Source organism: Telluria sp. ZB4P34 (genome assembly GCF_059686055.1).
This window is the reverse complement of record NZ_JCASIF010000024.1, coordinates 1-46,438: the sequence shown is the minus strand read 5'-3', so window position 1 is coordinate 46,438 and position 46,438 is coordinate 1. Positions and strand designations below refer to the sequence as shown.

Sequence of the window (46,438 nt, the reverse complement as noted above, 5' to 3'; positions counted from 1 at the left end):
TTGCTCACACTGGACTCCAAACGATTCGGAGTCGACAGCATGAGCTATCTAGCAAAAGCGGACATTTCAACTTTGCTAGATCCGGACATTACAACTTTGCTCTAACAGGGTGGGCGGCTCTGCCGCCCGCGCGTTCGACTCACGGTTGTTCTGCCACGACGCCGGCCCTGGCTGAACGCGTGGGCGCTTGTGATGCCGGCCATTGGCCGAAATCACCCCGCCCACCCTACGAAGAACCTATTCTGCAGACTCGTGAGACATCGGCGATAATTGCCGGATTCTCAAAACACAACAAGGACACCCCATGACCATTCAAGTCGGCGACCGCCTGCCGGAAGGCACCCTGTCGGAATTCATCGAAACCGAAACCGCAGGCTGCTCGCTCGGCCCGAACACCTTCCAGGTCGCCGACCTGGCGAAGGGCAAGAAGATCGTCATCTTCGGCCTGCCGGGCGCTTTCACCCCGACCTGCTCGGCCCAGCACGTGCCGGGCTACGTCAAGCACGCGGATGCGCTGCGCGCCAAGGGCGTCGACGAGATCTGGTGCATCTCGGTGAACGACGCCTTCGTCATGGGCGCCTGGGGCCGCGACCAGAAATCGACCGGCATCGTGCGCATGATGGCCGACGGTAATGGCGACTACTCGAAGGCCCTGGGCCTGGACGCCGACTTCTCGAAGCACGGCATGGGCACCCGCTGCAAGCGCTACTCGATGCTGGTCGAAGACGGCGTCGTGAAGGGACTGAACGTCGAGACCGCCGGCTTCGAGGTGTCGAGCGCCGAAAAGATGCTGGAACAACTGGGCTGAGAGCGCCTAACAATCCCCCGATAGCTGCGTTGCATCGTCTCGCCGTACTAGCGTACTGTCTTCGACGATGCGCCTTGCTCTCGGGGGTTTTTTAGACGCTCTAAAAGTCTTAACATTCCTGCAAACGGCGCTGCGGCGCCGTTTTTTATCCCATGCTCATCCATGCCGAATCCCCCGACCAGCCCGAGGTGCGGGCCATGCTGGACCAGCTCGACGCCTACTGCGCCGCGCTGTATCCCGCCGAGTCGAACCACCTGCTGGACATCGCGTCGCTGATGCAGGACGGCGTGCTGTTCCTGGTCGCGCGCGATGTCGAGGGCAGGGCGGCCGGCTGCGCGGCCCTGGTCAGGCGCGATGGCTACGGTGAGGTCAAGCGCATGTTCGTCGACCCGGCGCGCCGCGGCGCCGGCGCCGGACGCCAGCTGCTGGACCAGCTGACCGTGTTCGCTCGCATGTCCGGCCTGCAGGTCTTGCGGCTGGAAACCGGCATCCACCAGCCGGAAGCGATCGGCCTGTACGAACGCGCGGGCTTTACCCGCTGCGAGCCCTTCGGCGCCTACCGGCCCGACCCGCTCAGCCTGTTCATGGAAAAAAGCCTTTGAAGCGTCCCGCCGGAAATCTCTACAGCATCTACGCGATGATGCTGGCCGTGTTCATGTTCGCGCTGATGGACACGGTGATGAAAGTCCTGTCGCAACGCTACCCGGCCATCCAGGTGGCCGCGCTGCGCTCGCTCACCTCGCTGCCGCTGATCATCGTCTATGTCGGCCTCAAGGTCGGCTATGGCGACATCTTCCGCATCCGCTGGCCGCTGCACGTCCTGCGCGCGGTGCTCGGTATCGCAATGCTGAGCTTTTTCGCCTTCGGTATCCGCAAGCTGTCGCTGGCCGAGGCCTATACCATTTTCTTCATCGCGCCGGCGATCATCACGGCGCTGTCGGTCTGGTTCCTGAAGGAGCGCGTCGGCGTGGCGCGCTGGATCGCCATCGCGGTTGGACTGGGCGGCGTGCTGGTGGTGCTGCGCCCGAGCGGCGCGGGCTTTCTCACCATCGGCGGCCTGGCCGTGCTGGGAGCGGCGGCCATGTACGCGGTCTCGGCGATCACGGTCGGCATCCTGGCGAAGACCGACCGCAGCGAGCACATGGTGTTCTGGCTGATGGTGATGATGTCGGCCGGCGCCGGCCTGCTGGCGGCGCCTGGATGGGTCGGCATGGGCATGGGCGACATCCCCTTGCTGCTGGGCCTCGCGCTGACCGGCTTCATCGGCCAGCTGGCGATCACCGAAGCCTTCGCCAGGGGCGATGCCTCGAGCGTAGCGCCCTTCGAATACACGGCGCTGGCCTGGGCGGTGGGCCTCGACTGGCTGCTGTGGCAGACCCTGCCGGACGGCTGGACGGTGGTGGGGGCGGCGATCATCATCGGCAGCGGCATGTATCTGATTCGCCACGAAAAAGTGCATGTGGAGTCCGACCACCCGTAAGGGGGCGTCAGCGCTACGGGAAACGCTGGGCTATAATCGGCGGATGCTGAAACAACGAACCATCAAACAGGTCGTGCGCACCACCGGTGTCGGTGTCCACTCGGGCACCAAGGTCGAGCTGACCCTGCGTCCGGCGCCGCCGGGCGCCGGCATCACCTTCCGCCGGGTCGACTACGATCCCATCGTGGCGATCCCGAGCGCGGCCGACGTGGTCGGCGAAACCCGGATGGCGACCGTCCTCATCAAGGACGGCGCGCGCGTCTCCACCGTCGAGCACCTGATGTCGGCCTGCTACGGCCTGGGCATCGACAACCTCACGGTCGACGTGACGGCCGAGGAAATCCCGATCATGGACGGCTCGGCCGCTTCCTTCGTGTTCCTGCTGCAGCAGGCCGGCCTGGAAGAGCAGGATGCGCCGAAGAAATTCATCCGCGTGCTGAAGGACGTCGAGATCCGCCAGGGCAGCGGCAACAACGAGAAGTGGGCGCGCCTGTCGCCCTACGACGGCTTCAGGCTCGACTTCTTCATCGAATTCAACCACCCGGCCGTGGACGGCACCATGCAGCGCGCCTCGGTCGACTTCGGCGACGTCTCCTACGTCCACGACGTGGCGCGCGCGCGCACCTTCGGCTTCATGCAGGACGTGGAAACCTTGCGCGGCATGGGCCTGGCGCGCGGCGGCTCGCTGGAAAACGCGATCGTGATGGACGAGTACCGGATCCTGAACGCGGACGGCCTGCGTTATGAAGACGAGTTCGTGCGCCACAAGATCCTGGATGCGATCGGCGACCTGTACATCGTCGGGCACCCGCTGCTGGCCAGTTACACCGCGCACAAGTCGGGCCACGCCCTCAACAACGAACTGCTGCGCAAGCTGCTGGCCACGCCGGATGCCTACGAGTGGGTGGAGTTCGCTTCGCTGGGCGAGGCGCCGCCATCCTACCTGCGGCAGATGACGAGGGAGTGGGCGCAGATGTGACCAAGGAGCGCCTGACAAGACCCCATGGGGGAATTGTTGGGTGCTCGAGGCGGATTACTTCCGCTTCTCCGCAAGCCTCCTGAGCGCCGCCACCAGGTCCTTGTTCTGGCTGGTCTCCTCCAGCGACTCGGCCAGCTCCTCGAAGGCCTGCACTGCCGTCTTCGGCAACTCCAGCGTGCGCATCTGCGGCTTCTCGTCCGGCATGGCGCGGCTCACCTGCACCTTCAGCTTCACCGCTTCCACCGCCCAGCCGCGCCCTGCGAGCGCCGATTGCAGCTTGGGCAGCATCTGCTTCATGCGTGCCGCCACGGCCGAGCTCGGCACGGCGAGCACCAGCAGCCCGTCCTGAAAAGAAATCACGTCGGTGTTGCCGGCCATCACCGGCAGGATCGCTGCGCAGTCGGACTGCAGGCGCGCCATGCGCATGGCGGCGGGCAGCAGGCTGGCCATGCGGTCGTTCTTGCGCAGGAAGTCCGTCGCGACGATCGAGGTCTGCCGGTTCTTGGTACCGTAGATATGCACGGGAGCGTGGGAAAATAAAGGAAAGCGGATGGAAGGAAGGCGTATGCCCGCAACATATCACAAAGCGCATGCGCTGCGGATCAAACGTACAGCCTGGGCCTCTCAGGGCGGGCGGAATCGCGGACAATGTGGCGGAACGCTGCCGGCTAGTGCAATTTGATAACATTCACCTGCTCAGCAGACTTGTTATCCTGCCCATCGTCCCCAAGTGTGGCCGGATCGCATGATAAAATCAGTAGCTTTTTGCCATAGGCGGTCTTCGGCGAGCCATCCAGGCTTTCCCCGGGCTCTTTTTGCGGCGTAATTTTCTAGAACACAGCAATGTCATTCCTGACCCAGATTTTCGGCAGCCGTAACCAGCGACTGCTCAAGCAATACCAAAAGACCGTGCGCCAGATTAATGCGCTCGAGCCCCAGATGGAAAAGCTGTCGGACGCCGAACTCCAGGCCAAGACTCCCGAGTTCAAGGACCGCCTGTCCAAGGGCGAGACCCTCGACGATATCCTGCCGGAAGCCTTCGCCGTCTGCCGCGAAGCCGCCAAGCGCGTCATGAAGATGCGCCACTTCGACGTGCAGCTGATCGGCGGCATGGTTCTGCACCAGGGCAAGATTGCCGAAATGGGCACCGGCGAGGGCAAGACCCTGATGGCGACCCTGCCGGTCTACCTGAACGGCCTGTCCGGCAAGGGCGTGCACGTCATTACCGTCAACGATTACCTGGCCCAGCGCGACGCCGAGTCGATGGGACGCCTGTACGCCTGGCTGGGCTTGAGCACCGGCGTGAACCTGTCGCAGCTCGACCACGACAGCAAGCAGAAGGCCTACGCGTCGGACATCACCTACGGCACCAACAACGAATTCGGCTTCGATTACCTGCGCGACAACATGGTCTACGACGTGCGCGAACGCGTGCAGCGCAGCCTGAACTTCTCGGTGGTCGATGAGGTCGACTCGATCCTGATCGACGAAGCCCGTACCCCGCTGATCATCTCCGGCCAGGCCGAAAGCCACACCGACCTGTACCAGCGCCTGAACGCGCTGCCGCCGCTGCTCACCCAGCAGATCGGCGAAGAGACCCCGGACGGCAAGGGCAAGATCGAAGTCCCGGGCGACTACACCAAGGACGAAAAAGCGCACACCGTGCTGCTGACCGAGGCCGGCCATGAGCGCGCCGAGGCCATCCTGACCGAATGGGGCCTGCTGCCGGAAGGCGCGTCGCTGTACGACGCCGCCAACATCACCCTGGTCCACCACCTGTACGCGGCGCTTCGCGCCCATGTCCTGTACCACAAGGACCAGCACTACGTGGTGCAGAACAACGAAGTGGTGATCGTCGACGAATTCACCGGCCGCCTGATGACGGGCCGCCGCTGGTCCGACGGCCTGCACCAGGCCGTGGAAGCCAAGGAAGGCGTGCGCATCCAGAACGAGAACCAGACCCTGGCCTCGATCACCTTCCAGAACTACTTCCGCATGTACGGCAAGCTGGCCGGCATGACCGGTACCGCGGATACCGAAGCCTACGAATTCCAGGAGATCTACGGCCTGGAAACCGTGGTGGTCCCGCCGAACAAGCCCTCGCAGCGCAAGGACCGCCAGGACCAGGTATACAAGTCGGCCGAAGAGAAGTACAACGCGATGTTGAACGACATCCGCGACTGCTACGAGCGCGGCCAGCCGGTACTGGTGGGCACCACCTCGATCGAGAACTCGGAACTGCTGTCGGGCATCCTGACCAAGGCGAACCTGCCGCACAACGTCCTGAACGCGAAGCAGCACGCACGCGAAGCGGAAATCATCGCGCAGGCGGGCCGTCCGAAGATGATCACCATCGCCACCAACATGGCGGGCCGTGGTACCGACATCGTCCTGGGCGGCAACGTTGAGAAACAGATCCAGCTGATCGAAGCCAATCCGGCGCTGGCGGACGCCGACAAGGCAGCCCAGTCGCAGCAGCTGCGCGACGAATGGCAGTCGCTGCACGACCACGTGGTGGGCGCCGGCGGCCTGCACATCATCGGCACCGAGCGCCACGAATCGCGCCGGGTCGACAACCAGCTGCGCGGCCGTTCGGGCCGCCAGGGCGATCCGGGTTCCTCGCGCTTCTACCTGTGCCTGGACGATCCGCTGCTGCGCATCTTCGCGGGCGACCGCGTGCGCGCGATCATGGACCGCCTCAAGATGCCGGAAGGCGAACCGATCGAAGCGGGCATCGTGACCCGTTCCATCGAAACCGCCCAGCGCAAGGTCGAGGCCCGCAACTTCGACGTCCGCAAACAGCTGCTGGAATACGACGACGTCGCCAACGACCAGCGCAAGGTGATCTACACCCAGCGTAACGAGCTGCTCGAGTCAAGCGACATGGCCGAGCTGATCGCCTCGCTGCGCACCGGCGTGTTCACCGAGCTGGTGCGCCAGTACGTGCCGGCCGAGTCGGTGGAAGAGCAGTGGGACATCCCGTCGCTGGAATCGGTGCTGGCCGCCGAATGGAGCCTGGCGGTGCCGCTGCAGAAGATGCTGGCCGACGATCCGAACCTGAACGACGACGACATCCTCGAGCACGTGATCAAGGCGGCCGCCGCATCCTACGACGACAAGGTCGCGGTCGTGGGCAAGGAATCCTTTGGCGGCTTCGAGCGCAACGTCATGCTGCAGAGCCTGGACACCCACTGGCGCGAACACCTTGCGGCGCTGGACCACCTGCGCCAGGGCATCCACCTGCGCGGCTACGCCCAGAAGAACCCGAAGCAGGAATACAAGCGCGAAGCCTTCGAACTGTTCAGCAGCATGCTGGACATGATCAAGAACGAAGTGATCCGCACCGTGATGACGGTCCGCATCCAGTCCCGCGAAGAAGTGGAAGCGGCGGAAGCGGCAATGGCGGCCCAGGCTGCGCAGCTGGAAAACCTCAACTTCCAGCACGCCGACTTCAACCCGTCGGCGGCGCCGGAAGAACTGCTCAATCCGAACCCGGTGCGCGCGGACTCGGCCGCGGTGGCGGCGGAAGACCACAGCACCTACATGGGCGTGAAGGTCGGCCGCAACGATCCCTGCCCGTGCGGCAGCGGGAAGAAGTTCAAGCAGTGCCACGGCAGGCTGGCCTGATCCTGGCATAAGCGCAAGTCGCTGGAATGAAAACGGCCGGGTGCACACACCCGGCCGTTTTTTTATGGGCTGCCTGCTCGCTCAGGCGCCGGGCAGGCTGAATTCCATGCCGTTCTGGATGGTCCCGATGACCTGGGCCTGGTTTTCCGGCGACTCGCTGAAGCTGGCCAGCACCGCTTCGCGGGCGGCGCCCTTGTTCAGCGCGGCGACCCAGAAATCGAAACCGGCCTGCTCATACGGGCGGTGCAGCACGTTGGCATACAGCCGCGTCACGAAGGCCTCGTTGGTTGGATTGGCGCCATACAGCCGCACGAATTCGGTGCTGTCGATGAAGCCGGCGGCCACTGCCTCCAGGCCGAAGCCTTTCTCGAGCGCCTGCATCCAGAAGCCCATTCCGCCCTTGTCCGGCGCGCGGTCGAAGGCCGCCTGGTAGACGCGGTAGGCCTTGCCGGCCGCGCCGTCGACGTCGAAGGCGACGCCGTCGGCGCCGAAGAGCACGCGCTCGACATTGCTGACCGTGTCCACGCCGCCGTTGCCGCTGACGGTGAAGCCGGCTGCCGTCTTCGCGATCGTGTAGGCGCCGCGCACGCCCTGGTAGACCAGCGTGTCGATGCCTGCGCCGCCGTCGATGCGGTGGCTGTCGGAGGCGACGATGATGGTGTCCCGGCCTGCGCCCGCCTCGGCATGCAGCATGCCGCCTCCGCCCGCCAGGGTGATCGTGTCGTTGCCATCGCCGGAAGCAACCGTATGGATTTGCTTCAGTACGGCGGGCAGCTCGACGCGGATGCTGTCGTCTCCCGGGGAGGCGGCAGCTAGCGCCAGCTGCAGCGGCGAAGCGAGCCCGGCGCCGTTCACCTGGGCTGCCAGGCCGCTGGCCACGACGTGGCTGCCATCCAGGTACAGCATGTCGACCCGCGCAAGGCTGCCGTCCACGGCGAGCTCGCTGTTGCCGTCGCCGATGCTGCGCACATCGCCGGACACCTGGAACACGCCGTCCAGGTTGAACGAACGCAGCAATTTTTCGGGGGTGAAGCTCAGCTTGAAGATGCTGCCGCTCAGCATGCCATTTTCATCGACCGTGATCGTTCCCTTCGCATCGAGCTTGCCGTTGCCCAGGACCGCGTCGTAATCGGATGACGAAGCCGGGTAGAGCGACTCGACCGTGATCGATGTCGTCAGGGAGGACAAACGCGTTGCCTGGGGCTTGGCGCCGCTCAGGTCATAGCTGAAGTTGTAGATGCCGCGCTGCTCGGACTGGCCTTCGCCGGGCACGAACAGGCGTGCGCCGGTGGCCATGGCCGTCCCCTTGAGTGCCCCCGGCGTCGCGGAGTTGATGCCCGTAAACTCGTCGAAGGAGCCGTCGGGGAAATTCAGCCGGAACGTGCCGTTGTTGAAGGTGTAGCCGCTGACGTCGGCGGAGTCGTCCTGTACGCCGGCGGCGGCATCGGCCAGCATGGATAGCAGGCCGCGGAAGAGACTGCCGGGCTCAGCCGCTAGTGCGGCGCGGTCATAGGCTGCCTGCGTAAGTTTGATGTCGATCGTTGCCATGAGAACTCCCTATAGACGGTGCAAACCACATCGTAGAGAGTCAGCAATATTCGTGCCTTGGCCAAGACCTGGTTTCTTATCAATGGTTTGCGAGGGGAAGCGACTGTTAGTGTTCCCCGCGTGTAAAAAACCTCGACACCTGTCCTTGCCGTACGCTCAGGCGTAGACCCGGTGGAAACGGCTGCCCAGGCGCGTGAGCACCTCGTACCCGATGGTTCCGGCCAGCGCCGCCACCTCGTCGACGGGATGCGATGCGCCCATCAGCTCGACCTCGGCCCCGGGAGCGACGCGCTCCGGCGCGATGTCCGTCACGTCCAGTCCCATGCTGTCCATCGACACCCGCCCGACGACCGGCACCTTGACGCCGTCGACGAAGGCGAACCCGCGCCCTGACAGCGAACGGAACCAGCCATCTGCGTAGCCCACCGAAATCGTCGCGATGCGGCGCTCGGCCGCGCACACGTGGTGCGCGCCATAGCCAACCACGTCGCCCTCGCACACGCTGCGCACCTGCACGATGCGGGCATGCAGCGACACCGCCTGCCTGAGCGGATTCGGATGGCCCGGTCGCGGGTTGATGCCGTACAGGGCCGCGCCCGGACGCAGCAGGTCGTAATGGAAGCCGGGGCCGAGGAACGCGCCGGAGGAATTGGCCAGGCTGGCCGGCACCCCCGGGAACAGGGCACGCAGCGCGTCGAAACGGCGGCGCTGCGCCTCGTTCATCGGGTGCGGGGATTCGTCCGCGCAGGCCAGGTGGCTCATCACGAGGGTAGGGGAAACACCGGCGAGCCAGTCCTGCTCTGCCGACAGGCTTGCCAGGTCGGCCGGGGCCATGCCCATGCGCGACATGCCGGTGTCCAGCTGGATCGCGGCAGGCAGTTCGCGCCCGAGCGTGCGGGCCAGCCGGCGCCATTCCTGCAGTTGCCCCGGGTCGTTCAGCACCGGGCGCAGGTCGTACTGGAAGCAGTCCTTCGCGGTGCCCGGCGGCGGCCCGTGCAGCACGTAGATGGCGCAGTCCTCGGGCACCAGCTGGCGCAGGCGGATGCCTTCGTCGAGGTGGGCGGTGAAGAACACCTTGCAGCCTTCAAGCGCCAGCGCGGGCGCCACCTGTTCCATGCCGAGCCCGTAGGCATCGGCCTTCATGACCGCCGCGCAGGCGCCTTTCGTCATCCCGGCCAGGTGCCGGTAGTTGCTGCGGATCGCACCGAGGTCGACCGTCAGCCGCGCCCCCGCACGGGACGCATCCACGGAATCAGCCATCGCCGGTTTACGCCTTGACCAGTTCCGGGGTGGCGCCGCGCTGCGTCGTGCCGGCGTAGCGGAACACCGCCAGGTCGTCGGCGCGGATCGCCGGCTTCTTGCCGCTCACCAGGTCGGCGATGACGGCGGCCGAGCCGCAGGCCATGGTCCAGCCCAGGGTGCCGTGGCCGGTGTTGACGAACAGGTTGCGCAGCGGGGTGGCGCCGACCACCGGGGTGCTGTCCGGCGTCATCGGGCGCAGGCCGGTCCAGAACGACGCCTGGCGGGTGTCGCCGGCGCCGGGGAACAGGTCGTTCACCACCATCTCGAGCGTCGCGCGGCGCGCCCGGTTCAGGTACTTGCTGTAGCCCGCGATCTCGGCCATGCCGCCCACGCGGATGCGGTCTTCGAAACGGGTGACGGCGATCTTGTAGCTCTCGTCCAGGATGGTCGACACCGGCGCACGGTCCGCGTTCGTGATCGGTACGGTGATCGAGTAGCCCTTGAGCGGGTAGACCGGCAGCGTGAACTGGTCCTTCAGCAGCAGGCGCGAATAGCTGCCCAGCGCCAGCACGTAGCGGTCGGCGCTCAAGGCGCCCTTGTCGGTGCGCACGCTTGCGATCTGGCCGTCCTTAATGTCGAGGGCCTGGATATCGGTGTCGAATTCGAAGCGCACGCCCAGGTCGCGCGCCATCGCGGTGAGGCGGGCGGTGAACAGCTGGCAGTCGCCGGTTTCGTCGTTCGGCAGGCGCAGGCCGCCGACCAGGGTGGCGTGATTGCCCAGCGCCGGCTCGGCCTTGCCCAACTCGCGGCCCTGCAGCAGTTCGTACTCGACGCCGGCCTGGCGCAGGACCTCGATGTCCTTGCCGGCGCTCTCCAGCTGCTGCTGGGTGCGGAACAGCTGGATCGTGCCGAGGGTGCGGCCTTCGTATTCAATGCCGGTCTGGGCGCGCAGTTCGCGGATGCAGTCGCGGCTGTACTCGGCCAGGCGCACCATGCGCTCCTTGTTCACGGCGTAGCGGTCGGCCGTGCAGTTGCGGTACATCTGCCACATCCACTGGAGCTGGAACAGCGAGCCGTCCGGGCGGATCGCCAGTGGTGCGTGCTTCTGGAACAGCCATTTCGCGGCCTTCAGCGGAATGCCCGGCGCCGCCCACGGCGAGGCATAGCCCGGCGAGATCTGGCCCGCATTGGCGAAGCTCGTTTCCAGGGCAGGGCCGGGTTGACGGTCGATGACGGTGACGTCGTGGCCTGCCTTGGCCAGATAGTATGCGGTGGTCACGCCGACCACGCCGCTGCCCAGTACGAGAACGCGCATGTGCTATGTCCTGAATGAAGAAATGCCGGATTTAGAAAAGATTGCCATCATACCGCCCCTAATGGAATAATGGTTTCTGTTATCACACGGGTTTTCAGTAGAAATTCATGCGCGTCCAGAAGAGTTCCAACCGCGTCCTCGACAAGATCGACCTGCACATCCTGTCCGTGCTGCAAATGGATGCCCGCATCGCCATGAAGGACCTGGCCGAGCAGGTGGGCCTGTCGCTCACGCCCTGCATCGAGCGCGTCAAGCGCATGGAGCGCGACGGCGTGATCAGCGGCTACCATGCGCGCGTGAACCCGCAGGCCATGGGCCTCCAGATCCTGGTGTTCGTCGAGATCACGCTGCACCAGAAATCCGAAAAGGCCTTCGACCGCTTCCGCCGCGCGATGCTGGGCATCCCCGAGGTGATGGAGTGTCATCTCGTATCTGGGGACTTCGACTACCTGATCAAGGCCAGGATCCCGGAAATGTCGGAATACCGCCGCCTGCTGGGCGAGATCCTGCACGTGGCCGACGCCGGCCAGTCGAAGAGCTATGTGGTGATGGAAGAGCTGAAGGAGACGCTGGCGCTGTCGATCCCGCGTTGAACCGCGCCATGCTCAAGCGCCGCGCATAAAAGCGCGCGCCAGGGCTGCGCTGGCGATCCGTCGGGACGCCGTTCGGGTTACGATGAGGCTTCGACCAGGCGGAGGGGGCATGCAAGTAGCACGATGGATCCTGTTGGGAACAGTACTGGCGCTGGGCACGGGAGCTGCTGGACAGGAGGGCAGGCATTTCGCCCCATCCGGCTTGTTCGAGATTCGCGCTACGGCGGATCTTGGCCTTCGCCATCCCGATGATGGCGCCGTATTCCAAAAGCCTGAGCTGCTTTGCTCGAAGACCGCGCAAAGGCCGGGGTTGCCGCAGTTGATGCGCGACAGCGGCTGCACGGACGTATCCGGTGTGCTGCAAGGCGACCGCGTCGTGTTCGACAGTACTTGTCCCTGGGGGCGGGCAAGTTTCTCGGTCCGCCAGGTGGACGACCAGACCTGGGAAACCATCCTGGAGGAAGAGCGCCACCCTGCGACGAGCGGCGCCGGCCTGCGAACCCATCCGGAGATACGCAGGATGATGGCCAATGTGGCCCGGAACGGTGATCCGGAAGAGCGCGAAGCCGCAGCGCGTACCCTCGCCGAGATGGAGGCGAAGGAGCCTGGCGTCGGGAGGGCGCCCATTCGCACCAGGGTGGTCCTGCGCATGAAGCGGGTCGCGCAGGACTGCGACTAAGCAGTCGGCGCGCGCAAGCGTTCTCCGGCCTTGCGCAGGAAGGCGACCAGGTCGTCGCCGATGCCGGTGCCCAGGTGCAGCATGGGCTCGACGCTGCCGGCCCGGCGGAACTGCGCCACCACCTCGGGATCGTCGCCCACCATGTCGTGGAACAGCGCGAACCAGCGCCGGGTGAGCGCCAGGGCATCCCCGGACTGCGCCTCCGGATCGGCCGCCATGCATGCGCGGATCTGCATCGCCAGTTCGATCCACTCGTCCGAGTGGAAGGCGTGGTGGCGGCGCATGCGCTGCATGGTCGCTTCCGGCAGGTAGCGGGCGTAGATGGCGAAGCGCATCTCGGCGATCGCCGTGCGCATATAGGCCAGCAGCGCAGGGTTCAAGCCCATGTCCTTCTGCGCCTGCGCATCCTGCCCGCTCATGGCGGTGAGGCGCAGGATGAAGGCGGGATCGCCGCCGCTGTCGCGCTCCACGCAGCCCACCCAGCGCTCGGCAAAGGCCTTGGCCTCGCGCGCGTCCGGCGCGACGCCGCGGTTCACCAGCGACTGCGCATGACGCACCAGTTCGCGCCATTCGGCTTGCGCCTCGGGGTTCTGGTACAGCGGCAGCCGCGCCAGTTCTTCCTTCGTAAAGTATCGTTCGTACATGTTCATCTGCTCCAGAGTGCTTAGCCAAATGGACAGATCCGTTTCCTCGCCGGCGGCCAGGCGCGTGCGCAGGCGCAGCAGTTGATCTCGCATGCGCGCCGCCTCCGCCATCTGCCGGTCGAGGCTCGCCAGCTGGCGTTCGACGATGGCCAGCGGCGAGGCCGAGGGACTGTCCAGGTAGGCACCGATGTCGGCCAGCGCCATGCCGAACGCGCGCAGTGCCTGGATCTGCTGCAGGCGCGCCACGTCGTCGCGGTCATAGAGCCGGTAGCCGGCATCGGTGCGCGCAGAAGGCGAGAGCAGCCCGATGCTGTCGTAATGGTGCAGCGTGCGGACCGTCAGTCCGGCGCGCGCCGCGAGTTCTCCCACTTTCAGCATCGTTCAGCTCCTGTTCTTCATGCGTGCAGCCACTGTCGAGCCTCACCTTGCGTCAGGGTCAAGCATTATTTAGGTCAAGCATTATTACGCATGCGATAAAGAAAAACATGGCCGGCGGCTGCTCCGGCATGCGTTGCCCGCCACCCGGGCCGCTGGCGGTACAATATCGAATTCACCATTTTTCCAATCGAGATCGCCATGGCCGTCAATTCCCCCCTGCCAGTCGCAGCCGACCTGAAACCCGTCAACGGCATCGAGATCGGCTTCGCCGAAGCCGGTATCAAGAAGCCCAACCGCAAGGACCTCCTGGTCATGAAACTGGCCGAAGGCGCGACCGTGGCCGGCGTCTTCACCACCAACCGCTTCTGCGCGGCGCCGGTCCAGGTGAGCAAGGCCAACCTGGCCGCCGTCGCCAAGGGCGGCAAGCCGATCCGCGCGCTGGTGGTCAACACCGGCAACGCCAACGCCGCCACCGGCGAGCAGGGCCTGGCCAATGCGCAGGCCACCTGCGCGGAAGTCGCCAAGCTGCTCGGCGTCGATGCCCAGCAGGTGCTGCCGTTCTCCACCGGCGTGATCCTGGAGCAGCTGCCGATCCAGAAAGTCGTCGCCGGCCTGCCGGCCGCCGTGTCGAACCTGAAGGCCGACAACTGGTTCAACGCCGCCGAGGCGATCATGACCACCGACACCCAGCCGAAGGCGGCATCGCGGTCCGTCACCATCGGCGGCCATACCGTCACCATGACCGGCATCAGCAAGGGCGCCGGCATGATCAAGCCGAACATGGCGACCATGCTTGGCTACCTGGCGATCGATGCGCGCGTGGCGCAGCCGGTGCTCGACGAGCTGGTGAAACACGCGGCCGACCACTCGTTCAACAGCATCACCATCGACGGCGATACCTCGACCAACGATTCCTTCATCGTCGTCGCCACCGGCGCGGGCAGCCTGCAGGTCGATAGCGCCAGCGGCTTCGAATACGAAGCGCTGAAGGCAGCCGTCACCGACATCTCGCGCAACCTGGCGCAGCAGATCATCCGCGATGGCGAAGGCGCGACCAAGTTCATGACCATCACGGTGGAGCAGGGCGGCAGCGTGGAAGAGTGCCGCAAGATCGCCTACGCGATCGCCCACTCGCCGCTCGTGAAAACCGCCTTCTTCGCGTCGGACCCTAACCTGGGCCGCATCCTGGCCGCCATCGGCTATGCCGGCGTGGACGACCTGGATACCAGCAAGCTCGATCTCTACCTGGACGATGTGTGGGTGGCCAGGAGCGGCGGACGCAACCCGGACTACAAGGAAGAAGACGGCCAGCGCGTCATGAAGCAGGCCGAGATCACCGTGCGCGTGACCCTGGGCCGTGGCGACGCGAACGCCACCGTCTGGACTTGCGACCTGTCGCACGACTACGTGTCGATCAACGCCGACTACCGTTCCTGAGCGGAGACGCAGCGTGACCCCGCTGGAACAGTTCCTGCACCGCGCCGAAGCCCTGCTCGCGCGGGTGGAGGCGGTGCTGCCGCCGGCGCTGCCGCGCGAGCCGGACTGGAAGCGCAGCCATGCCTTCCGCTGGCGCAAGCGCGCGAATGGTCATGGGAAGTACCTGGCGCCGGTGCTGCACGCGGCGACCATCCGGCTCGAGGACCTGCAGCACGTGGACGCCCAGAAGCGTGCGATCGAGCAGAACACCCGGCAGTTCGTGCTGCGCCGTCCGGCCAATAACGTGCTTCTCACGGGCGCGCGCGGCACCGGCAAGTCGTCCCTGATCAAGGCCTGCCTGCACGGCTTCGCCGACCAGGGCCTGCGCCTGATCGAAGTCGACAAGGCCGACCTGGCCGACCTGCCCGACATCGTCGAACTGGTCGCGGGCCGGCCCGAGCGCTTCGTGGTCTTCTGCGACGACCTGTCGTTCGAGGAGGGCGAGGCCGGCTACAAGGCCTTGAAGGTGGCGCTCGACGGCAGCATCGCGGCGGCGTCCGACAATGTGCTGGTCTACGCGACCTCGAACCGGCGCCACCTGATGCCGGAACGGATGTCGGACAACGCAGGCTACACGCATGGCGAGGACGGCGACCTGCATCCGGGCGAGACGGTGGAAGAAAAGATCTCGCTGTCGGAACGCTTCGGGCTGTGGCTCTCGTTCTATCCGTTCAGGCAGGACGACTACCTGGGCATCGTGGCGCACTGGCTGGCCAGCTTCGGCTGCACGCCGGAGCAGGTCGAAGCGGCGCGCACGGAAGCGCTGCAATGGGCCCTGCAGCGCGGCTCGCGCTCGGGACGGGTGGCGTGGCAGTTTGCGAAGGATTATGCCGGCAGGCTGCCGGATGACGCTTCCCATGAATGAAGTGACAGCAAAACCGGTCGACGTCGCGGTCGGCATCCTGATGCGCCCCAACGGCGACGTGCTGCTGGGCCAGCGCCCTGAGGGCAAGCCCTATGCGGGCTACTGGGAATTCCCGGGCGGGAAAGTCGAGCCGGGCGAGGACATCTTCCACGCGCTGCAGCGCGAGTTCGTCGAGGAACTGGGCATCCGGGTGCTGGGCGGCGACGCCTGGTGCTGCGTCGAGCATGTGTACGAGCACGCGCACGTACGCCTGTATTTCTACATCTGCCGCGCGTGGGAAGGCGAGCCGCAAAGCCTGGAAGGGCAGCCTTTTGCCTGGCAGGGCGGGTACAGCGTCAGTCCGCTGCTGCCGGCGACGATACCCTTGCTGGAGTGGCTGGACAAGGTCCGCTATGCGGCCGCGGAATAAACAGCACCCCAACGCGTTAATACCGTTCAGTTAGGAAGGTCGTAGGGTGGGCGGGTCTCCCGCCCACGCGGTGATAGCCAGATTTTGAGCAGGCGCGCTGGCCGTATCGCCGTGATTCGACCGCGTGGGCGTTCGTAATCAGGCCACTGGCCTGATCACCCCGCCCACGCTACAGATGCACAGCCTTGGCTAAACTGAACAGTGATAATCCCAACACGCCGTTCTATCGCCACCATTAGTCGTCGGTCGGCTTGTCGTCCTGAGGGCCGCTCGGGGTGGCCCCGGGAATGGTGTACTTCTCTTCCGCCCAGGCGCCCAGGTCGATCTGCTTGCAACGCTCGGAGCAGAACGGGCGAAACTTGTTCGCCGGGCTCCATTCAACCTTCTTGCCGCAGGTCGGGCAGGCTACAACAGTCATGTCGCGATCACTTCAAACTTAAAAATTACAGAGAGTCAGGTTGAAGGGCACGTCTTCTTCCAGCGCCTTGGGCTTGCAGTCGCCGTCCTGGGTGGTGAAACGTACCCACAGCATATACTTGTTGGCCGAGATTTCCGGGATAGCGCCCAGCGAATCGTCGATCGACAGGCGCAGCATCTGGTAGATCTTCCCCTGCAGCATCTGCTGGTAGCTGCCCCCGGTGGCGATCATCTTGACCGGTCCGCCGGAATCGCGCAGCAGGCGCAGCACCAGAGCCAGCGCCTCGAACAGGGGCGCGAGCGGCGCGAACCAGCCCATGATGTCGGCCTGGCGCTGGTCGGCCGGGCGGTGCTGCCAGGCGTAGTAGGAAGGCAGGTCGAATTCGCAGGCGCCGCCCGGGATGATGGTGCGGCCGCGGATGCTCATCAGCCATTCGTTGTCGCGCACGTTCTGGCCGGTCTTGCCCTGGCTTGCTCCCAGGGCGCCGCTCACGGCGTCGAGTTCGGCCAGCACGGCATCGAGCATCTCGACGGCGACGTTGGGATTGCTGCGGTAGCTCAGCAGGCTTTGCTTTTGCCGTTCGAGTTCCTGCAGCAGGTCCGATTTCAGGTCGGCGCGGCCGGCCACTTCCAGCATGTCGAAGATCGTGGCCAGGGCCACGTGGTGCTGCATGGGGTGTTCTTGTTGCACAAAAAACTTGAACTTATCGTACAAATCTTCCAGCCGCAACAACGTGCGAATCCGCTCGTTGAAAGGATATTCGTAGACGATCAAAATGACATTCCTCTGAATGTAGGCTGGCGAGCAACCCCGTGATTCTGAACCATGCTGGGAAAAATTACAAATGTCACATTGATTGAGCTTAAAGCTGGGTGCAATTTACCCCGATATTTGCTTGTTTAGGGATAAATACATGGCATGCAGCGCTTCCACCTGGGGGCGTAGCGCCTCCAGTCCGGCTTCGTTCAGGATGATGTCGTCGGCCGCTGCGCGGCGCTGTTCGCGCGTGACCTGGGCCGCCATGATCGCGCGCACCTGGGCTTCGGGCATGGCATTCCTGGCCACCACGCGCGCAATCTGCACCTGCTCCGGGCAGTCGATCGCCAGCACCCGCGTGACGCGTTCGCGCCAGGTGCCGGATTCGATCAGCAGGGGAACGACATAGATCACGTAATCGCCGCTGGCAATGGCCGCCGCCGCCGCGGTGGCGTCGCGGATGCGCGGATGCAGGATCGCTTCCAGGCGCGCGCGCGCGACGGCGTCGGCGAACACGAGGGCGCGCATCCGGGCCCGGTCCAGCGCCCCCTCGGGCGTGGCGAAGTCCGCGCCGAACTCGGCCAGGATGGCCGGCATTGCAGCGCCATGCGGGGCGGTGAGCTGGTGGGCAATCGTGTCGGTATCGATCACCGAGGCGCCGAGGGCGGCGAACATGTCGGCCACGGTGGTCTTGCCGCAGCCGATGCCGCCGGTGAGGCCGACCGAAAAGGCGAGCGTGTGCGGCTTATCCATCTCAGCCGGCCAGTGCGCCATACAGGCCGGCGCTGAGGTCGCTGCCGTACAGCAGGGCGATCAGGCCGGCCGCCGCCAGGTAGGGACCGAAAGGAATCGGCTTGTCGCGCCCGCGCCTGGCGAACACGATCAGGCTGATGCCCACGACCGCCCCCACCACCGAGGACAGCAGGATGATGACCGGCAGCATTTGCCAGCCGAGCCAGGCGCCGAGGGCGGCCAGCAGCTTGAAGTCGCCGTAGCCCATGCCTTCCTTGCCGGTGACGAGCTTGAACAGCCAGTACACCGACCACAGGACCAGATAGCCGGCGGCGGCGCCGATCACCGCGTCCTGCAAGGGCACGAAGGTGGCGTTGAGGTTCACCAGCAGGCCGGCCCACAGCAGCGGATAGGTCAGGTCGTCCGGCAGCAGCTGGGTGTCGATGTCGATGAAGGTCATTGCGACCAGCAGGAACAGGAACAGCAGGGTCGCGAGGCCGGCCAGGCCGCTGCCGAAGGTCCACACCAGCACGCCGGCCAGGATACCGGTGAGCAGTTCGACGGCCGGGTAGCGCGGCGAGATCGGCGCCTTGCACTTGCGGCACTTGCCGCGCAGCGCCAGCCAGCTGACGACGGGAATGTTTTCCATTGCCGTGATGCCGTGGCCGCAATGCGGGCAGCGCGATCTCGGCACCATCAGGTTGAAACGATCGGTGTGCGGCGGCGCGCGGCCGCTTTCCTGGGCCACGTAGTTGTCGGATTCCCGTTGCATCATCTTCGGGATCCGGTGGATGACCACGTTCAGGAAACTCCCGACGAGCAGCCCGAACAGGGCGGCCACGAGGGCGGCGCCGAGGGTGGCCGGCGGGGCGAACAGGAAGGATTCGGGGGACATGGCGACAGGAGTCCGATCAGGAGCGTAGGAAGAAAAGGGCAGGCGCAAAAAGATTCTTTACATCAACCTATTGTAGAGCTTTCCCGGCGTTTGGCGAAGTCCGGCGGCCCCGGTGTGGCGGCGCGGCCATGGCGTCCGATTGTGACGGATCATGCCCCGGGCGTGTCGCGCGGCTACGCTGGGCCTGTCCGGCGGCTGCGCCAGCCGCCGGTTCCCGCCGTCCGCCGTCCGAGGCTTCCGTCACGCGAAAGGTGCTGCCATGCCACGCGCAACATTGACTTTCCTGAACCATGCCTGCTTCCTGGTGCGCAGCGAGGGCGCGCTGCTGGTGTGCGATCCCTGGCTCGAGGGCGCGGTGCTCGACGGCGCCTGGAGCCTGGTGGATGGCTCGACCAGCAACGCGGCCCTGCTCGACATCCTGAACGCCGCCGGCGTACCCGTCTATATATGGTGTTCGCGCGCGCAAGCGGACCGCTTCGCGCTGCCTTTCCTGCGGCGCTTTCGCTCGGAATTCCGCGGCATTGCCACCTTCCTGTACCGGCCCGGCCGCGACATGCGCATCCGCGACGCGCTGCGCGGCCTGCGGCTGCCGGTGGCCGAGTGCCCGGACGGCGTTACCGTGGGGCTGGCCGGCGACCTGCGCCTGACCGCGCTCGCCAATGGCGACGGCGACACCGCCTGCCTGATCGGCTGCGGCGGGCGCAGCATCCTGAACCTCGGCGAGCGCGCGCTGCCCACCGCCGCCGCCTGCCAGGCCGCCGCGCCCCGCATCGCCCGGGCCGCGTCGCGCATCGACCTGCTGCTGAGCGGCTTCGGCAGCATGGGCTGGTGCGGCAACCCGGAACAGTTCGCGCTGCGCGAGGCGGCCGCCAAGGCTGCGGTGGAGCGCCTGGCGAGCCAGGTCGAGCACTTCCGGCCGAAGCTGGTGCTGCCGATCGCCTCGTTCGCGCGCTTCTCGCGGGCCGACAACACCTGGCTCAATGGCGGGCGGCTGTCGCCCTCCGAGCTGCTGGAGCTGTCGCGGCTGGAGAACCTGCGCGGCGTACTGCGCTTCCTGGCGCCCGGCGCCACGGTCGACCTGCAGCGCGACTCGCCGGGCTCGCTCGCCCCCGCGCACGAGCGGGCGCTGGCGCACTGGAGCGCCTGCTGGCGGGCGCGGCCGGCGCCGCTGTCGCGTCCGCAGGGAGCCTCGCTGGGCGAACTGAAAGCGGCCTTTTCCCGCTACCACGAGCGGGTCACGGCGGGGATGCACGTGCTGCCGCGGCTGCTGGAGGCGCTCGGCCTGCTGCGTCCGCTGCTGCTGCACCTGGCCGACCTGCGCCAGACCGTGGAGCTGTCGTACCGGCACGGGTTCCGGGTGCAGCCGCGCGAAGTGGGCGGCAACACGGGCGGCGACACGGGCGGCAACACGGGCGGCAACACGGGCCCGCAGGTGGGAGCGCACGTGGCGATGTTGTCAGGGACCGCGCTGCAGCTGCTGCGCGCCGAGGACGGTTTCGACACCGTGTATGCGGGAGGATGTTTCTGGACGCTGCGGCGCAGCGGACTGTCGACCTTCGGGCGCTTCTTCCTGCCCCAGCGCATGGGGCGGCGCGGGGCCGACCGCCGCCGCCCGCTGGCCATGGGCGGCTACCTGTGGCGGGCCCTGGTGGGGCGGATGACGCGCGGGCTGCAGGCGGCGCTGCGCTAGCCTGCCGGGTAGCGGCTCCCGTGCTCGAACGCTGTCCGGCAGCGCCGGCACGCGCGTCCTTCGCCATCCGCCGGCCGGGCTTACGGCCGGGCGAAACGCGCGATGTTGACGGGCACGTTCAACTCTGCCTTGTCGACCACGATCGTCATCCGGTCCTTCGATCCGGCCAGGCCAATCTCCACCCGGTGCGCGATGCGCACGCCGCCGGCTTCGCCGCCGACCTTGCGATAATCGCTGCTGTAGATGTCGATCGGCCTGAGCGCGCCCATCACCAATCCGTGCTGGGTTCGTTTGATTTCGAGATGACTCGTGGCGTCCAGCCAGACCGTGGCGGACGTGCCATCAGCAAAGCTGACCTTCAATGCGTGGGCCGGCTTGCCCTCGACCACGGCAGGCCCGGCATACACAATCCGGATACCCTTCATCGCAGGGCGCACCAGGGCGCCATCGAAATCAGCCTCCTGCACCAGCGCTTTTGCTTCGGCGGCAGGCAGGCCGGACGGCTTGTCGCCGCCCGGGACGAAGGGATCGGTCTTCCACCCCTGCTTGCCGTCGAATGCGGTCACCTGCACGTTGCCGTGCAGGCTCAGTTCCTTGCGAATCAGGTTGGGCCGGCTGGCCTCGATCGTCACCGGCAGTTCCATCGGTGCGAGTCCGATCAGGCGCAGGTGCAGCCGGCGCGTCTGGACGCGGTCGATGGGGCCAATGGCCTGCAGGTGCTTGTCGAGCAGGGCCTGCACCTCGGGAGCAGGTGCGGCCTTGCCAGGCAAGGCAAGGAGGAGGGAAGCGAGCAGCAGGAAGAACGTGCGCATGATGGGACCTTTCTGGTGAGTAAAACGGAATCAGGTGTGTTTGCGGCCGTTCAGGATGGCTCCGACGAAGGTCCGCCGAACGGCCAGCGCATAGGTGCCAAGTGCGATCGCGAAGACCAGCGTGACGACCAGCACGAACTTCGGCATCCAGGGCCAGGCCCAGTGCGATACCAGGGCCTGCAAGGCGACCACCAGCGGCAGATGGACGAGGTAAATCCAGTAAGAAGCATCTGCCAGGTAGCGCCGGATGGCGTTGTAGCTGGAAAGAAAGCGCTGCGCCATGCCGAGCAGTGCCAGTGACCAGGTCCACGCGCCGAGACTGTAGGCGGCCGCATAGGCCAGCTTGGCGCCGCCTTGCGGCGCCGGCGCCAGCAGCGGCGCCACGCCGGCCTGCGCCATGCAGAACACGGTGCAGGCGCAAGCCACGGACAAGTGGCGCACCCAGTGACCGCTCCACTGTTCCAGGACGCCGGGTTGCGGCTGGACCAGCCAGCCGAAGGCGAACGCGGTGCCGTAGCCGACCAGCGCAGGAAGCGTCGGCAGGAGCGATTGGTCCGGCGTGGGGATGCCGAACCACATGATCCAGTACGGATGCAAATACAGGCTCAGGCACAGCGGCGCGGCGAGCAGGACCAGGCTCCAGGAATGCAGCAGCGTCCGGCGCAGCCAGGAAACCGCCGCAAGGTGGGCAATGCGCCGGCCAAGCAGGGGATGCAGGAGCGTCGCCAGGTAGAACAACATCAGCAGGTAGAGGAACCAGAGGTGGGTCAGCGGGAACGAGGTGGGCGACAGCATGGCGAACACCTGCGTGGTCCGTTCCGGCATGCCGGCAGCGGCCATCAGCGCCATGAACAGGAGCGGCCAGCCGACGACCAGGGGCAGGCCGATCCGGGACAGCCGGTCACGGAAGAACGCGCCTGCGCCGCGCCGTTCCATGCTCAGGCGCGCCATGAAGCCGGCCAGCAGGAAGAAAGTGGGCATGCGCAGCATATGGATCACGAAGAAGGCGCCCGAGAGCAGCGTGCTGCTCGCGGAATCGTCCACGAGCCAGATGGGCGGCCCCGGGAAAAACGACATGGAAGCGTGCAAGAATACTCCCAGCAACAGGGCGAATGCACGCAAGGCATCCAGGGCGTGCAGGCGTGACGAGCCTGCCGACGGCGTATGCGGGTCGGTGTACATGAGAGGCCTGAAGGATCAGATGAAGTCGGTCTTGCGCGACTGGTGCCAGAGCGTCAGTGCGAACATGAGCAGCGCGCAGGCTGCTTCGAGCCCGAGGAACAGGAGGACCGGGCCGCTCCACAGCACGGCTTCGCCGTTGAGTGTCGAGCGGATCGCGGCCACGTTGGAAGCGCCGTACATGACGCCCTGGAAGGCCAGGTTGCAGCCGACCTGGGCGACAATCGTCCACTGCATCGATTCCGTCGCCAGCGCCACGCACAGGATGAACACGGCACCGGTGGCGATCGCGCCGAACAGGATCAGTGAATAGGGAATGAGCCCGTCCGGCAGCGTTGGCCGCGCGACGATCAGACCGACCGTCGCCGCCAGCAGCAATGCCCATGGGATAAAGAACAGCACCACGTTGGCGAGCAGCTTCGACCACAGGTAGTCTGCGGGCGTCAGCGGCATACTCATGACAAAGGCCAGGGTCTGCTCCTTGCGCTCGCCGACGACGGTGGCCATGGTGGGATGGAAGCCGAGGGCGATCAGTGCCGTAATCAGGAGCACGCTGCCCGCATAGAACGCAACGTGGCGCTCGACGCCCATCAGGCCGACCAACAGCGCACCAGCCGCCAGGTAGAACAGTACCGGCAGGCGCAACAGGCGTAAGTCCTTGCGTACCAGGATGCCGATCATGCGCATGTTCATTGCACTTCCTCCCTGCGATGGTTGATCGTGTTGACGAAGATTTCTTCCAGACTCAAGGGTTCGATAGCCTGGATGCTGGCGCCGCTCGCCTGGCAGGCGAGCGCGAAGTCGTCGTTGAATGCGCTGGTCGTCAGGATGCGGGTGCGCCCCTGGCCGGCCAGCGACACGGTGCCCGGCAGCGGCGCCAGGGTACGCCCGGGAGGAAGGCCGAGCCGGATGCGGCGCCAGCGGTCGAGGTAGCACTCCTTGTCATTGGCATCGATGATGCGGCCCCGGTCGATAAAGGCGATTGCATCGGCGATTTGCTCGACGTCGCGGGTGTTATGCGACGAGAACAGCACGGTGCGTTCCTCGTCGGCCATGACGGCCATCAGCTCGGCCAGCACCTCGTGGCGCGCGACCGGATCCAGGCCGGTGGTCGGCTCGTCCAGCACCAGCAGGCGCGGGCGGCGCGCCATCGCCAGCAACAGGGCGGCCTTGACGCGTTGCCCATGCGACAGGCCCTTGATCTTGCGTCCCGCTTGCAGGTCGAAGCGACGCAGCAGGGTGGCGGCATAGCCCGCGTCCCAGCGCGGGTAGGCAGAGGCGACCAGGTCCATATGCCATTGCAGCGTGGCGCTGCCGTACAGGCGCAGGTCTTCCGACACGAAGCCGATATCGGCCCTGGCCTGCGCGCCCTCGGCAGGCATGGCGCGGCCAAGGACCTGAACAGTCCCGCTGTCCTGATGCACCAGTCCCATCAGGATGCGGATCGTCGTCGACTTGCCGGCGCCATTGGGACCGAGGAAACCCAGGATCGCGCCTGGCGCCAATGTGAGGTCGACCTGGTCGAGCATGAAATGGGGATAGCGTTTGCATACCGCGTTCAGCTGCACTGCGTACGGAGTCATCATTCGTCCTTCAGTTGTTGGATCGCCGAGTGCAGGCGCGCATGCAGGGAGTCCGGTGACAGCCCCAGCAGGTTGCCCAGGCGAGCGGCCTGGGATAGCGACTGCGACAATTCTTCTTCCCACAGTGTGTTACGCAGGTCGGGAGCCTGCGAAACGACCGAGCCACGTCCCTGCTGGGTCACGATCACGCCTTCGCGCTCCAGTTCCTGGTAAGCGCGCTTGATGGTGATGACGCTGACGCGCAGGTCGGCCGCCAGTTGCCGGATCGACGGCAACACCATGCCCGGTTCCCAGTCGCCGACCGCAACCTTGTGCTGGATCTGTTCGATGATCTGCAGGTACATCGGCCTGCCGTCCGTCTGCGAGATCGAAAGTTCACTGTGTATGCTCATATACACAGTATATACAGTATGCACAGATCTGCAAGCGAAAAAAATCCCAGGTTCGGCGGTGCGAACCTGGGAGCGGGGGATGCGCCGTGCAGCTGCCTGATGCTAGGCGGTCGAAGGCGTTCACCCTATCGGCTAGCCGGTCAGTGTCGGGCCCTTGTGACGGGTGCGCCACAGCGAGTACAGGACGCCCGAGGCAATGAGCAGGCCCGTGATGGCCAGCGACAGCCCCGCAGGCACCTTGCCGCCAAACACGAAGTCGCCCAGGAAGATCTTCGAGCCGATGAACACCAGCACCGCCGCCAGCGAGTACTTCAGGTAGTGGAAGCGCTCGACCATCGCCGCCAGCGCGAAGTACAGCGCACGCAGGCCCAGCACCGCGAAGATGTTCGAGGTGTAGACGATGAACGGGTCGCTGGTGATGGCGAAGATGGCCGGCACGCTGTCCACCGCGAACACCACGTCGGTGATCTCGACCATGCACAGGGCCAGGAACAGCGGCGTCGCCCACAGCAGCGTCTTGCCGGGCTGCGCCGGGTCGGGCTGGCGCACCAGGAAATGGTTGCCGTGCAGTTCGGGCGTGATGCGCATGTGACGTTTCAGCCAGGACAGCACCTTGCTCTCGCGGATGTCGTCGCTGCTGGTATCGACAAAGAACATCTTGATGCCGGTGAAGACCAGGAAGGCGCCGAACAGGTACAGGGTCCAGTAATAGCTTTCCACCAGGGCCGAACCGGCGCCGATCATGATGCCGCGCGTGATGATCACGCCCATGATGCCCCAGAACAGCACCCGGTGCTGGTAGAGCGGCGGGATCGCCAGGGTCGCGAAGATCAGCGAGATCACGAAGATATTATCCAGCGACAGGCTCTTCTCGATCAGGAAGCCGGTGTAGAAGTGCATGCCTTTTTCGCTGCCGAATTCGTGCCACACCCACAGGCCGAACAGCAGGCCCGCCGTCAGGTAGAAAGCCGACAGCTTGAGGCTTTCCTTGACCCCGATGACATGGTCTTTCTTGTTCAGGACGCCGAGGTCGAATGCCAGCAGGACCACGACGATGGACAGGAACACCAGCCAGGTCCAGACTGGGGCGCCGAGCCAGAGCGCTTGAAGCAGTTCCATGATGATCTCCGCTTAGGAATGAATGGGAAGTGGCGGCCTCAGGTGGCCAGCGCCGCCGTGGTGAAGGAATCGTCGGCGCGCTCCTGGCCGAACCAGGCCCGGGCCGCGCGCCGCACGAGCGTCGTTTCCCGGCCATCGAGGTGGCCGTCGGCCTGCACGATGTCGAGCATGGCTTTCCACAGGCAGATCTGGAGCAGCGGATCGCGGATATCGCGCAGCAGGCTGTCCATCAGCGCCGGGTCGATCTCGACCATGCCGGCGTGGCGGTTGGACGCGGCGCCGAGCAGGTCTTCGCACAGCTCGCGCAGGGTGTGGTCGAAGGTGTCGTCGTCGACCTTGACCTGCTGCAGGAACTCGGCGCGCTGCATGGCATGCACTTCGGAAGGGCTGACGTGCCCGTCCACGATCATGGTCAGGGCCAGGATGCGGCTGACCGCTTCGGGACTGTTGGTGGGGTAAGCGTGCATGGCGACCTCGGGAAAGTTGAAAGTGAAATCACTATAAGTTCCGACAAAGCCAAAGTAAAATCGATTAATCTTTCGCAAAGCATCAGTTTTATTGAGGTATCGAGTCGATGATCAACTACAAGCACCTGCACTATTTTCACGCGGTTGCCACCCATGGCACGGTGGCCCGCGCGGCCGAGCAACTGCACGTGACGGCCCAGGCGATCAGCATGCAGCTGCAGGTGCTCGAGGAGCAGCTGGGCGAGGAGCTGTTCAAGAAGAAGGGGCGGGTGCTGGAACTGACCGAGGCCGGCAAGACCGTGCTGCGCTATGCGGAGCAGATCTTCGACCTCGGCAACGAACTGGAACAGGCCGTGCGGCGCGGCGCATTCACCGGCGACGAGATGCTGCGGGTCGGCATCTGCGACGTGATCGCCAAGACCCTGGCCTTCCGCCTGCTGCAGCCGGCGCGCGAAGCGGGCCAGGCCATGCGCCTGATCTGCCGCGAAGGCCGCTTCGACGACCTGGTGCTCGAGCTCACCGCGCACAAGCTCGACCTCGTCATCTCCGACCAGGGCCTGCCCACCGGCGGCGCCGTGCGCGGCTACACCCGGCTGCTCGGATCGAGCACGCTCACCGTGCTCGGCCATCCCGAGCTGTGCCGCGCATGGCCGGGCGCCTTCCCGCACCGCCTGCGCAATGCCCCCTTCCTGCTGCCGGGCCAGGACGCGGCCATCCATAGCCAGCTCAAGAGCTGGTTCGAGACGGGCGAGCTGCGGCCGATCGTCGTGGGCGAATTCGACGACGGCGCGCTGTTGAAGTCCTTCGCCCGCGCCGCTACCGGATTCATGGTCGCGCCCACCGTGCTGGCCGACATCGTGGCGTCGGAAAACGGCCTGGAAGCGGTGGGCAGCATCGACAGCATCGTCGAGCATTTCTATGCCGTGTCGGTGGAGCGCCGTGAAGGGCATCCGGCGGTGCGCCGCATCCTGGAGGCGGCGGGTTCGGTATTCGGCCGGAATATGCCGACGAATAGCGAATAACATCTGCATATTATGGGAATGGTTCGCGGCGCCTGAATCGAATGGATAAAAGTCTTCCGCGATTGGCTGGGAATTAAAATAAAAAATCACGCCCCCCCCCCAGCAATGGGGGGATTTGATGCGTTCGTTTTTGCAATATATTTTCTTTATCAGGAATAGTTGAATTCCCGCGCATATTCCTGCCGCGGTTTCGCCATTGATGCCAGGCTGCCCTTCTGCACCGCCTGCGTTCGTCCCTGCTGGCGTCGATTCGTCCCATCCAGCCCTTCAGAGCGCCCGCCATGCATTACGCTGAGCGCGGGATGTGCTCGCTTAATAAAGCGCATTTGCGCATGCAAGCGATAACAAATTTCCGCTTGACAATAATTCATACAACTCGATACATTCGATTACTGTTTAATCAAATACGAATTAAACACCTATCGATGCGGATGTTTGCGAAAAGGGAAGGTTTTAAATGAAAAACCGAATATCGAAACAAAATACCACCCCCGGGCGTGGGGGGAAATTAAGGCATTGGCTGGCAGGCGTTTCCCTGCTTGGCTTGATGGCAACCGGATTGGGCCCGAGCCATGCCCAGTCGGACGACAATGCGGCGCCGGTGCCGGTGCTGAAGTGGTCGCAGTTCCCCGGCGAGCCGATCGGGATCTTCGCCGCCGGCGAATCGCACGACCCGGACGGCCACGTCACGGGTTTCCGCTGGGATTTCGGCGACGGCGCCACGGGTAGCGGCCCGGATGCCTCGCACTTCTACAGCGCACCCGGCAAGTACCAGGTCACGCTGACGGTTACCGACGACCGCCAGGCAGTCCGCTCCACCACCGTGGAAGTGAACATCGCCGGCAAGAACCTTCCACCTCCGCCGGTACAGGTGAACACGCCGCCCGTCCCCGTGCACACGCACGAGCAGTTCCCGGGCCACCCGATCGTGGTCTTCCACGGCGGCGATTCGCGTGACGGCGAAAGCCACATCACGCGCCATCACTGGAACTTCGGCGACGGCCAGACGGCCGAAGGCATGGACGTCGCGCACGACTACGGCAAGCCGGGCACCTATACCGTCGTGTTCACGGTGACGGACGCCGCGGGCGCCAGCACCGCAAGCACCTTCCAGGTCACCGTGGCCGGCAAGCCTGCCAGCGCGCCGGTGGCGCGCGGCACCGCCACGCCGGTTGCCGGCGGCTTGAGCGTGCAGTTCGACGGCAGCGGCTCCTACGACGCCGACGGCGCCATCGTCTCCCACCTCTGGGACTTCGGCGACGGAGCGACCGGCAGCGGCGCCCAGGCCAGCCATGCCTATGCGGCTGCAGGCCAATATACGGCGACGCTGACCGTGACCGACGATAGCGGAGCCCTTCATTCGGTCGCGCTGCCGGTCACGGTGAGCGCACCGGCCAACCGTGCGCCGCTGGCCCATGCCAGCGCCACCCGCAACGGCAGCGCGCCGGAATACCTGTTCGACGCCGGCGGATCCTCCGACCCCGACGGGCGCATCGTCTCCGCGACCTGGAACTTTGGGGACGGCAGCAGCGCGACCGGCATGACGGCGCGCCACCGCTACGCCGTTCCCGGCGCCTACAACGTCACGCTGACGGTCAGCGACGACGGCGGCGCCAGCGCGAGCTTCGTGCTGCCGGTGTCCGCCTCGGGACCGGCCGGCCCGACCAAGGTGTCGATGGGCTACTACGCCGGCTGGTTCTGGGAGGGTTACCAGCCCCAGAACATCGACCTGTCGACGATGACCCACCTGATCTTCGGCCGCGTGGCGCCGGGCAGCGGCACCCTGGGTGGCGCGGCCGGCGACATCGTGCCGGGAGCGGGCAGCGCGCATGAGCCGGGCCGCCTGCCGGCTGGCGTGAGCAGCAAGAGCGTCGAGGACTACCTGATCGAGCGCGCCCGCGCCGCCGGCGTCACCCCGCTCCTGATGGTGGGCGGGCAGGACGAAGGCGCGGCCTTCGTGCGTTCGACCGAGCCGGCGCTGCGCGCCGCCTTCATCGACAAGCTGCTCGACTACCTGGTCGCGCACGGCTACCAGGGCATCGACCTGAACTGGGAAGACGGCTTCGCCGATCCGATCGCCGGACCGCGCCTGGTGACGATGATCCGGGAACTCAAGGCGCGCGCCGCGCAACTGCCGGCCTTCCAGGCGCCGAACCGGCCGCTGGTCATCACCTACCCGACCAACACCCTGAACATGAACACCGACCAGGTCGATTCCTGGAAGGTCGAGGTGGCGGGCCTGGTCGACTACGTCAGCATCATGAGCTACCAGATGGGCTTCTGGAGCGGCGGACAGCAGACCTGGCACTTCTCGCCGGTGTACCGCGACCCGGCCAGCTGGCGCACCCCGACCAGCATCGATTCCACCATCCAGGCCATGATCGGCTCGGGTATCCCGGCGAACAAGCTGGTGGTCGGCATCGGCTTCTACGGCTATACCTTCGCGCAACCGGTGACGGGACCCTACCAGGAACCGGAAGGCGTCGAGCACAGCAACAATGACCTGGTGAACTCCTGGGCCCAGCTGTCGATCTGCGGCTTCCTGTCGGCGGGCACCTATGCGTTCGACAACGATGCCAAGGCCTCGTCGCGGAGCTACCAGGGCTTCAGCGGCGGCGGTCCGCAAGGCGTGTGCATCAACCGTGCGGAAAACGTCGGCTGGCTCAGCTACGAAGACCAGCGCAGCATCTCGGCCAAGTCCAGGTACGTGCGCGAGCAGGGCCTGGCCGGCGTGATGGCCTGGACCATCAACTACGGCACCGTGGACGGCGTCACCAATCCACTTCTCAGCGCCATCAAGCATTCGGTGCTCGACGGCCATGACAACGTGCAGGCGATGGCGGTGGTGTCCTCGCAGCTGATGGAGACCACACGGCTGCGCTACCGCTTCGACGGCGCCGCCTCCACCGACGGCAACGGCGCTCCCGTGGCGGCCTATCACTGGGACTTCGGCGACGGCGCCACCGGGCAGGGCGCCACGCCCGAGCATACCTATGCCGCGGCCGGTTCCTATGCCGTGACCCTGACCGTCACCGACACGGCCGGCACCACCGCCACGACCCGCGTCATGGTCAATGCCGAACTGCCTCCGCCGCCGGATGTCATGCCGCCGCTGGAGCCGGTGCCGGCCCAGGCGGGCGCCAAGCCCTGGGTGACCAGCTACTACGCCGGCTACTTCTGGGACGGCGGCATGCTGGCCCCGTGGCAGGTCGACTTCAGCACCATGACGCACTACGTGTTCGCACGCGTGGCGCCGGGCGGCGGTACCCTGGGCGGCACCCCGGGGGAGATCGTCCCGGGCGCCGGCAGCGCGCATCATCCGGGCACGCTGGGCAGCCGCAGCCCGAAGAGCGTCGAGGACTGGATGATCGAACGCGCCCGCGCGGCCGGCGTCAAGTCCTTGCTGATGCTCGGCGGTATGGGCGACAGCCACGGCTTCTTCGCCTCCACCGCGCCGAGCGTGCGTCCGACCTTCGTGAAGAACCTGCTCGACTACCTGGAAGCCCACGGCTATGACGGCGTGGACGTCGACTGGGAAGATGGCCTCGAGCGTGCAGGCGCCAAGTTCCGCCTGACCGCCCTGATCGCCGACCTGCGCGCCGCGGCCAAGCTGCGCCCGCGCTGGCAGGCCCCGAACGCGCCCTTCATCATCACCTTCCCGGGCTATGCCCTGAACGTCAATCCGGGCCAGAGTTCGATCGGGGAATTCGAAGCGACCATCGCATCGATCGTCGACCAGTACAACCTGATGAGCTATTCGATCATCTTCAACGCCGATGGCTGGACCACCGGCACCGCCAGCCCCATCGCCGGCCATACCCCGAGCCGTCCGATGGACCTGGCCTCGAGCATCGACCGCTACGTGGCGCTGGGCATCGATCCGAAGAAGCTGGGCATCGGCATCGGCTTCTACGGCAGCGGCTACGCCTTGCCCGCCACCGGGATCGACCAGCCTGCAACCTCGCTGAGCTCGAACGACGTGACGATGCGCTACCGCGCCATGAAGTCCTCGGGCTACGTGGGCAACAGGCAGTGCGACTACACCTGGGTGGAACTGGCCGAGATGGCGTACTACGCCTGCCCGAACGGCTTTGCCGGCACGGGTGAGTTGACCCAGCAGTTCGGCATGTACTCGTTCGACGACCCCGCCAGCATCGTCCGCAAGGGCCAGTGGGTGAAGTCGCGCGGGCTGGGCGGCGCGATCGTCTGGCTGGTCAACTATGACAGCGACGACGGCGAGCTGTCGCAGGCGATGAAGCGCGGCTTCATCGACTGATTCCGATCCGCCTCGAGGGCGGGAACCGCGGCCGCAGGGCCGCCGTTCCCGCCCTGTTTTTTTGCGCGCCATCTCCGATACCATGGCGTGAATATCCGAACAGATCCTGGAATACCCATGTCCGACTACGCCCACCTGCCGGCAGATCACGCGGCGCCGGAGCGCAAGGCCCGCAAGTTTGCGCTCACGGCGCTCGCCATGATGGCCCTGCTGTCGCTGGCGTACTGCTTCCTGTATGCGGTCCTGGCGGGAGCGCCGCTCGACCCCGCCGATTCGCTGTACTGGGTCGTGGCCGACTGGGGCATCTGGTTCCTGCTTGCGCCGGTTATCGTGCGCGAGGTCCTGCGCCCGCATGCGGCCGGCGGCACGCGCCGGCAAACGCTGCGCGCCGTGCTGCCGCGCCTGGCCGCCTGCGTGGCCATTGCCTTGCTGGTGCGTGCGGGATTCGGCATCGCCGCAGGGGAGGGCGCCATCGCCTTCCTGATGTTCAAGCGGCTGCCCGTGTTCACGCTGACCGCCCTGGCCTTCGCGGCGTGCGCCTTCTGGCAGGTGCGCCCGGAACTGGTGCGTTTGGCCATGCCTGCGCCCGAGTCCGAGCCCGAGCCCGCGCCCGTACCCAAGCCCGAGCCCGAGCCCGAGGCTGCGCCCGCGCCGAAACCGGCGCTCTCAATGCTCGAGCGCCCCGCACTGGTAGTGCAATCGGCGCGCGGCGAGCATCGGCTGCCGCTGGCCGAGATCAGCCATATCGAGGCCTGCGGCAATTATCTGGAAGTGCGCGCGGGACAAGCCTCCTATCTGCTGCGCCAGACCATGAAAGGCCTGGAAGACCAACTTGCCGGCTCGACCCTGATGCGCTGCCACCGTTCCTATTTCGTCAACCTCGGCCACATCGAGAAATTCGAGTTTCGCCCCAGCGGCAACCACGTGCTGCTGCTGCGCGACGGCGCCTGTATCCCCATCAGCAAAGCCTACCGCGACACGGTGCGCAGCACCATGGGCGCCGCGGCAGGCTGAACCTGCCTGGCTGCTGCAGCGCCGTTCATCCCTGCCAACGGCGATTCGTCCCGCAGCCGGTGACGGCAGCCTGCCGTGACGCCAGACTTCCCCCATCGACACCAGCGCCACACTGGCGCCACACCGTCACGATAAGGGGCAGCATGATTGCAATCACCATCAACGGGAAGACCGTCAGGACGAAGGGCGACCCGGACACCCCCCTGCTATGGATACTGCGGGATGAACTGAACCTGACGGGGACCCGCTTCGGTTGCGGCGAAGGCCTGTGCGGCGCCTGTACCGTCCACCTGGACGGCGTCCCGGCGCGGGCCTGCCTGACACCGCTGTCGGCCGTCGGAAAACGGCGCCTGACCACCATCGAGGGCCTGGCCACGCAGACCGGCGCGCGCGGCCCCGCCTTGCAGGGGGCGTGGGAACGGCTGAACGTCGCCCAGTGCGGCTATTGCCATTCTGGCCAGCTGATGTCGGCCTGTGCCCTGCTGGCGCACAAGGCGGCGCCGACCGACGCGGACATCGACGAGGCGATGAGCGGCAACATCTGCCGCTGCGGCAGCTACCCGCGCATCCGCCTGGCCATCCGCAGCGCCGCGTCGGCCGTCAAGGCGGTGCGCAAGGAGAAGACCTGATGGACCGCCGCGGCTTCCTGCGTTTATCAAGCGCCGCCGGCGGCGGCCTCGCGTTCGGCATCATGCTGCCGGCGGCAGCAGCGGAGGCGAAGCCGGGCGCGCAGGCCGCGCAGGCGCTCGGGATGTATTGCAGCATCGGGCCGGACAACCGGCTGCGCTTCACGCTCACCAAGCACGAGATGGGGCAGGGCATCGCCACCTGCCTGGCCGCCATCTTCGCCGACGAGCTGGGCGCCGACTGGGCGCGCGTGGACATCGACTACGTGGCCGATACGGCGCGGCCGCACACGCTGGGCAGCACCGGCGGCAGCGGCAGCGTGCGCGACCTGTGGCTGCCCCTGCGCAAGGCCGCGGCCTACGTGCGGGGCGTGCTGGTGACGGCGGCGGCGCGCCACTGGGGCGTCGATCCCGCCGATTGCGAAGCGGCCGGTTCCATGGTGCGCCGGCGTGCCGACGGCCGCACGATGAGTTTTGCAGAGGCAGCTGGTTTCGTGTCGACGGGCGCGGCGGACGTCGCCGCGCCCAAGACACTCGAGGAATTGAACAAGCTGGAGGTCGCACTCAAGCCGGACGCGCAACTGCGCCTGGTGGGCAGGGATCTCGGCAACAAGTACGCCCGCAAGATCGCCGGCGGGGCGCAAGTCTACGCTTCCGACGTGAAGGTGGAGGGCATGCTGTACGCGGTGCTGCTGCGCTGTCCCAGCTTTCGCGGCAGGCTCAAGTCCTTCGACGCGGCGCGCGCGCTGGCGATACCCGGCGTGCGCCGGGTCGTGCCGATCGAGGGCTACATCGCGCCGTTTTCGGGGCCCGAACGGCAGGCATCCGGCTGGACGATCAAGGACAGCGTGGCCGTCATCGCCGACTCCACCTGGGCTGCGCTCAAGGGACGCGCCGCGCTGCAGGTCGAGTGGGAGGGCGGCCCGAACGGCGCGGCCGACAACGCCTCCTTCGAACAGGTGGTCGCGGCGAAGATGGCGGCGCCGGCCGAGCTGACGGCCACCCTGGGGGCGCCGGTGCAGCCCGCAGGCCCGGTGCGCACACTGGAGGCGGTCTACGACTATCCCTACCAGACACACGCTTGCATGGAGCCGATGAACTGCGTCGCCCATCACCAGGGTACGCGCTGCGAAGTCTGGGTCGGCACCCAGTTCCCGAACGGAATCATCCGCAACGGCGCCAGGCTGTTCAAGTTGCCCGAAGAGGCGATCACGGTGCATCCGCTGCCGTCCGGCGGCGGCTTCGGCCGGCGCTTCTATCCGGACGTGGCGCTGGAAGCGCTCAAGGTGTCGCAGGCGGCCGGGAACGTCCCGGTGAAGGTGGTCTGGACCCGCGCCGACGATCTCCAGCACGACAATTTCCACCCCTACTACCGCGGCCAGTACCGCGCCACGCTCGAGGGCAGCCGCCTGCTGTCCTGGTACCACAAGGAGGCGCGCGCCTACTGGGGCACCGGCAAGACGGCCGAGCTACCCTGGATGGCCTACGACATTCCCCATGTCCAGGCCGACTTCATGGGCAGCCTGCACGACGACAGCGTGCTGCAGGCCGGCGCCTGGCGCTCGGTGGTCGCCAACAACTGGGCCTTCGGCCAGGAATGCTTCACCGACGAGGTGGCGCATGCGCTGGGCGAAGATCCCTTCCATCTGCGCCGCCGCCTGCTGCAGGGCGGACGCGAGATCGCAGGGGTGATCCATTCGCCGCCGGGCCGCACGATCAGCGCGAAGCGCATGCTGGCGGTGCTGGAGCTGGCGGCCAGCCGGGCCGGCTGGGACAAGCCGTTCCGACCGGCGGGCGGCGTGCGTGGAAACCCGGGCACGCGCTACGGCCGCGGCATCGCCGTCTACCCCTACATGCACGGCAACAGCTACTGCGCGCAGGTGGTGGAAGTGGCCGTGACCGGCACGGAACTGCGTGTGCTGCGGGTGGTCGTGGCGGCCGATTGCGGCAGGGTGATCGATCCGGACGGGGTGAAGAAGCAGATGGAAGGGGGCGTCGTCTGGGGCCTGAGCGCCGCGCTGCACGGCGGCGTGCGGATCGAGGAAGGCCGGGTCAGGAACAGCAACTTCCACGACAACCCGGTCTTGCGCATGCGCGAATGTCCGCCGATCGAGGTGCACCTGGTCGAGGATCCCGGGCCCCAGCCCTGGGGAACCGGGGAGCTGTCGACGCCGGTGGTCGTGCCGGCGCTGATGAACGCCGTGTTCGCGGCGACCGGCAAGCGGATCCGCAAGCTGCCCGTGACGGCGGCCGACCTGGCTTGACGGCACGCCTATGCGCGTACAGGCCGATAGGGGCGCGCCCCCATCGGTGCGACACCTTAGCCCCAAGGCGGTCGAATTCTTACTACTGCTCGTTGCATAGAGTTATCAAATAAAATATCTGGGCATCTGCAACGGGGATCGATCTTCCCTGGCTTCATGTGGGTCTGGTGTCATCTCCCGACACCCCACTTACAGCAATTGAATGGCCGTGATGAGTCGCCACTCGTTCAATGGAAATGGCGACAGTCCGGTAGCTGTTCGACGGGATACAACACCAAGAGGGTTTTGATGATCGAGAGCTCATTTCTCACTGCCAACCTAGCGATTGCGTACGCTGCCTATGCGCTCGGCACCGCCAGCCCTGGACCAAGCAATCTTTCGATCATGGCGATCGCGATGGAGCAGGGTCGACGCCCCGCGACAGTGTTCGCTCTGGGCGTCGTGTCGGGCTCCACGCTCTGGGGCTTCCTCGCAGCTTTCGGCCTCTCGACAGTACTGGCACGGTACTCGCAAGCGCTGGTGGCAATCAAGCTCCTTGGCGGGCTCTATCTGCTCTGGCTGGGATTCAAATCGGCACACGCTGCATTGAAACCGGATGTCGCCGTCGGCAAAGCCAAGCGGACGAGTTCCGCCGCAGGCCTCTATCTGCGCGGCGCACTCATGCACCTCACCAATCCCAAAGCAATATTTGTCTGGCTGTCGATTGTTGCTCTCGCCCTGCCAGCCGATGCCCATCGCCATGACGCACTCCTTGTCGTCGTGGGTTGCATCCCCATCGGCATGATGATTTTCGGTAGCTATGCCTTGGTCTTTTCCACCGCTGTTGCCCGGGACGTCTACCTGCGCGTGCGCCGCTGGCTTGAGGGAGCATTGGCCTTGCTGTTCGCCTACGCAGGCATCCGCATGCTGGCATCACGCGCCACGCTCTGATCCATGGAGACGGCGACGGGTTTCTGGATTCGACCACACCGAGCGTGATGACGTACGTTCGAGAAGCAGCGCCAGGGGATGTCGAACCCATGGTCTGACTGTTCAGGCAACTCGGTTACGCAAGCGAGGCCACGCGCTTGTGAAGATGCGCTCAGAGCGAACCGATGCCGACACGCCAGGGTTCCGGCCAACTGGCGTTCGAGCGGGGCGATGCCAGCGATACTGCTTGCAAGGCCCGCCCGCCTTACACCACCGAGCCCAGCTTGAAGATCGGCAGGTACATCGCCACCACCAGGCCGCCGATCAAGACGCCCAGGATCACCATGATGAGCGGCTCCATCAGCGACGACAGCGCTGCCACCGCCTGGTCGACTTCCTCCTCGAAGAAGTCGGCCACCTTGCCCAGCATGGCGTCGAGCGAGCCGGATTCCTCGCCGATCTGGACCATCTGCGTGACCATGTTGGGGAACACGTTCACGTTCTGCATCGAGATGGTCAGGCTGGTGCCGGTGCTCACCTCGGTCTGGATCCGCTTGGTCGCTTCCAGGTAGATGTAGTTGCCGGAGGCGCCGCCCACCGAATCGAGCGCTTCGACCAGCGGCACGCCGGCCGCGAACATGGTCGACAGGGTGCGGGTCCAGCGCGCGATGGTGGCCTTGCGGATCACGGCGCCGAAGATCGGCAAGCGCAGCAGCAGGCGGTCCATCGCCTGCTGCACCTTGAGCGAGCGCTTCCAGGCCTGGAAGAAGAAGTACAGGAAGGCGCCGATGCTGCCGAAGATCAGCCACCAGTAGGTGACGAAGAATTCCGAGATCGCCATCACGACCAGGGTCGGCGTCGGCAGGTCGGCGCCGAAGGTCTTGAACACTTCCTTGAAGGCCGGCACCACCCAGATCATGATGACCGCGGTGATGATGAAGGCCACCGCGATGATCGCGATCGGGTAGATCAGGGCCGACTTGATCTTGCCCTTGATCGCCAGCGTCTTTTCCTTGTAGATCGCCAGGCGCGTGAGCAGGTCTTCCAGGATGCCGGCCTGTTCGCCGGCGCCCACCAGGTTGCAGAACAGCGGGTCGAAGTAGAGCGGGTACTTGCGGAAGGCGTTGTTCAGGCTGGTGCCGGTCTCGACATCGTTGCGCAGGTCCATGATCAGGCGCGACATCGACGGGTTGGCGTGGCCCTTGCCGACGATGTCGAAGGCCTGCAGCAGCGGCACGCCGGCCTTCATCATGGTGGCCAGCTGGCGCGTGAACAGGGTCAGGTCCTTGTCGGTGATCTTGCGGCCGCGGCGGTAGGCCTTCTTCTTGACCTTGGTGACCAGGATGCCCTGGCGGCGCAGCGTGACGTTGACGATCGCCTCGCCGCCCGCACGCAGCTCGCCGCGCACGGTCTTGCCGGTCTTGTCCTTGCCTTCCCAGGCATAGACGGATTCCTTCACCTGCGCTGCGCGGATCCGGGTGGGTGAGGACGTTGCCATAGTGAGTCCGCTTTCGTCTTGTTGCGTCTTATTCGTTGGTGCAGCCGAGCACTTCTTCGAGGCTGGTGAGCCCCTGCCTGACTTTCATCAGGCCCGAGCGGCGCAGCGAGTTCACGCCTTCCTTCCCGGCCTGCTCGGCGATCTGCATGGCGTTACCGTGCGCCAGGATCAGCGCCTCGATCGCCGGCGTGATCGGCATGATCTGGTAGATGCCGACCCGGCCCTTGTAGCCCGAGCCGAGGCAGCGGTCGCAGCCCACCGGGCCGTAGGGCTTCCAGCCGCCCTCCAGGTCGGCCTCGCGGTAGCCGGCCGCCAGCAGCACCTCGCGTGAGGTTTCCAGCGGCTGCTTGCAGCTGCACAGGCGGCGCGCCAGGCGCTGCGCCGTGATCAGGATGACGGAGGAGGCGATGTTGAAGCCCGCCACGCCCATGTTCATCAGGCGTGTCAGGGTCGAGGGCGCGTCGTTGGTGTGCAGGGTCGAGAACACCATGTGGCCGGTCTGGGCGGCCTTGATCGCGATGTCGGCCGTTTCCAGGTCGCGGATCTCGCCGACCATGATGATGTCCGGATCCTGGCGCAGGAAGGATTTCAGCGCCACCGGGAAGGTGAGGCCGGCCTTGTCGTTGACGTTTACCTGGTTTACGCCGGGCAGGTTGATCTCGGCCGGGTCTTCCGCGGTCGAGATGTTGATCCCGGGCTTGTTCAGTAAATTCAGGCAGGTGTACAGCGACACCGTCTTGCCGGAACCGGTGGGGCCGGTGACCAGCACCATGCCGTAGGGGCGGGTGATCGCGTCCAGCAGCAGGGCCTTCTGCTCGGGGTCGTAGCCGAGCGCGTCGATGCCCATCTGCGCCTGGGTGGCGTCGAGGATACGCATGACGGTCTTTTCGCCGAACAGCGTGGGGAGCGTGCTGACGCGCAAGTCGATGGTGCGGGTCGGGCCCATCACCAGGCGCATGCGGCCGTCCTGCGGCACGCGCTTTTCCGAGATGTCGAGCTTGGCCAGCACCTTGATGCGCGAAACCAGCTTTTCGCGGATCGACAGCGGCGGGGTGGCGTGGTCGCGCAGCACGCCGTCCACGCGCATGCGGATGCGGTAGTACTTCTCGTAGGGCTCGAAGTGGATGTCCGAGGCGCCCAGCTGCACGGCGTCCAACAGGATCTTGTTCAGGAAGCGTACGATCGGCGCGTCCTCGACTTCGCTGGCGGCGTCGGGTGCCGCCGCCGGCTGCACGTCTTCCTCGGCGAATTCGATCTCGCCGTCTTCGCCGGCCAGTTCGTTCAGGCTCTGCTCGGCGCTCTTGGCCAGACTCGCCAGCAGCTTGAGCAGGACGTCGTGGGCCACGATCACCGGCTCCACCGAAGCTTCGCTCTGGAACTTGATCTGGTCCAGGGCCTGGATATTGGTCGGGTCGGACAGCGCCACCGACATCTTGTTGCCGCGCTTGGCCAGGGCAATGACGCGCTGGGCCTGCATCAGCTTGGCGTCGATGGCCGCGTTCGGGATCGCCTCGAGCGCGAAGTTGGCGAGGTCGAGCAGGGGATAGCCGAAGGTCTCGGCGCAGAAGCTCGCCAGCGCGGCGGGCTCGATGATGCCGCTGTCGAGCAGGGCGTCGATGAAGGCCGTCTTGTCGGCGGCCGCCTTTTTCTGCAGGGCGTCCGCCTGTCCTGCACTGAGCCGGTTCGCCTGCACGAGGGCGCGCGCCAGCCCCGACAGGGGCGCAGCGGTGATCGTGTTGGGAAGGACTGCTGCCATAGGAAACTGAGGCGCCGTGAAAAGGAGTATTACCCAGGAAGGATTGCTTGATGATGCCTACGGGCATCAAATTTGTAAAGGATTCCAGCCTGCGAAGATGCGTGCGCGCCACGTAGACAAGCTGGCATGCGGCGTTTTCGTGGCCGGGGCGACAAGGCTTGTGAGCGTGTCGACAAGCAGTATGGTTGAGGCGACAAGGGAATGTATTGACGGAGGCGGTATAGGCAGCTCAGCGCGAGCGGTAGGGTGGGCGGCTCCACCAGAAGATGCGATTCTTCCGTACCGTCGACGCCGCCCACGCGTTCAACGCCCTTCCGAGCAGAGAGGACGGTTACTCACCGGCCGCTTGAACGCGTGGGCGGCGGTGCGGCAGGGAGAACCTCTTGCCGCGCGGTCGAGCCGCCCACCCTACGGAAGTGCTTAACGCAGCGCCAGGCGCTTCACGCCCCCAACGGCCGCCGCCGGCGCCTCCTCCAGCTTGAACACCGACAATGCCCCCGTCAGCTGCGTGGTCTGCTCGCTCAGCGACTCCGCCGCCGACGATGCCTCTTCCACCAGCGCCGAGTTCTGCTGGGTCATCTCGTCGATGCTGCCGATGGCGCGGCCGATGTCGTCGATGCCGGCGCTCTGGCGGGCGCCCGCGGCGCTGATCTCGGCCATGATGGTTTGCACCTTGCGCACCGATTCCACGATTTGCCCCATGGTCACGCCGGCTTCGTCGACCAGCGCGCTGCCGGCGCTCACCTTGGCCACCGAGTCGCCGATCAGTTCCTTGATTTCCTTGGCCGCAGCCGCGCTGCGCTGGGCCAGGTTGCGCACCTCGCCGGCGACGACCGCGAAGCCGCGGCCCTGCTCGCCGGCGCGCGCCGCTTCCACCGCGGCGTTCAACGCCAGGATGTTGGTCTGGAAGGCGATGCCGTCGATGACCGAGATGATCTCCACGATCTTGTTGGCCGAGCTGTTGATGTCACCCATCGTGTTCACCACGCCGCCGACCACCTGGCCGCCGCGGGTCGCGATGCTGGACGCCGTTTCCACCAGGGAGTTGGCCTGGCTGGCCGCCGTCGCGTTCTCGCGCACGGCGCCGGTCAGCTCTTCCATCGAACGGGTGGTACGGTCCAGGCTCTCGGCCTGCGATTCGGTGCGGCGCGCCAGGTCGGCGTTGCCGCTGGCGATTTCCGCGCTGGCCAGTGCGATGGTGTCGGCGGATGCCTTGATCTCTGCCACCAGGGTGGCCAGGCGGCCGCGCATTTCCTTCAGCGCCGCCAGCAGGCTGCCCTTGTCGCCGGCTTCCACCCGGATTTCGGTGGACAGGTCGCCGCCAGCCACGGCCCGGGCGATCTCGCGCGCATACTCCGGCTCGCCGCCGAGCTGCTGCCAGATGGTGCGCACCACGAACCACGACACCACGGCCAGGGCGGCGATGACGACCAGCGCGGTGACGATCATCGAGATGACCACCTGGTTCACGCTGTGCTTGCTGGCCTCGATGCCGGCCGCGAACTGGCGCTGGGCCGATTCATTGATCCTGGCCAGGTCGCCGTTGAGGACCGCGAGGGCCTTCTGCATCTTGCCGACCACAAGCTGCGGGTCGCCCTGTTCCATCTCCAGCATGATGCGCGCGGCCGACAGGGCCGGTGCGTAGTAGGCGTCGAACTCCGCGCTCAGGCGGGCGCCGACCTCGCGCTGGCCCGGGATCTGGGCAAATTTGTTCAGGCGCGCGCGCAGCTTGCCGGCCTGCTCGCCGACCTGGCTGACCTTGTCCTTGTCGCCTTCGACGACGGCGTCCTGCAGGCCGTCGGTGACGGCGGCGACGTCGAGGATGAGCGCCTTGGATGCATCGAGCACAGGATAGTCGACGCTCGCGGTGGTGGTGATCGAATCCAGCGCGCCGTTCGCGATCACCGCGCTGGCGCCGGCGCCGGCGCCGAAGATAATGGCGGAGATGACGGGTAGTGCCCAGATCCTGCGCTTGATGCTCATTGATGTCTCCAGAATGCAGAAACCGCCGCCCGCGTCATGCCGGCGGCGGGTGTAGCTCACGGGGATACTGCTTTAGAACGCCTAACAATTCCCCCGAAGGCTGCGTTGCATCGTCTCGCCGTACTAGCGTACTGACTTCGTGGTCCGCCACTGCGGCGATGCGCCTTGCCCTCGGGGTTTTGTCAGGCGTTCTTACTGTGCCGAGTAGACGACCTTGACGCTGCCGTCGACCGCGCTCTTGTCGATATAGCCGATCGCCTTCGGATTGGCGGCGACGGCGGCCTTGACGGCGGCGCTGTCGGCGACTTCCTTCGGCATCGTGGCCTTGCCGGTGAAGACCAGCTTCGACCACAGGGCCTTGGCCTGGGCGGCGTCCTTGTCGGCGACCTTCTTGTAGAACTCGGCGCGGATCGCGCTTGAATCCGACTGGTCGATCGGCGTCATGCTCGACGACTTACCCAGGAAGAACTGGGCGACCTGCTCCTTGGTCATGGTGCTCTCGGCAGCGCTCTTGTTGACCACCACGACCACTTCGGCCATGGCGGGGACGGATACGGCCAGGGCGGCTGCTGCACACATGCTTGCAATCATCTTGTTCATGGCCGCTCCTTAGAACACGAAGTCGAGGGCGACGGCGCCAACGGTGACGGTGTCACGGAAGCCGGGTTGCGGATTGAGGAACAGGCCGTTGCCGTTCTTCGGCTTGATCCGGTCGATTTGCATTTTCAGGGCGACGGAGCTGGCGAAGTCCCAGCGCACACCGATGCTGTCGGTCGACTGTTCGCCCTGTCCCACGGCGGCGTTGCGCAGGCGGTTCACACCGGCGCCGAGCTGCTGCATGGTAGGAGTGCAGGCTGCAGGGAAGCCGCCCGGGCAGCTGGTCGGCACGGTATTGGCGACGACGCTATCGATCTTCAGGTTCGCGTGGGTGTAGTAGGGCAGGAACTTGCCGATGCGGTAGCCGCTCATGACATACCACGAGGTGGTGTCGTTGATGTAGCTGTTCGACTTGCGTCGTGCGAATTCGGTCTGAACCACGATGTTGTTCCAGTCCATCATCAGACCAAGCGAGCTGAAGCTACCTTTCTTGTCCTTCGCTTCCAGGTCGTTCGCCAAGGTGACCAGCTGTGGGAAGCGGTAACCGGCGCCGGCTGCGCGCAGGCCGCCGAGCAGGGTATCCAGCGAAACCGATCCTTCGACGGTGAGCTTGGCCACCGCATGGCCGGCGCGGACCGTGAACGGACCGTGTTCGACCGCCACGTTGAGGGCCGCGACATTCTTGCCGCGCACATTGGTCGTGCTCGAGGCCGGCGCCTTGACGCTGCCATAGGCCAGTTGCGAAGTCACGGTGGTGTCGCCGAAGCTGCGCTGCCAAGTGAGGTCGACACCGTCGACATTGTTGAAAGTGACCTGGGAATACACTTCCGCTGGCGGACGCAGCATGTTGTTGGCGTAGCCGACGTTGCGGTAGTCCGAAATCATGAAGACCGGCAGGCCAACGCGGCCGACGCGCACACTGAGCTCATCCGAGAGCTTGGCCTTGGCGAAGGCCCAGCTCAGTTCGGCGCCGTAACCCTCTTCGGCGTCGCGGCGCACCAGGCCCTGGGCGGTCAGCGACAGCCAGCTGTTGACCGGCAGGTCGGCCTGCAGGCCGAGGTTCGAGTCGATTCCGGTACGGAAGTTCCTGGACGAGCCGGAAGCCTGGTTCGGTCGCGCGAATTCGGCTTTGTCGGTATCGGCATAGGTCAGGGCGCCGGTGCCGAAACCGCTGATTTTGACAGAGGGGAAGCCGGTGCTGTCCTGCGCATAGGCTGTTGAAACTGCCAGCGGAAACGCCAGCAGGGAAGCAATCACACGTTTGTTCATCATCTTTTCTATTACGCAAGCTGCTCGGGAAGGGCGGCGCTGGACAGGCAGCAAGCAAACAGCGCCGATAAAATATGGAAATGATTCTATCCACCCGGCAATTTCAAACGCAACAAATTGATGACAATTGGTGACAATTACATAAGCAAATTCCTCAAATCGTTGTGCTATTGAAACAGCATATTGTCAGTTCGCAAATCAATTCCACCAGTGACAGCTGCCACCTGCCGGCGGCAATTGCGCCTGCATGGCGCGGTGCACGATGCCGGCCTTGACCGCTTCATCGGCATCGAAGATGCGGGCGTTGCCGGTGAGGTTGCTGCGGATGTCGGTGGCGGCGCCGGCGGCGGTGGTGGCATCGAGGAAGATCTTGGCGTAGCGCTCGGCGTCGAAATCGAGGCAGTCGCGCCACTCCGATACGCGCGAATGGTCGGCGGCGACCAGGCTGCCGAAACCCCAGTGCAGCGGGTGGATCAGGAAGCGCGTGCCCGGGCAGGCATAGCGCTTTTGCCCGGCCAGGAAGATGACCACGGCCACCGATTCGACGCTGCCGATGTTGTGCGTGGTGAGGGGAACCGGGAGCGACTTCAGGAAGAAGTACAGCGCGAAGCCGGCCGTCATGTTGCCGCCTTCGCTCGAGATGTGCAGCTCGATCTCGGTGGCGCCGTTCTGCAGGGCCTGCAGGCAGTTGTTGCGGATTCCGCTGGCGGAATTGTGGTTGATCGGCCCGATGAAATGAACGATGTGCAATGCCATGTGCTCTCCTCGCGGTGAGCCCAAGCATAGCAAGTTTCACTCTGGCGGTGCGTCCGGCTGGTCGGGCCCGGCTGGCGGGCAGGGGCTTGCCGGGCCATCCGGCGAGACGGCTTCGACGGTGATGCGCCGGCCTGCCACTTCCAGCTCGCGCCAGCGCGGCGCCACGGCCTGGATCTTCCCTTCGCGCAGGGCCTGCTTCCATGCCGGGCAGGGCATGCCGGCGAAGCGGCCGGCGAAACGCCAGCGGCCGCCCGCATCTTCGGTGATCACTGCCGACTCCCAGGGACTGTCACCGAACAGCAGCACTTCCGGCCTGGCGTCCCCGCCCAGGTCGATCAGCAGCGCGTCGCAGCCTGCGCCCTGGAACAGCAGGCAGCGCGGCATGTGCGGCATGTCGTCCATGCCGCCCTGGCCAAGCCAGTCCATCTGCAGGAAGCCCTGCGGCAGTTGCGTTCCGGCCGGCCAGACGCGCAGCCTGGCGGCCAGTCCGGGGCGATCGGCCAGCAGGTGCAGCTCGTGCCTGCTGCGCAGCTTGCGCACCGCCGCGATCCGGCTGCGCAGCTGGGCGGCGCCGGGAAGCGTGCTGTCCCTGTCGAGCCGCGCCAGCGCCGCGCGGCCGTAGCGCGCGCCATCGAAATGCAGGTAACCGACATCGAACTGCGCCGCCGTCACCCGCCCTGCCTCCAGGCGCGCCATCTGGTCGTTCGTCGAGAGGCGGGCCGGATCGGCAAGCGGCGTGAGCAGCGCCAGCAGTACCGCCAGCACCACGAAGGCAGCCGCGATATTGGCCCCGGCCAGCGTGGGCAGCCAGCCCTTGCGCAGGGCGGCGGCCGCGTAGCCGCCGGCGTAGCAGCCCGCCACCAGCATGCAGGCGGCGGCGATCACCCGGTCTTCGGTCCAGCCATGTTCGTTCACCCGCAGCGCCAGGGCGTAGATCGCAAGCGCCGTGACCGGCACCAGCAGCAGGGCGGCGATGCGGGCGGCCAGGGCGACCGGCCGCGCCGCCGGCAGGGCGCCATTCTGCCCGCCGTTTTGCCCGCCGTTTTGCCCGCCGTTTTGCCACGCGGCGTTGATCAGGACCACGAAGGCGGCCGCGGCGCCGAGCAGGACGGCGGCCGCACTGCGGGTGCCCCACAGCGGCTCGAGCCCGGTGAAGGGCAGGCTGGCGAGGAAACCGCCGACCAGCAGCGTCAGCACCGGCAGGATCCAGGACAGCAGCACCAGCGCCAGGTTGCGGATGCCGCGCACGATGCCAGGGCGCACGTCGGTCAGGTGCATGGCGGTGGCAAAGGCGAAGGTCGTGACGGGAATCGTGAACCAGGATTGCCGGATGGCCTTGCTGAGGAAGTCCAGCTTGATCAGGAGGAAGAGCTGCGCGCCGAGCTGCAGCACCAGCCAGGTGACGCCCACGAACAGCACGCTGAAAGCCAGTTGCACGCCCAGCTTCCAGGCGATCTCGAAGTAGGCCGTGTAGCTGGCGATACGGCGCCGCTCCTGCATCCCTGCCAGCACCAGGGCATGGGCAATAAAGAAGCCGGCCACGAGGGAGAGAAACAATGGCGGCGAGGGCTCCGGGCCGCGCATCTGCTTCGGCACCGGCAGGCCGGCGCCCTCCATGCGCCACACGTCGTACCAGGCGAGGGCAGCGATGAAGGCGGCCGCCGTGGCCACCCATGACAGCAAGCGGCGCCAGGGCATCTGGCCGAGCCCGTTGACGGCGATCACCGGCGCCAGCACCCACACCAGCAGCAGGGGCACGAACAGGCGCGGGGCGGTCGCGGGCCAGGCCAGCTCCGCTCCCGCACGGTAGAGCAGGTAGAGCACGAGACCCTGCAACAGTCCGATGCCGATCCGGGCGGCGGCAAGGCCCGGCCTCGGGGTGGGCTCGGTAGTGTCGGCGGTGCTCGCGTCCATGGTGTGCTCCAGTTTGCTATCAGTAAATATTACTGTGCTTCCAAGCAGCGTGCCATGGAAACGGGCGAGGGTCCATCTGGCTGATTGCATGGTCAATACAGCGACATGCCCGCGGCTCGTAGGGTGGTCGGCTCCGCCGACCGCGCGTTCAGCTCCGGCATGCGATACGACTGCACATGCCCCTGCCAAGCGCGCGTTCAGCTCCGGCATGCGATACGACTGCACTTGCCCCTGCCAAGCGCGCGTTCAGCTCCGGCATGCGATACGACTGCACTTGCCCCTGCCAAGCGCGCGTTCAGCTCCGGCATGTGATACGACTGCACATGCGCCTGTTGGACGCGCGGTCGGCGAAGTGAACTGACCCCAGAAAGTTGGACACTAACTTTCTGGGGTTTTATGGGGAAGTACACACCTGCCTTCAAGCTGATTGTCGTGCAACGGTATCTTGAAGGCTCGATGGGTTACCGG

The 46,438-nt window shown here is 65.8% G+C and carries 40 protein-coding genes; 17 read left to right on the top strand and 23 right to left on the bottom strand.

Translation table 11 applies throughout. The features are described 5' to 3' along the window. Window positions 1-304 precede the first annotated feature (304 nt). The 4 genes from AC56KL_RS22400 to lpxC all read left to right on the top strand — a co-directional run bounded on the left by AC56KL_RS22400 (window position 305) and on the right by lpxC (window position 3,267). Window positions 305-808 (top strand): peroxiredoxin, encoded by a 504-nt coding sequence (locus tag AC56KL_RS22400; protein WP_497182390.1) that lies wholly within the window; start codon window positions 305-307, stop codon window positions 806-808. Between the two features lie 152 nt (window positions 809-960). Further along, on the top strand, window positions 961-1,410 hold the full coding sequence (locus AC56KL_RS22395; RefSeq protein WP_497182389.1) for a GNAT family N-acetyltransferase: 450 nt from the start codon (window positions 961-963) through the stop codon (window positions 1,408-1,410). Window positions 1,411-1,445: 35 nt separating this feature from the next. Next, on the top strand, window positions 1,446-2,288 hold the full coding sequence (locus tag AC56KL_RS22390; RefSeq protein WP_497182391.1) for a DMT family transporter: 843 nt from the start codon (window positions 1,446-1,448) through the stop codon (window positions 2,286-2,288). A 43-nt stretch (window positions 2,289-2,331) separates the two neighbouring features. Next, window positions 2,332-3,267, top strand: a complete 936-nt coding sequence (gene lpxC / locus AC56KL_RS22385; protein WP_497182388.1) for a UDP-3-O-acyl-N-acetylglucosamine deacetylase — start codon at window positions 2,332-2,334, stop codon at window positions 3,265-3,267. Window positions 3,268-3,321: 54 nt separating this feature from the next. Here the strand turns inward: lpxC and AC56KL_RS22380 are convergent, their stop codons facing one another. Then, complete coding sequence (locus AC56KL_RS22380) at window positions 3,322-3,789, bottom strand: DciA family protein (protein ID WP_497182387.1); 468 nt, start codon at window positions 3,787-3,789, stop codon at window positions 3,322-3,324. A 321-nt stretch (window positions 3,790-4,110) separates the two neighbouring features. Between AC56KL_RS22380 and secA the strand changes: the two genes are divergently transcribed. After that, the gene (gene secA, locus AC56KL_RS22375; RefSeq protein ID WP_497182386.1) at window positions 4,111-6,894 is read left to right on the top strand and encodes a preprotein translocase subunit SecA; all 2,784 of its coding nucleotides are present in this window, start codon (window positions 4,111-4,113) and stop codon (window positions 6,892-6,894) included. 81 nt (window positions 6,895-6,975) lie between these two features. Here the strand turns inward: secA and AC56KL_RS22370 are convergent, their stop codons facing one another. The 3 genes from AC56KL_RS22370 to AC56KL_RS22360 all read right to left on the bottom strand — a co-directional run bounded on the left by AC56KL_RS22370 (window position 6,976) and on the right by AC56KL_RS22360 (window position 10,999). Further along, a complete protein-coding gene (locus tag AC56KL_RS22370; protein WP_497182385.1) occupies window positions 6,976-8,442 on the bottom strand; it encodes a DUF4214 domain-containing protein in 1,467 nt (488 codons plus the stop codon). Between the two features lie 156 nt (window positions 8,443-8,598). Further along, window positions 8,599-9,702 carry an alanine racemase gene (gene alr / locus AC56KL_RS22365; protein ID WP_497182384.1) on the bottom strand — a complete coding sequence of 368 codons (1,104 nt, stop codon included), beginning with the start codon at window positions 9,700-9,702 and terminating at the stop codon, window positions 8,599-8,601. Window positions 9,703-9,709: 7 nt separating this feature from the next. Beyond that, window positions 9,710-10,999: a D-amino acid dehydrogenase gene (locus AC56KL_RS22360; RefSeq protein WP_497182383.1), complete on the bottom strand. Its 1,290-nt coding sequence runs from the start codon at window positions 10,997-10,999 to the stop codon at window positions 9,710-9,712. Between the two features lie 107 nt (window positions 11,000-11,106). Between AC56KL_RS22360 and AC56KL_RS22355 the strand changes: the two genes are divergently transcribed. Both AC56KL_RS22355 and AC56KL_RS22350 read left to right on the top strand, forming a co-directional pair. Beyond that, window positions 11,107-11,592, top strand: a complete 486-nt coding sequence (locus tag AC56KL_RS22355) for an Lrp/AsnC ligand binding domain-containing protein (RefSeq protein ID WP_497182382.1) — start codon at window positions 11,107-11,109, stop codon at window positions 11,590-11,592. A gap of 109 nt (window positions 11,593-11,701) precedes the next feature. Continuing rightward, window positions 11,702-12,271 (top strand): hypothetical protein, encoded by a 570-nt coding sequence (locus AC56KL_RS22350; RefSeq protein ID WP_497182381.1) that lies wholly within the window; start codon window positions 11,702-11,704, stop codon window positions 12,269-12,271. Here AC56KL_RS22350 and AC56KL_RS22345 read toward each other — a convergent pair. Further along, window positions 12,268-13,293: a MerR family transcriptional regulator gene (locus tag AC56KL_RS22345; protein WP_497182380.1), complete on the bottom strand. Its 1,026-nt coding sequence runs from the start codon at window positions 13,291-13,293 to the stop codon at window positions 12,268-12,270. The genes AC56KL_RS22350 and AC56KL_RS22345 overlap by 4 nt on opposite strands. A 198-nt stretch (window positions 13,294-13,491) precedes the next feature. On the opposite strand from AC56KL_RS22345, the gene argJ reads away from it, so the two are divergent. Genes argJ through AC56KL_RS22330 form a run of 3 tightly spaced genes read left to right on the top strand, consistent with a single transcriptional unit; the run spans window position 13,492 to window position 16,043 of the window. After that, window positions 13,492-14,730: a bifunctional glutamate N-acetyltransferase/amino-acid acetyltransferase ArgJ gene (gene argJ / locus AC56KL_RS22340; RefSeq protein WP_497182379.1), complete on the top strand. Its 1,239-nt coding sequence runs from the start codon at window positions 13,492-13,494 to the stop codon at window positions 14,728-14,730. Between the two features lie 13 nt (window positions 14,731-14,743). Further along, window positions 14,744-15,634 (top strand): ATP-binding protein, encoded by an 891-nt coding sequence (locus tag AC56KL_RS22335; protein ID WP_497182378.1) that lies wholly within the window; start codon window positions 14,744-14,746, stop codon window positions 15,632-15,634. Then, window positions 15,627-16,043, top strand: a complete 417-nt coding sequence (locus AC56KL_RS22330; protein WP_497182377.1) for an NUDIX domain-containing protein — start codon at window positions 15,627-15,629, stop codon at window positions 16,041-16,043. Before AC56KL_RS22335 ends, AC56KL_RS22330 begins: the two co-directional genes overlap by 8 nt. A 235-nt stretch (window positions 16,044-16,278) precedes the next feature. Here AC56KL_RS22330 and yacG read toward each other — a convergent pair whose 3' ends face one another. From yacG to AC56KL_RS22310, 4 genes are all read right to left on the bottom strand, one after another. Beyond that, on the bottom strand, window positions 16,279-16,461 hold the full coding sequence (yacG, locus tag AC56KL_RS22325; protein ID WP_497182376.1) for a DNA gyrase inhibitor YacG: 183 nt from the start codon (window positions 16,459-16,461) through the stop codon (window positions 16,279-16,281). Window positions 16,462-16,479: 18 nt separating this feature from the next. Then, window positions 16,480-17,235 carry a cell division protein ZapD gene (zapD, locus tag AC56KL_RS22320; protein ID WP_497182375.1) on the bottom strand — a complete coding sequence of 252 codons (756 nt, stop codon included), beginning with the start codon at window positions 17,233-17,235 and terminating at the stop codon, window positions 16,480-16,482. A 105-nt stretch (window positions 17,236-17,340) separates the two neighbouring features. Further along, on the bottom strand, window positions 17,341-17,970 hold the full coding sequence (gene coaE / locus AC56KL_RS22315) for a dephospho-CoA kinase (RefSeq protein ID WP_497182374.1): 630 nt from the start codon (window positions 17,968-17,970) through the stop codon (window positions 17,341-17,343). A 1-nt stretch (window position 17,971) separates the two neighbouring features. Then, on the bottom strand, window positions 17,972-18,844 hold the full coding sequence (locus AC56KL_RS22310) for a prepilin peptidase (RefSeq protein WP_497182373.1): 873 nt from the start codon (window positions 18,842-18,844) through the stop codon (window positions 17,972-17,974). A gap of 259 nt (window positions 18,845-19,103) precedes the next feature. Here AC56KL_RS22310 and AC56KL_RS22305 point away from each other — a divergent pair, with 259 nt between their 5' ends. Next, on the top strand, window positions 19,104-20,534 hold the full coding sequence (locus tag AC56KL_RS22305; protein WP_497182372.1) for a hypothetical protein: 1,431 nt from the start codon (window positions 19,104-19,106) through the stop codon (window positions 20,532-20,534). 80 nt (window positions 20,535-20,614) lie between these two features. Here AC56KL_RS22305 and AC56KL_RS22300 read toward each other — a convergent pair whose 3' ends face one another. From AC56KL_RS22300 to AC56KL_RS22270, 7 genes are all read right to left on the bottom strand, one after another. Continuing rightward, window positions 20,615-21,346: a hypothetical protein gene (locus tag AC56KL_RS22300; protein WP_497182371.1), complete on the bottom strand. Its 732-nt coding sequence runs from the start codon at window positions 21,344-21,346 to the stop codon at window positions 20,615-20,617. Window positions 21,347-21,376: 30 nt separating this feature from the next. Continuing rightward, complete coding sequence (locus tag AC56KL_RS22295) at window positions 21,377-22,528, bottom strand: acyltransferase family protein (protein WP_497182370.1); 1,152 nt, start codon at window positions 22,526-22,528, stop codon at window positions 21,377-21,379. Between the two features lie 15 nt (window positions 22,529-22,543). Further along, complete coding sequence (locus AC56KL_RS22290; RefSeq protein WP_497182369.1) at window positions 22,544-23,218, bottom strand: ABC-2 transporter permease; 675 nt, start codon at window positions 23,216-23,218, stop codon at window positions 22,544-22,546. Beyond that, window positions 23,215-24,108 carry an ABC transporter ATP-binding protein gene (locus AC56KL_RS22285; RefSeq protein WP_497182368.1) on the bottom strand — a complete coding sequence of 298 codons (894 nt, stop codon included), beginning with the start codon at window positions 24,106-24,108 and terminating at the stop codon, window positions 23,215-23,217. Before AC56KL_RS22285 ends, AC56KL_RS22290 begins: the two co-directional genes overlap by 4 nt. Continuing rightward, the gene (locus AC56KL_RS22280) at window positions 24,108-24,452 is read right to left on the bottom strand and encodes a GntR family transcriptional regulator (RefSeq protein ID WP_497182367.1); all 345 of its coding nucleotides are present in this window, start codon (window positions 24,450-24,452) and stop codon (window positions 24,108-24,110) included. The genes AC56KL_RS22285 and AC56KL_RS22280 overlap by 1 nt, the downstream gene beginning before the upstream one ends. Before the next feature lie 180 nt (window positions 24,453-24,632). Beyond that, window positions 24,633-25,619, bottom strand: coding sequence for a TerC family protein (locus tag AC56KL_RS22275; RefSeq protein WP_497182366.1), 987 nt, complete (start codon window positions 25,617-25,619; stop codon window positions 24,633-24,635). 38 nt (window positions 25,620-25,657) lie between these two features. Further along, window positions 25,658-26,086: a tellurite resistance TerB family protein gene (locus tag AC56KL_RS22270; RefSeq protein ID WP_497182365.1), complete on the bottom strand. Its 429-nt coding sequence runs from the start codon at window positions 26,084-26,086 to the stop codon at window positions 25,658-25,660. A 107-nt stretch (window positions 26,087-26,193) separates the two neighbouring features. Between AC56KL_RS22270 and AC56KL_RS22265 the strand changes: the two genes are divergently transcribed. The 6 genes from AC56KL_RS22265 (at window position 26,194) to AC56KL_RS22240 (ending at window position 36,218) form a co-directional block, all read left to right on the top strand. Beyond that, complete coding sequence (locus AC56KL_RS22265; protein WP_497182364.1) at window positions 26,194-27,108, top strand: LysR family transcriptional regulator; 915 nt, start codon at window positions 26,194-26,196, stop codon at window positions 27,106-27,108. A 547-nt stretch (window positions 27,109-27,655) separates the two neighbouring features. Next, entirely contained in the window at window positions 27,656-31,384 is a 3,729-nt protein-coding gene (locus AC56KL_RS22260) for a PKD domain-containing protein (protein WP_497182363.1), read from the top strand. Window positions 31,385-31,501: 117 nt separating this feature from the next. Further along, window positions 31,502-32,398 (top strand): LytTR family DNA-binding domain-containing protein, encoded by an 897-nt coding sequence (locus AC56KL_RS22255; RefSeq protein ID WP_497182362.1) that lies wholly within the window; start codon window positions 31,502-31,504, stop codon window positions 32,396-32,398. A gap of 143 nt (window positions 32,399-32,541) precedes the next feature. Further along, entirely contained in the window at window positions 32,542-33,027 is a 486-nt protein-coding gene (locus AC56KL_RS22250; RefSeq protein WP_497182361.1) for a (2Fe-2S)-binding protein, read from the top strand. Continuing rightward, window positions 33,027-35,288, top strand: a complete 2,262-nt coding sequence (locus AC56KL_RS22245) for a xanthine dehydrogenase family protein molybdopterin-binding subunit (RefSeq protein WP_497182360.1) — start codon at window positions 33,027-33,029, stop codon at window positions 35,286-35,288. The genes AC56KL_RS22250 and AC56KL_RS22245 overlap by 1 nt, the downstream gene beginning before the upstream one ends. 288 nt (window positions 35,289-35,576) lie before the next feature. Then, window positions 35,577-36,218: a LysE family translocator gene (locus tag AC56KL_RS22240; RefSeq protein WP_497182359.1), complete on the top strand. Its 642-nt coding sequence runs from the start codon at window positions 35,577-35,579 to the stop codon at window positions 36,216-36,218. Between the two features lie 244 nt (window positions 36,219-36,462). On the opposite strand, the gene AC56KL_RS22235 is transcribed toward AC56KL_RS22240, so the two are convergent. The 7 genes from AC56KL_RS22235 to AC56KL_RS22205 all read right to left on the bottom strand — a co-directional run bounded on the left by AC56KL_RS22235 (window position 36,463) and on the right by AC56KL_RS22205 (window position 45,970). Beyond that, entirely contained in the window at window positions 36,463-37,695 is a 1,233-nt protein-coding gene (locus AC56KL_RS22235) for a type II secretion system F family protein (protein ID WP_497182358.1), read from the bottom strand. A 28-nt stretch (window positions 37,696-37,723) separates the two neighbouring features. Next, window positions 37,724-39,451: a type IV-A pilus assembly ATPase PilB gene (gene pilB / locus AC56KL_RS22230; protein ID WP_497182357.1), complete on the bottom strand. Its 1,728-nt coding sequence runs from the start codon at window positions 39,449-39,451 to the stop codon at window positions 37,724-37,726. 420 nt (window positions 39,452-39,871) lie between these two features. Beyond that, window positions 39,872-41,434 carry a methyl-accepting chemotaxis protein gene (locus AC56KL_RS22225; protein WP_497182356.1) on the bottom strand — a complete coding sequence of 521 codons (1,563 nt, stop codon included), beginning with the start codon at window positions 41,432-41,434 and terminating at the stop codon, window positions 39,872-39,874. A gap of 192 nt (window positions 41,435-41,626) precedes the next feature. Beyond that, window positions 41,627-42,034 (bottom strand): hypothetical protein, encoded by a 408-nt coding sequence (locus AC56KL_RS22220; protein ID WP_497182355.1) that lies wholly within the window; start codon window positions 42,032-42,034, stop codon window positions 41,627-41,629. 9 nt (window positions 42,035-42,043) lie between these two features. Then, window positions 42,044-43,303, bottom strand: coding sequence for a hypothetical protein (locus tag AC56KL_RS22215; protein WP_497182354.1), 1,260 nt, complete (start codon window positions 43,301-43,303; stop codon window positions 42,044-42,046). A gap of 195 nt (window positions 43,304-43,498) precedes the next feature. Next, window positions 43,499-44,056 (bottom strand): ClpP family protease, encoded by a 558-nt coding sequence (locus AC56KL_RS22210; RefSeq protein ID WP_497182353.1) that lies wholly within the window; start codon window positions 44,054-44,056, stop codon window positions 43,499-43,501. 36 nt (window positions 44,057-44,092) lie between these two features. Continuing rightward, window positions 44,093-45,970 carry a DUF4153 domain-containing protein gene (locus tag AC56KL_RS22205; protein ID WP_497182352.1) on the bottom strand — a complete coding sequence of 626 codons (1,878 nt, stop codon included), beginning with the start codon at window positions 45,968-45,970 and terminating at the stop codon, window positions 44,093-44,095. Window positions 45,971-46,438 lie beyond the last annotated feature (468 nt).

Bases quoted from the DNA above. Each gene is read 5' to 3' on its own strand.
- AC56KL_RS22400 (WP_497182390.1), top strand. From the start codon at position 305: ATGACCATTCAAGTCGGCGACCGCCTGCCGGAAGGCACCCTGTCGGAA.
- AC56KL_RS22395 (WP_497182389.1), top strand. From the start codon at position 961: ATGCTCATCCATGCCGAATCCCCCGACCAGCCCGAGGTGCGGGCCATG.
- AC56KL_RS22390 (WP_497182391.1), top strand. From the start codon at position 1,446: ATGATGCTGGCCGTGTTCATGTTCGCGCTGATGGACACGGTGATGAAA.
- lpxC (WP_497182388.1), top strand. From the start codon at position 2,332: ATGCTGAAACAACGAACCATCAAACAGGTCGTGCGCACCACCGGTGTC.
- secA (WP_497182386.1), top strand. From the start codon at position 4,111: ATGTCATTCCTGACCCAGATTTTCGGCAGCCGTAACCAGCGACTGCTC.
- AC56KL_RS22370 (WP_497182385.1), bottom strand. From the start codon at position 8,442: ATGGCAACGATCGACATCAAACTTACGCAGGCAGCCTATGACCGCGCC.
- alr (WP_497182384.1), bottom strand. From the start codon at position 9,702: ATGGCTGATTCCGTGGATGCGTCCCGTGCGGGGGCGCGGCTGACGGTC.
- AC56KL_RS22360 (WP_497182383.1), bottom strand. From the start codon at position 10,999: ATGCGCGTTCTCGTACTGGGCAGCGGCGTGGTCGGCGTGACCACCGCA.
- AC56KL_RS22355 (WP_497182382.1), top strand. From the start codon at position 11,107: ATGCGCGTCCAGAAGAGTTCCAACCGCGTCCTCGACAAGATCGACCTG.
- AC56KL_RS22350 (WP_497182381.1), top strand. From the start codon at position 11,702: ATGCAAGTAGCACGATGGATCCTGTTGGGAACAGTACTGGCGCTGGGC.
- AC56KL_RS22345 (WP_497182380.1), bottom strand. From the start codon at position 13,293: ATGCTGAAAGTGGGAGAACTCGCGGCGCGCGCCGGACTGACGGTCCGC.
- argJ (WP_497182379.1), top strand. From the start codon at position 13,492: ATGGCCGTCAATTCCCCCCTGCCAGTCGCAGCCGACCTGAAACCCGTC.
- AC56KL_RS22330 (WP_497182377.1), top strand. From the start codon at position 15,627: ATGAATGAAGTGACAGCAAAACCGGTCGACGTCGCGGTCGGCATCCTG.
- yacG (WP_497182376.1), bottom strand. From the start codon at position 16,461: ATGACTGTTGTAGCCTGCCCGACCTGCGGCAAGAAGGTTGAATGGAGC.
- coaE (WP_497182374.1), bottom strand. From the start codon at position 17,970: ATGGATAAGCCGCACACGCTCGCCTTTTCGGTCGGCCTCACCGGCGGC.
- AC56KL_RS22310 (WP_497182373.1), bottom strand. From the start codon at position 18,844: ATGTCCCCCGAATCCTTCCTGTTCGCCCCGCCGGCCACCCTCGGCGCC.
- AC56KL_RS22305 (WP_497182372.1), top strand. From the start codon at position 19,104: ATGCCACGCGCAACATTGACTTTCCTGAACCATGCCTGCTTCCTGGTG.
- AC56KL_RS22300 (WP_497182371.1), bottom strand. From the start codon at position 21,346: ATGCGCACGTTCTTCCTGCTGCTCGCTTCCCTCCTCCTTGCCTTGCCT.
- AC56KL_RS22295 (WP_497182370.1), bottom strand. From the start codon at position 22,528: ATGTACACCGACCCGCATACGCCGTCGGCAGGCTCGTCACGCCTGCAC.
- AC56KL_RS22290 (WP_497182369.1), bottom strand. From the start codon at position 23,218: ATGAACATGCGCATGATCGGCATCCTGGTACGCAAGGACTTACGCCTG.
- AC56KL_RS22285 (WP_497182368.1), bottom strand. From the start codon at position 24,108: ATGACTCCGTACGCAGTGCAGCTGAACGCGGTATGCAAACGCTATCCC.
- AC56KL_RS22280 (WP_497182367.1), bottom strand. From the start codon at position 24,452: ATGTACCTGCAGATCATCGAACAGATCCAGCACAAGGTTGCGGTCGGC.
- AC56KL_RS22275 (WP_497182366.1), bottom strand. From the start codon at position 25,619: ATGGAACTGCTTCAAGCGCTCTGGCTCGGCGCCCCAGTCTGGACCTGG.
- AC56KL_RS22270 (WP_497182365.1), bottom strand. From the start codon at position 26,086: ATGCACGCTTACCCCACCAACAGTCCCGAAGCGGTCAGCCGCATCCTG.
- AC56KL_RS22265 (WP_497182364.1), top strand. From the start codon at position 26,194: ATGATCAACTACAAGCACCTGCACTATTTTCACGCGGTTGCCACCCAT.
- AC56KL_RS22260 (WP_497182363.1), top strand. From the start codon at position 27,656: ATGGCAACCGGATTGGGCCCGAGCCATGCCCAGTCGGACGACAATGCG.
- AC56KL_RS22255 (WP_497182362.1), top strand. From the start codon at position 31,502: ATGTCCGACTACGCCCACCTGCCGGCAGATCACGCGGCGCCGGAGCGC.
- AC56KL_RS22250 (WP_497182361.1), top strand. From the start codon at position 32,542: ATGATTGCAATCACCATCAACGGGAAGACCGTCAGGACGAAGGGCGAC.
- AC56KL_RS22245 (WP_497182360.1), top strand. From the start codon at position 33,027: ATGGACCGCCGCGGCTTCCTGCGTTTATCAAGCGCCGCCGGCGGCGGC.
- AC56KL_RS22240 (WP_497182359.1), top strand. From the start codon at position 35,577: ATGATCGAGAGCTCATTTCTCACTGCCAACCTAGCGATTGCGTACGCT.
- AC56KL_RS22235 (WP_497182358.1), bottom strand. From the start codon at position 37,695: ATGGCAACGTCCTCACCCACCCGGATCCGCGCAGCGCAGGTGAAGGAA.
- pilB (WP_497182357.1), bottom strand. From the start codon at position 39,451: ATGGCAGCAGTCCTTCCCAACACGATCACCGCTGCGCCCCTGTCGGGG.
- AC56KL_RS22225 (WP_497182356.1), bottom strand. From the start codon at position 41,434: ATGAGCATCAAGCGCAGGATCTGGGCACTACCCGTCATCTCCGCCATT.
- AC56KL_RS22220 (WP_497182355.1), bottom strand. From the start codon at position 42,034: ATGAACAAGATGATTGCAAGCATGTGTGCAGCAGCCGCCCTGGCCGTA.
- AC56KL_RS22215 (WP_497182354.1), bottom strand. From the start codon at position 43,303: ATGATGAACAAACGTGTGATTGCTTCCCTGCTGGCGTTTCCGCTGGCA.
- AC56KL_RS22210 (WP_497182353.1), bottom strand. From the start codon at position 44,056: ATGGCATTGCACATCGTTCATTTCATCGGGCCGATCAACCACAATTCC.
- AC56KL_RS22205 (WP_497182352.1), bottom strand. From the start codon at position 45,970: ATGGACGCGAGCACCGCCGACACTACCGAGCCCACCCCGAGGCCGGGC.